We start from the raw sequence: 57,182 nt of genomic DNA, 5'->3' as shown, positions 1-57,182 counted from the left end.
CAGATCGGCGACCGCGGCAGTGTTCAGGGCGATCGCGCCCGCTCCAGTTCCAGCTCCACTGCCGCCCGTCGTCGCGCCAGGCACCCCTCCTGGGCTCGGGCCAGCAGCGCTCGTATCAGCCTCGCCCGCGGCGGCGCTGTTCCCGGCCGCGCCCGATGGGTTCGCCCTCCAAGCCGCGGCCAGCGCGGCGTCGGGCACGATCAGCTGCTCGCCGTCTGCAACCGTCCGAGCGAGATTCAGGACGTCGAGCACCGCAGCATCGGTCGCTCCGCCGGCCTCGTCGATCGCATCGGCAACCCGGGAGCCCGCCGGGAGCTCGACGACCCCGGCGGTGTGCACCTCTCCCACCACGTGCACCAGCACATCCGCCCGCGAAGCATCTGCGCCGCCGTCGCCGTGCTCGGGCACCGGCCCGGATTGGGCTCCGCTCGTCGCCCCGCCGCCCGGTTGCTCACCCGCAGTCTCAGACGAGCTCGCCGCAGCATCCGCGCCCGCGGTGGCCACCCCGTGGGCCCGAGCCATCGTGATGCCGATAGCCACCGCGATGGCCGCGACGAACACCAGCGCTCCGACGGTCACTGGCACTGCGATCCCGCGGCGTATCCGCTCCCCGATCCTCGTGCTCGGCTCCCACCGGAGCGCCGGCGCGGCCCGCGCGTTCGTCCGGTCGCTCGCCTGCCAATGCCCCCGCGACAGCACTGCCTCACTGGAGAGGAGTGGGCGCGTGTTCAGGTCGGCGTCGCCGCCCGCTTCACCGCCCGCTTCACCGGGCTCGCCCGACTCGCCGGGCTCGGCGAGCCCGCCAGTGCCATCGGGTGCTTCGTGCTTCCGCATGCGAACACGCTAGGTCGCGAGCGCGCCCGCGCTGCCGCTTCGTCGCCAGCAGTGGAAAGGTCAGCACCTACGGCCGCTGGCGCTCCCTTGTGAGCGGAGTACGCGCTCCATCATTCACCCCACGCACTCATCCATCCCATCTCATGTGAGCGGGGTCACTGTTGGTGCGTGTCATGGGTCCGACACGCACCAACAGTGACCCCGCTCGCAGCGCGAAGGAGGAAAGAGAGCGGGAGCCCGCGCTAGGCGGCCGGCTTCGTCGCGATGCTGACGATCTTCGGCACGCGCACGATCACATTGACGACCTGTCGGTCTCCGATCGCGCGCTGCACCGCGGCCGACGCACGGGCAGCCGCCTCGGCCTCGGCCTCAGACACCGACGCTGGGAGCGTCAGGCGATCCCGCACCTTGCCGTCCACCTGCACGACCATCGTGACCTCGTCCTCGACGAGCAGTGCCGCATCGGCGACCGGCCACTCCACGAGCGCGACGCTCGGCTCGAACCCGAGCTTCGCCCACATGTCCTCGGCGGCGTAGGGCGCGAAGAGCGAGAGGATGACGGTGATCGCCTCGGCCGACTCGCGCACCGCGGGATTCGCGGCGCCGACGCCCGAGTCGATCGCCTTGCGGGTCACGTTCACCTGCTCCATGAGGCGCGCGACGACCACGTTGAATTTGTAGGCCTCGATGAGCCCCGGCGCATCGGCGAGCAGGCGGTGCGTGGCTCTCCGGAGCCCGGCGTCGCCCTCGGAGAACGCTGCCCCGCGCGGCGCACCCGCCGTCTGCACGTCGTCGACGACGCGCCAAGCCCGGGCGAGGAATTTCGCCGAGCCCTGCACTGACACGTCCGCCCAGTCGATGTCGTCTTCTGGCGGCCCCGCGAACGCGAGCGTCACGCGCAACGCGTCGGCACCGTGCGCCTTGAGCTCGCTCGCGAACTCGACGAGATTGCCCTTCGACTTCGACATCTTCGCACCGTCCTGCAGCACCATGCCCTGGTTCAGCAGCGCGGTGAACGGCTCGTCGAAGTCGAGGTAACCGAGATCGTGCAGCACCTTCGTGATGAAGCGCGAGTACAGCAGGTGCAGAATCGCGTGCTCGACACCGCCCGCGTACTGGTCGATCGGCCCCCAGGCGTTGACGAGCTCCGGGTCGAACGCCTGCGTCGCATCGTTCGCCGACAGGAAGCGCAGGTAGTACCACGAGCTGTCGACGAAGGTGTCCATCGTGTCGGGGTCGCGCGTCCAGGTCTCGCCGGTCTCGGGATCGACGACCGTCGCCCACTCCGTGGCGGCACCGAGCGGTGACGCTCCCTTCGGCTTGAGGTCCAGCCCCTCGGAGGCCGGCAGCTGTACGGGCAGCGCCTCGGAATCGACCGGGCGCATCTCGCCGTTCTCGTGATGGAGAATCGGGATCGGCGTGCCCCAGTAGCGCTGCCGCGAGATCAGCCAGTCGCGCAACCGGTACGTGGTCGACGCGCGACCGGTGCCGCGTTCCTCGAGCACCTCGACCGCGCGGGCGATCGCTTCGGTCTTCGGCAGCCCGTCGAGCTCGCCCGAGTTGACGAGCACCCCTTCGCCGGCCGTCGCGACGCCGCTCTCCGCGGGATCGGGCAGGGCGGCGCCGTCGGCGTCGCGCACGTCGACGACCACGCGCACGGGCAGGTCGAACTTCAGCGCGAAATCGAGGTCTCGCTGATCGTGCGCCGGTACCGCCATGATCGCGCCGTGCCCGTAATCGGCGAGCACGTAGTCGGAGGCCCACACGGGAATGCGCTCCCCGTTGACCGGGTTCACCGCGAAGTGGTCCAGGAAGACGCCGGTCTTCTCACGATCCGCGCTCTGCCGCTCGATCTCCGTCTGCTTCTGCGTCTGGGCCAGGTACTCCTGGAAATTCCTGCGCACCTCTTCCGAGGCGCCCGCTGCGAGCTCCGCCGCGAGGTCGGCGTCGGGGGCGACCACCATGAAGGTCGCGCCGTGCAGCGTATCGGGGCGCGTCGTGAAGACCGGAACCTTCTCCTCACGGCCCTCGATCTCGAACTCGACCTCGGCCCCGCGCGAGCGCCCGATCCAGTTGCGCTGCATGTTGAGCACCTTGGTGGGCCAATGACCCTCGAGCGCGTCGAGATCGTCGAGCAGGCGATCCGCGTAGTCGGTGATGCGGAAGTACCACTGCGTCAGCTTCTTCTTCACGACCATGGCGCCCGAGCGCTCGGAGGTGCCGTCCGCGAGCACCTGCTCGTTCGCGAGCACGGTCTGATCGACCGGATCCCAGTTGACCCAGCTCGCTTTGCGGTAGGCGAGACCCTTCTCGTACATCTTCAAGAAGAGCCACTGGTTCCACTTGTAGTACTCGGGGTCGCTCGTGTGGAGCACGCGGCTCCAATCGAAGGAGGGCGCGTAGAGCCGGAACGAGGCCTTCTGCTGCGCGATGTTGGCGTACGTCCACTCCCGGGGATCCACCCCGCGCTTGATGGCCGCATTCTCGGCGGGCAGCCCGAAGGAGTCCCACCCGATCGGGTGCAGCACGTCGTAGCCGCGTCCGCGCCAATAGCGTGCGAGCACGTCGCCGAAGCAGAACGCTTCTGCGTGCCCCATGTGCAGATCGCCCGATGGGTACGGGAACATGTCGAGCACGTACTTCTTGGGGCGCGCTGCCCCGGGGGCGGAGGCTCCCTCGGTGTCGACCTCGAACGGCTTCAGCTCGTCCCACACGGGAAGCCAGCGGTCCTGGATCGCCTGGAAGTCATAGCCCTCGGCGTCGCGCTCCTGCTGCTCGGTCACACATACCTCGATCTCGGTTCGAATCGCCCGCGTTCGCGAGCGCACACTTCCGACCAGAATACCCGGTACCGAGCGGGTGGAGCGCCCAGCGCCCGCGCGCTGAGCGGTGCGGCGCCGGCGGCGGAGCGGCGAGGCGTCGCGCGCCGGCGGGGTGGCGGGGTCACCGCGCTGGGCGCATACTGGGCAGCACCCCGGCGATCCGCCGCCCACTCGGATACGCGAGCCGGGCGCGCAGCAGAGGAGCTCGCATGTCACTCTCGCCACAGCCCGATGAGACGATCGAGCCGTCGCCCGTCGAGACGCCGTTCGCCGCCGCATTCGATGCGGAGCGCGATCTCTCGATCACGCGCATCATCCGCGCTCCCCGTGCGATCGTGTGGCGCGCGTGGACGGATCCGGATCGCCTGGCCCGCTGGTGGATCCCCGCCCCCATGACGGCACGCGTCGAACGGCTCGAACTCGTGCCGGGCGGCGCGCTCATCACGAGCATGAGCGAGGGCGGAAGGGCCTTCGAGCCGCACATGAATGCCGTGTTCGTGACCGTCGAGGCCTCGAAGCGCATCGTCTTCACGAATGCGCTCGACGCCCAGTGGCGGCCCGCCTCTCCGGCACCCGTTGCCGTGACCGCCGAGTTCACCCTCACCGACCACCCGGAGGGCACGGCGTACCGGGCCACGGCGCGTCATGCGAGCGCGGACGACCGCGCGAGGCATGAGGAGCTCGGCTTCGTCGACGGCTGGACGATGGTGACCGCGGCACTCGCGGCACTGGTCGAGCGCGAGGTCTGAGCGGGCCGCGCCCGAGTCCGATCAGCGGGCGAGCGCAGAGAGCAGCGCGGCGGCCTTGAGGTGCTTCTCCGCGACCTCGTCGGCGGCGACTGAATCGATGGTGATGCCTCCCCCGGCGCCGACAGCGACCGCAGGCCGATCGCCCCGCCGCATCTCGACGCTGCGAATCGTCATCGCGAGCTCCGCGTCGCCCCGGCGATCGATCCACCCGAAGCACCCGGAGTAGAACCCGCGCGGCCCGCCCTCCAACCGCTGCAGCAGCTGCACGGCCCGGAGCTTCGGGGCACCCGTCATGGAACCGCCGGGAAACGCGGCGACGATGGCGTCCCAGATGCCCTGGCCGCCCGCCAAGGTGCCGGAGACCGTGCTCACGAGCTGATGCACATGAGCGTGGGTCTCGATATCGAGAAACCGGTCGACGCGCACCGAGCCCGGCTCGCACACGCGACTCAGGTCGTTGCGCATCAGGTCGACGATCATCAGGTTCTCCGCGCGCTCCTTCGGATCGGCCGCGAGTGCTGCCGCGAGCGCACGATCACTGCTCGGCGACCCTCCTCGACGACGGGTGCCCTTGATCGGGTGCGTCGAGACCGTCGCACCGCGGACCGAGAGAAACCGCTCCGGGCTCGCGCTGACGAGCACGTGCGAGCCCGCGTCGACGATTCCGCCCCGCACCGGCGCTCCTGACCCGCTCAAGCGTCGGTACACCTCGATGGCGTCGAACACTCCCGTGGCCTCGGCGGTGTCGGTCAGGCAGAGCACGTAGGCGTCGCCCGCCCGGATGGCGTCCCGGCAGCGTTCGACCGCCGCGGCGTAGTCGGCATCCCCGCTGCGCCACTGGGCCGGGGATGCTTCGGGATCAGACGCCGGCGCCGGCATCTCCGCTCCTCGCTCCCGGGCGCGCAGATGCTCTCCGTGCTCCGCGAGCCACGCATCGACCGCGGCGGTGCTCGGTCCGCGCAATTCGACGGCTCCGGAGTCGTGATCGACGGCCACGACCACATCGCACCGGAGCGCAACGGCGGCAGGGTCGGCGGGGGTCCCGGGCTCCACATCCGACGCCACGGGGGGCCCGAGGAGCGCGACGCCGAATTCGTAGGTGAGCGCGATGACCCATCCCCCTGCGAAACCGACGGCTGCCCGACGGGCGCCGCATACCGGCGCGTCTCCAGCGGTGTCCGAGGCGTGGTCACCGGCGGGCGACACGGCGTCCGACGCGTCCCGCAGATCCGAGAGGAAGGCGCGTTCGCCCCCCGGGGCGGCAAGGCGCACCTCGCCCGCGATCCCGAGCGTCGACACCCGCGGCTCCCCCGGTGCTGCCCCGGCTCCGTCGAACCAGAACCAGGGCGACCCGGTGTCGGCGAAGCGACGTGCGATCTCGACGGCGCTCACGCGCGCACGCACGGCGCGAGCGACCGGTTCACGCATCGGATCGGGCATCGTCTCAGCGTACCGCCGGTGCTACGCTCACGACATGCACGAGGGAGACGGGATCGTTGAGTCGCGCACGGAGTTCGCTGCCGCCACCGCGTGGGCTGTGAGCGTGGTCGACGGCGTGCCGGATACTCGCTGGCGTGCCCCTGGACTCGGCGATTGGGATCTGCGCGCGCTCGTCGGGCACACGAGTCGCGCGCTCCTCACGGTCGAGCGGGGGCTCGCCGCACCGCTCGAGGTCGATGCCGTCGGGGGCGCGGAGCAGTACTTCGCCCGTGCGTCCGACGCGACTGCGGCGAGCGGCGCTTCGGTGAGCGCCCGCGGCGTCGAGGCGGGCACGGCGCTCGGCGAGGACCCGGCTCTGCGCTTCGCCGAGATCGCTGCTCGCGTACTCGGCGCCGTGCGAGACGCCGGAGACCCGATCGTCAGCACGGTCGTCGGCGGGATGCGATTGAGCGCGTACCTGCGGACTCGCACCTTCGAGCTGATCGTGCACGGTCTCGACATCTGCGAGGCGGTGCGCGCCGCGTCTGACACCGCGAGCACCCGAACGGGCCCGCCCGACGAGTTCGCCGAGCCTCCGACCGCTCCGCTTCTGAGCACGATGCGGCTCGCCGGAGCCCTCGCGGTCGGCAACGGAGACGGCCGGGAGGTGCTGCGGGCCCTTACGGGACGCGGGGAGCTTCGATCGGGCTATTCCGTGCTCGCGCGCCCGCGTGAAGATCGCAGCACGAGTGCCCAGAGTCGGGACCGGGATCGGTGACCCCGGAGAGCGCCACCGACGGGGCCACGGGCAGGCTTCTCGCCGCCGACTCGTTCCGCGTGCGCGGAGCGGTCAGGGGCGGTGAAGCGGGTGCACACGTCGGCGCAGCGGTGCGCGGTTTCGCGCGCCACCTCGAGCGCTTCGCGCAGACGGCCCACGCCGCCTGGCTCGACGCGTCGGCAGAGGCGAACCCCGCGGAGGTCAGCGGTCGCGTCTCCGCGTTTCTCGATTCGGCGCGGAGCCGACTCGCGAGAAGCGGTGACGGGTTTCCTCGGTTCGAACTGTGGGAACCCGGCCCGAGCGACAGCATTCGCGAACCCCGACTCGCTCTCGCGATCCGGAAACTGCCGCAGTTGCAGCTCACGATCGCACTCCGATCGTGTCCGAGCGGGCCGCTGCCGCGCGCTCGCCGCAAGGGGCCCAACATCGCCAGCTACGCCGCACTCAGGCACGAGCTCGGGGCCGAGCCGCTCCTCCTCGATCGCGACGGTCGCGTGCTCGAGGGAGCGACGACCAGCCTGATCTGGTGGAACCGCGAAACGCACCGGGGCGCCGTTTCTGCACTCCCCGACCGCGTCCCGTCGGTCACGGAAGCACTCATTCGCGATGCTGCCGAGCTCGAGCCGCGGGTCGCGACGCTGAACGAGCTGCTGCACCACGAGGTCTGGGCGGTCAACGCCCTCCACGGCATCCGACCGGTGTCGCACCTCGACGGTGCCCGTTGCGCACCGCACGATCAGGAACGACTGGCGCACTTCCGCGAGATGCTCGATCGCCGCTGGGAGCCGATCACAGATCCACGCGCGAGGCGCTGATCTCCTGCGGCAGCTCGGTATGGGTGATGAGGATCACCGCCCGATCATCGGGCACTGCCCCCAGCAGGTCGAGCACCAGTCGGTCGGCGAGCTCGCGATCCACGCCCGCGGTCGGCTCGTCGAGCACGACGACCGGGAAATCGGCCAGGATGGCGCGGGCGAGCGCGATCCGCTGCGCCTGACCGCCGGAGATCCATGCTCCGTCCGCACCCAGCCGCGCATCGAGGCCGCCGCGCTCGAGCGCCCACTCGGCGAGACCGACGCGATCCAGCACCGCCCAGAGATCGTCGTCATTCGCGGTACCGCGCTCCTCGCTGTCGCGGGCGAACTTGAGATTCTGGCGCAGATCGGAGTCGAAGAGGTACGGCCGCTGCTCGCAGAGACCCACGATCTCGCGCACGGCGTCGGCAGGCAGCGCCCGTGCATCGAGGCCTCGCACGCGGTACTCCCCGCGCGATTCGAGGAATCTCACCAGGGCGAGCGCGAGGGTGCTCTTGCCCGCTCCGCTCGCGCCGCGAACGACGAGCGTCTCGCCCGCATCGAGAACGAAATCGACGCCGCTGATCGCATCGCTCGCGGCCCCCGGGTACCTGGCGGCGAGCCCGCGCACTTCGATCAGCGGCGCTCCGACGGGGGCGCGAACCGCTTCGCACCCCACCGGAGACAGTTCATCGGCATCTCCCGAGTCGGCGACGAGTTCGCTCGGCAGCGCGCCCTCCGTGAGATCGGCGACGCGATCGGCGCTCGCCTGCACCGTGCGCCTGGCAGACAGAGCTGCGGGAACCTGCGCGAAGACCTCGAAGACGGCGGCGGGAACGACGACGGCAGCAGCGAAAAGCGGCGCGGAGAGCCCCTCGCCCAACGTCGGCAGCATCGCGACGATCGCGAGGAGCGAGGCCGCTCCGGCAGCACACCCGAGGACGGCAGCCGTGAGGCCGGCCGAGCGCGCGCGGCGGAGCTGGAGGGTCGCGAGGCGCTGCTCGGCAGCGGCGATCCGCGCGCGCTGCATCTCGACGGCGTCGAAGGCCAGGAGCACCTCGCCCGCGGAGAAGCGCTCGAGCAGCGCGTCGACGACTGCGGCTCGTGCGGCGCTCAGCTCCCGATCCTGCGCGCCGGAGAGCCGGTTCGCCAGCGCGACTGCCACGCCGCCGCCGATCACGAGCGCGCCGAGCAGCACGAGCGCGGCCGGCACCGATATGAGTGCGACGAGCATCACGCTCAGACCTGTGACGATGCCGCTCACGATGAGCGGCTGGCGCACCCGCAGCGCTTCGTCCTGCAGCTGGTCGACGTCATCGACGAACGCTGCGAGCACTTCTCCCCGCCGGTGCGATTCCAGTGCGCCCGGCACCCGCGGCACGAGTGACGCGAAGGTGCGCGACCGCAGCACGGCGAGCTGAGCGAGCGCCGCATCGTGGCTCGTGAGCCGCTCGGCGTACCGGAAGGCGGCGCGACCGATCGCGAGCGCTCGCACGCCGACGATCGCGAACGTGAGATGGAGGATCGGGGGCTGCTCCCCCGCCCGCACGATCAGCCACATGCTCAGCCCGAGCAGGCCGACGACGCTCGCATCTGCCAGCACTCCGAGCAGAATGCCGGGAAGACGCCGCGACCGGCTCGGCATGGCCCGATCGAGTATTGCCCGCCGCTGCCGACGGGTGACCGCTTCGGTCTGCATCGCGCGCATCAGGCGTCCACCCCCGCAATGCTCGGCTCCGGATGACTCGCATCGATGCGCACCACGCGATCGGCTGCCCGGTGCACCGCTTCCCGATGGCTGACGACGAGCACGGCCCGCCCGGCATCCGCCTCCGCGCGAAGAGCGGCGCACACCAACGCCTCGCTCGACGAGTCCAAGGCAGAGCTGGGCTCATCGAGCACGAGCGCGCCGCAGTCGAGCCGCCATGCTCGATACAGCGCCCTGGCCACGGCGATGCGCTGGGCCTGACCACCGGACACGCCGGCGCCTGCGACGCCCAGTTCGAGGCCGAGGTCGAGGTGCTCGAGACCGACGGCGTCGAGCGCGCGCCGCGCGAGCGCGCGATCGGGTTCGTCCGACCCGAGCGCCACGTTCTCGGCGATGCTGCCGTGCAGCAGGCCGGGACGCTGGCCCGACCACGCGAGCGCACCGGGTGCGACGATACGCCCGCGGATTGGCTCGACGAAGCCGAGCAGCACCGCGACCAACGTCGATTTTCCGGCGCCGGATGGTCCGGACATCGCCACCATCTCTCCTGGAGCGACATCGAACGATACGGGGCCGACGACGCGCCGGCCTCCCCTGGCGACGCTGACCGCGTCGAAACTCAGTCCGGGCTGTCGCCCGTCAGCCGAGCGCCGCGCGTCGCGAGCGTCACCGCACTCAGAGGATGCTGCCCCGTTCGGGCGCGAATCAGCCGCCTCGATGATCGCGAAGACCCGCGACGCAGCCGCCAGGCCTTCGGTCGATGCGTGGAACGCAGCACCGACCTGCCGGATCGGCACGAAGGTCTCGGGGAGCAGCAGCAGCACGAAGAGTCCGAGCCCGAGGGGGAACTCGCCGCTCACCAGCCGGGTTCCGACCGTCACCGCGACGAGCGCGATCGAGAAGGTGCCGGCGAGATCGAGCACGAATCCCGAGAGGAAGGTGACGCGCAGCACGCTCATGGTGCGCGAGCGGTACTCATCGGTCTCGCGGGTGATGCGCGCGACCTGCCGGCCCTGCCTGCCGAAGATCCGCAGAGTGGCGAGGCCGGCAACGACGTCCAGGAATGACGATGAGAGGCGCTGCAACTGCTCCCACTGCCGATCCTGCACTGCCTGCGTCGCAAGACCGATGAGGATCATGAAGACCGGGATGATCGGGAACACCACGACCACGATCAGGCCGCTGAGCGGATCTGCGAGCAGGACGGCGAGGATGAGGATGGGAGTGGCGACACCCGTGAGCAGGAGCTGCGGGATGTACCCGGAGAAGTAGCCGTCGAGCGCGTCCAGCCCGCGGCCGAGCGACGTCGCCAGTTCGGCGTCGCCCGGCCCGTCATCCCGCTGGGGCGAGCGGGCGTCGAGCGCATCGAGCGCCGCCGCTCGGAGCTGAGCTTTCACGCGGACCGCACCGCGCGCCGCGACGGCGTCCATGCCCCAACCGGCGATGGAACGCGCGCACACAGCGACCAGCGCGCCGAGCATGAGCCAGGGAAGCTGGTCGGTATCGAACGCTCCCTCGTCGATTCTGCCCCGCACCCCGGGAATGCCGTCCATCACGGGAAGGGCTGCAGCGGTAACTGCCTGCGCCAGGCACCACGCCCAGGCCAGCACCGCGCAGGTGCGCAGCAGACCGAGCCCGGCGCCGATGATCAGCACGCCGCGCGCAGCGCGCGCATACCGGAGCAATCTCGGGTCGAAGGGTTTCACGAGGTTCCTGAGTGTCGATGGGCGGCGGAAGTCACAACCGCTCGAGGCAGTCTACGGGAGCCCGGGGAGTCACATCAGATGAAACCCCGGGCCCTGCGCACCGAGTCAGTGCGCACCTACGGGAATCGCCTCCCGGGTCAACCGCTTCCGGAAGATCCAGTAGGTCCAAGCCTGGTACGCGAGCACGAGCGGAAGGGTGAAGACCGCGACCCACGTCATGAGCTCGAGCGTCTTCTGCGAACTCGCGGCGCCGACGATCGACATGGAGTACGAGGGGTCGATGCTCGATGCCATGAGATTCGGGAACATCGCCATGAAGATCGCGAGCAGAGCGAACGCGATGGCGATCGCGTTGCCGGTGAAGGCCCACCCTTCTCGTCCGACGAGATTCGCGGCCCAACCCCCGATGAGCGCGAGTGCGGCGACCGCTGAGCAGAGCACGATCACCCACAGCGTCGGGCTATCGGTGTGCTGCATGATCGTCCATCCGAGGAACGTCGCTCCCGCGATGATCGCCGCGGCACCGACCTTCGTGGCGAGCGAGCGAGCTCGCACTCGCATGTCACCCGCGGTCTTCAGCGAGATGAACACTAGACCGTGCGCGAACGTGATGAGGAGCATCGTGAGTCCGCCGAGCAGCCCGTAGGGGTTCAGCAGAGTGAGCAGTGTGCCCTGGTAGATCCAGCCGCCGTTCTCCATCGGCGCGATCGGGAGCCCCTGGGCGAGGTTCGCGAACGCGACGCCCCAGAGGAGCGGCGGCACCACCGAACCCCAGAAGATGAACTGGTCGAACCACCGGGTCCATTCGCGACCCTTGCCCTGGTGCCGGTATTCGAACGAGACCCCGCGCAGAATCAGGGCGACGAGGATCACGAGGAGCGCCAGGTAGAAGCCGGAGAACATCGTCGCGTACCACTCGGGGAACGCGGCGAAGAGCGAGGCGCCCGCGACGATGAGCCACGTCTCGTTGAGATCCCAGACGGGACCGATCGTGTTGATGATGAGACGCCGGTCGCGGTCGTCCCTCCCGAGGAACGGCAGCGACATGCCAACGCCGAAATCGAATCCGTCGAGCACGAAGTAGCCGATGAGCATCGCCCCGACGATGAAGAACCAGAGTGTGGTGAGTTCCATGTCCGTCTCCTAGTAGACCGTGGCGAGCTGCTGGTGGTCAGCGTCGCCCGGCTTGCCGTCGGCGTCCGAGCTCAGCGCGATCTCGGGCGGTCCCTCTTTCGCCGCCTTCGTGATGAGCTTGAATTCGACGACGGCGAGGGCGCCGTACACGATCGTGAAGACGAGCAGGGAGATCAGCACCGCCCATCCGGGAACTCCGGGCGACACGCCCTGTTCGGTCGTCATCACGCCGAAGACGATCCACGGCTGGCGGCCCATCTCGGTGAAGACCCACCCCACGAGCGAGGCGAGCATCGGGAGGGGTGCGGTCCAGATCGCGACCTTCCACACCCAGTCGGGAAGGTCCATGCTCTTCCGGGTGATCCAGAGCCCGACGACCGAGACGAGCGCAGCGAGTGCGCCGAGGCCGATCATCCAGCGGAACGCCCAATAGGTGACCCAGATGATGGGCGCGAACTGACCGTCGGTCGGGCACGTGAGCAGCGAATCGGCGCCGCAGTACTGCGCGGTGTATTCGGCCTGCAGATCGCGGATGCCCTCGACGGACCCGTTGAACGTGCCGTTCGAGAGGAAGGACAGCAGATAGGGGATGCGGATCGAGAAGATCTCGTGGGCCCCGTCGGGGGTGCCGAGGCTGAACACGGAGAACGACGCGTCAGCGCCGGAGGCGTTCTCGTAGAGCGCTTCCGCAGCGGCCATCTTCATCGGCTGCGTCTCGGTCATGACCATGCCGAGCGAGTGGCCCGTGAGCCCGACGCCCATGAAGGCGGCGATGTTGGTCCACGCGCCGAAGCGGAGCGCTGTCCGCATCTCGTCGAGGTACTGCCCACGACGCAGGTGCCAGGCGGCGGTCGAGACGACGACGACTCCCGCGAACATCACGGCGGCGAAGATGGTGTGCGGGAACTGCGTCACGGCGACCGGGTTCGTGAGCACGGCGCTGATGCTGTCGAGTTCGGCTCGCCCGCGCTCCTCGTTGATGGTGAATCCATCAGGATTCTGCATGAATGCGTTCGCAGCGAGGATGAAATAGGCCGAGGCGACGGTGCCGAGCCAGACGAACCAGATCGTCATCAGATGGATCTTCTTCGGCAGCTTGTCCCACCCGAAGATCCACAGCCCGATGAAGGTCGCTTCGAAGAAGAAGGCGATGAGGCCTTCCATCGCCAAGGGGGCGCCGAAGATGTCGCCGACGAAGCGGGAGTAGTTCGACCAGTTCATGCCGAACTGGAACTCCTGCACGATGCCGGTCACGACGCCCATCGCGAAGTTGATGAGGAAGATCTTGCCGAACAGACGGGTGAGGCGCAGGTACTTGATCTTGCCCGTCTTCACCCACGCGGTCTGCAGGATGGCGACGAGCAGGCACATGCCGATCGTCAGCGGAACGAAGATGAAGTGGTACAGCGTCGTCAACCCGAACTGCCATCGCGATAGCGTCAGGGGATCAAAGAACTCGTTCATGTAACGCTCCAGAACGAAGGTCGCGCGCCCCACCAAGGGTGCACTCCCTTAGTGAGGTCCGCTACGAGATGTAATTCTCGCCGGAGCCATCGGCCGGATGCCGACTGACTCGATTTTACCGTTTCTGTGAGTTTCCTGCGAATCTGGTTCGGCTTCGAAGCATATTTCACTCGGCGCCGAACGGTATATCTCTCGACGTCGAAACGACCTCGCACCCGCCCGTGCCCGATGTTCGTTGCGACGTCGTCGTTACACTCGGTGGCGTGACCGACTTCCTGAGCACGTTGATCGAATGGATCCGCGACCTCGACCCGGTCCTGCGCACGCTGCTCGCAGGCGTCGGCATGATGCTCGAGACGTCGATCTTCGTCGGCCTCATCGTGCCTGGAGACACCATCGCACTGGTGTCCGCCATCGGAGTGACCACGCCCGCTCAGTTCATCTGGCTCGTCATCGCCCTGATCCTCGGCGCCGTGGCCGGAGAGAGCATCGGCTTCTTCCTCGGCAGATGGATCGGACCCCGAATCCCGGCCAGCCGTGCCGGAAGGAGACTCGGCGAGCGCAACTGGCGCATCGCCGAGCACTACCTCGGAGAACGCGGAGGGGTCGCGGTGTTCCTCTCGAGATTCCTGCCGGTGCTGCACTCGCTCGTGCCGTTGACCGCCGGCATGGCGGGAATGCGCTATCGCCGGTTCCTGGTCTGGACCGCAGCGGCCAGCATCGTCTGGTCGTTGATCGTCGTCTCGCTCGGCGTCGGCGCCGCCGCCGGATACGACCAACTCGCAGCACGCGTCAAAGGCGCCGGGTTCGTCTTCGCCGGTCTCGCCGCGGCTGTCGCACTCGCCATCTGGGGAATCAAGAAGTGGTTCCTGCGCCGCGAGCAACGCCACCTCGACGTCGCCGGCGCAGACGAATCGTCTGAGGATCCGCACACCCCGACGCCCTAGACTGTCCTGGTGACTTCGCCACCCCAGCCAGACCCTCGACCCCGCTTCGCGGCTCGCCTGGAGGATTGGCTGCACGGGCGCCGCGCCCGCCGAGCGATCTCGCGCGGGAAGAAGCCCTCCGTGATTCCGTACATCGGCTACGGCACGACCGAATGGGTGCGCGTGCTCGGACGCGTGCTGTACCTGAAGCCGGAGAGTCGCGAGCACACCCGCTTCCGGCCGGACGTCGCCGAGGTATCGCGCGTGCGCGGCTGGCGCACCTTCACGAGCCTCTCGGTGCCGCATCAGACGGTGCGCGTGCTCATCGACGGCGAGCCCGTCACCGAAGTGACGGCGGATCGCGGCGGGGTCATCGATGCCATCGTGCCGGTGCAGCTCGAACGGGGCTGGCATACGGTGACCCTTCAAGCCGGCGACAGCGAGGCGGCCGATGCCCCCGTGAACGTGGTGGCGCCGGAGGCCGAGTTCGGGGTGATCTCCGACATCGACGACACCATCCTGCTCACCGCTCTCCCCCGCCCGTTCGTAGCGGCGTGGAACAGCTTCGTGCTCGACGAGCATGCGCGTTCGGCGACACCCGGTATGGCGGTGATGCTCGATCACCTGATGGCCGAGCATCCCGGCGCCCCCGTCATCTACCTCTCGACCGGGGCCTGGAACGCAGCGCCCGCGCTCAGCCGCTTCCTGGCGCGCAATCTCTATCCGATGGGGCCGCTCCTGCTCACCGATTGGGGCCCGACGCATGATCGTTGGTTCCGGAGCGGCCGAGAGCACAAACGACGCGAACTGCGACGCATCGTGAGAGAGTTCCCCGGGATCCGTTGGATCTTGATCGGCGACGACGGGCAGCACGACGAGGCGCTGTACCACGAATTCGCGACCGCCCACCCCGAGAGCGTCGCGGCGGTGCTCATCCGTCAGCTCTCCGTCGGCGAAGCGGTGCTCGCCGGCGGGCGCTCGAAGGCGCGGCTGCACCGGAGCACGAGCGGCGTGCCCTGGGTGTACGGCCCAGACGGGGCAACACTGCGCGAGGAGCTGCGCAAGCTGGGACTTCTGTGACCGGACCCGCGACCCGCCCGTGGCGCCGGTTCGAGCGCGATCTCACCGGCCGGTTCACGGTGTCGGTGCGGCCCGCCTGGTGGCAGCTGGCCAAGGGCGCCGCCGCGGCGATCCTGACCTGGTTCATCTGCCTCGCGATCGTTCCGGAGCAGCTGCCGATCTTCGGAGCGATCGCCGCGCTGATCGTCATGCAGGACAACGTCGATCAGTCGCTCACCCGCGGCATCGAGCGCGTCGTCGGCGTGCTCGTCGGCGTGGGCGTGGCCATCGGGGCGGGCGCGCTCTTCGGTCCGCAGTCGTGGTTGTTCATCGCGGCCATCATCGTCGCGATGGGCGTCGGGTGGCTGCTGCGCATGACGCCTTCGGCCGCGAATCAGGTCGCGATCAGCGCTCTGCTCATGATCGCGCTCGGCGGCCTCGAACTGCACTACGGCGCCGAGCGCCTCATCGAGACAGCGATCGGAGCCGCGATCGGCGTGGCCTTGAATGCGCTCGTCGTCGCCCCGGTGCGCACGTCTTCGGTGCATCTCGCGATCGTCGACCTCACGCAGCACTCGGCCGAGGTGCTGCGTCGCATCGCCGACGCGCTCGACGAACCGCGCAACCGGCCCTGGCTCGCCGAGATGCTCGCCGACGCCAGGGGGCTGCAAGAAGAGCGCACCCGCGTCCACGCCCTCCTGCGCCAGGCCCGCGAGAGCCTCAGGTTCAATCCTCGCAGTCGGCGCTATCGCGAGGGTCTCGCGGAGGACGACGCACAGTTCGAGCGCCTGCAGCGCATCGTCACGCAGATCGTCGGCATGGCTCGCGCGCTCGCCGATCTCTACGCCCCCGAGCTCACCGACGACCCCTTCGTCATCGGCATGGCGGAGGAGATGCGACGTGCCGCGCACGATCTCGAGCTCCTCGTCGAGGGCGGCACGAGGGGCGAGGGCGCGGTCGAGCCACTCGCGCTGACCACTCCCCTCACCATCCCGAGGCCGAATGAGCAGCACTGGGTGCTCATCGGCTCTCTGCTGGAGGATCTGCGCCGCGTGCGCGGGCGCATCACCGGCGAACTCGATTGAAACGACGAATCGCCGCCCCGCTTCCGCGGTGACGGCGATTCCAGCAGTGTCGTCGGCTACTTGACGAGCGCCGCCTGCACATCGAGCGTGATCGTCACATCGGACCCGAGCAGCAGCCCGCCCTTTTCGAGGGGAGCGTTCCAGGTCAGCCCGAAGTCCTCGCGCTTGATCCGCGTGGTCGCGGTGAAACCGGCCTTGTAATTGCCGTAGGCGTCCTCGCCGAAGCCGCCGAACTCGAAGTCGAAGGTCACCGGCTTCGTCACCCCGCGGAGCGTCAGATCGCCGTCGACGAAGAAGTTGCCGTTCTCCTCGCGCACGCCCGTCGACACGAAGGTCAGCTTCGGGAACTCATCGGCGGCGAAGAAATCACCGGTGGCCAGGTGGCCGTCGCGGTTCTTCTCGTTCGTGTTCACGGAGGCGACGTCGGCGCTCGCGGTGACGCTCGACTCGAGGGGGTTCTCCGCCGTCGTGAAGGTGGCTTCGAAGGACTCGAACTTGCCCTTGACCTTGCTGATGGCGAGGTGGCGAACGGAGAAGCCGACCTCGGAGTGCGTGGGGTCGACGGCCCACGTTCCGACGCGGTACCCGGGGATCTGCTCTGCGGTGATGGTCATGTCATGCCTTTCGATTGAGTGTGCGAGGTCCGATGAGCACAACTATTACATGCAGACGAATATTCCCGGGTGCGAGCAGAAACTTTTCCGCGCGCGGCTCCGGGGCTATCGGGGGCGTCGCTTCGCGCTTTCGCGCGCACGGAGCACGGTGTCGGGCGTCGCCGCGACCGGCGTGAATGAGCCGTAGCGCCTGCGCGCGGCTTCCCCGATGAGGAAATCGCTGAGCGCGGGATTCTTGGGCAGCAGGGATCCGTGCAGGTAGCTGCCGATCACATTCGCCGTGCGCGCTCCCTCCACACCGGCGCCGGGGGCATTGCCGGCTCCCTGCACCACCCGGCCCAGGGGTGCAGAGCCGGGCCCGAGCTGCGTACTGCCGCTGTGGTTCTCATAGCCGATGATCTCGCCGAACGCCTCCGTGTCGAGCACGACGTTCCCGATCATCCGTTCCGTCCCGCCGAGGGTCTCGACGTCGAGCACGCCGATCCCAGTGAGCTCGTCACCCGCATGCGTGATGAAGCGGTGGCCGAACAATTGATAGAGACCGCAGATCATGAGCATCGGCACACCGTCGTCGGCGAGGGTGCGCATCTGATCCGCCCGCTGCGCGAGATCGAGCGCGACCCTGCCCTGACCCGAGTCCTGCCCGCCCCCGCCGACGATGATGTCGATGGTGTCCGGAAGCGGGTCGCCGGGGTTCACATCGACCACCCGCGGCGAGAAACCATGGGCGGCGGCTCGGCGCGAGAGCGAGAGCACATTGCCACGGTCACCGTAGATATTCATGTCTCGCGGGTAGAGCGAGACGATGGCGAGTTCGCGATCGATATCGTTCACCAGACGTCCTCCACATCGGTCAGATCGGCGAGGGCGCGACGCAGGTCGAGCATCGCGGTGTACGTGCAGTAGATGCGCCGCGGGCGACCGAGCGTGCGCTCACGGAAGGTCGCCAGCGCGCGACGGGGGTCTTCCTCGACGTGCCCGACCGGGACGTCGTCGTGCTCGAGACGCAGTGCCATGTCCCAGGCACGCGTACCGCACACCGTATCGACGCCGGACTCCGTGAGAGAGGTGAAATCGACATCCCACAGCCACGACATGTCCCGGCCGTCCGCGTACTGATCGTTGATCGCGATCATCGCGGCGACGCCCTCGGCCTGGAACGACGCGAGCCCCAGTCGGAATCCAGCCGGATTCTTCACGAGGACGAGTTCGAGCGGCTCCCCGTCGAGCACCAGCTGCTCGCCTCGCCCGAATGCCGGGCGGATCTCCGAGAGCGCCGTCACAAGTTCGCCGGTCGTGGCTGCCGCGCGTTGCTCCGGGGCCTCAGGAGCGATCGGCCCGGCATCCAGAATCTGACGCACGAGGGCGAGCGCAGCCGCCGCGTTGAAGGTGTTGTACAGCCCTTCCAGCTTGAGCGAGGTCCGGTACTGACCGCCGTCGACGCCGAACACCGCTTCATGGTCCCCGACCTCGAGCAGCATCACGTCAGCCGGCGTGCGCTGTTCCCGCGCCGCCTCTGCCGGCGTCGCCGAAAGATGGAAATCGTCGTCACTCGGGAACATGGCGAGGAGCGCATCGGAGAGACCGAACTCGCGAACGTCGACGTGCGCGCCGGTGCGGGCTCGAGTGAGCTCGCCGATGGCTGCGATCAGTCGATCTTCACGATTCACCACCAGGCCCTCGGTCGTGGCATCTGCGATCCGCTGCAGAAGTTTGGCGGTCGTATCGATCTCACCGAAACGGTCGAGCTGATCGCGCAGCACGTTCAACAGCAGTGTGAACCGAGGGGCCACTCGGTCGATGAAGTACATCGCGTGGGCTTCATCGAGTTCGAGCACGGCGACATCCGCATCGAGCCGACCGCGCAGATCGCTCTCCTGAATCGCTGCGGCGACGACCCCGCGGGAGAAATTCGAACCCGTCCGATTCGTGAAGACGCGCAGCCCACGGGCCTCGAGCAGTTCGACGACCATCTTCGTCGTCGTCGTCTTCCCGTTGGTTCCGCTGACCGCCACGACCCCGTACGGCAGCCGGCCAAGGACACGGCTCAGAAAGCCGGGGTCGAGCTTCTCGATCACGAGGCCGGGCAGAGCCGACCCGCCGCCGCGGAGCCGGGCGACCTGCCGCACCGCCTTGCCGATACCGGCTGAAACCACATCACGCATGCTCCCAGCCTAGAGGCAGCGACGAATGCAGCCGAACGCGCGCGCCGCACACGCGGCGCGGCGATCACTCGGCCGCGTGCCGCCCGGGAGGTCGGCCCAGCATCTCGCGCGACAGCAGTTCGGGTCTGACCCGCCCGGTGCGTTCGATGCGCTGTTCGCGACGCCACGCGTCGATGGCGGCATGATTGCCGCTCAACAGCACCTCTGGCACCGATCGATCGCGCCAGTTCGCGGGTTTCGTGAAACTCGGGTATTCGAGGAGTCCGTCCTCTTCATGCGATTCCTCGACCAGGCTCTCGGGATTGCCGACGACGCCGGGAACGAGCCGGCCGATCGCCTCGATCATCGCGATCGCTGCGACCTCTCCCCCGTTCAGTACGTAGTCCCCGATGCTGACGAGCCGGACTCGCCCACGACTCGCATACTCGTCGAAGACGCGCTGGTCGATGCCCTCGTACCGGCCGCACCCGAAGACGAGGTGCGTTTCGTCGGCGAGCTCGCGGGCCATCATCTGCGAGAAGACATCGCCGGCGGGCGATGGGAAGATCACGAGCGGGTCCGCGTCCGGCTCTGCCTCGCCGAGGATGCCGTCCAAGGCCTCGCCCCAGGGCTCCGGCTTCATCACCATTCCCGCACCGCCGCCAGCGGGGGTGTCATCGACGGTCCGGTGCTTGTCGTGCGCGGAATCCCGCAGATCGTGCACGTGCACCTCGATGAGTCCCCGCTGTCTCGCCTTGCCGAGCAGCGAGAGCTCGAGCGCGTCGAAATAGCCGGGGAAGATCGAGACGACGTCGATCCTCATTCCGAACTCTCCTCCGAGCCACCTGACCGCGAATCACCGGCGTTGCCGCTTTGCGGAGCATCAGTTCCGTCGGATTCCGCCTCGGACTCGTCGAAGAGCCCAGGCGGCGGCGTCACATGTACGACGCCTGCGGCGACGTCGACGCTCGGCACGATCGCGGTCACGAACGGCACGAGGACGGGACCGTCGGCGGTCGTGACCACCAACAGGTCCTGCGCGGGGAGATGCTGCACCTCCGCCACGACACCCAGCTTGACCGCCTCGCCGCCCGGCTCGGCTGCGTCGCGAACGACGTCGAGGCCGACGAGCTGGTGGTGGTACCAGGCATCGTCTTCCTCGCCCTCCGCAACGGCCTGCTCATCGATCCACAGAATCGCGCGGACGATGCTCTCGGCCGTCGTGCGGTCCGGAACCTCGGCGAAAAATCCGACCGGAGACTCGTTGAACCAGCGCAGGTCGCGCATCGTGATGGTGCGACCGAACCAGGGCGAATCCGTGGGAACCTGCAGGTGGAATTCTGCGCCCGGCACGAAGCGGAGCTCCGGATTATCGGTGAAGAGCTCGACCTTGAGCCCGCCCTTGAGACCATGCGGTTTCGTGAGGCGACCAACGCGCAGGCTCCCCGCCCCGCTCGCGGGACGGGGAGCCTGCGCTCGCCCTTGCGGATCCGCCATCAGGCTTCGGTCTCCGCACTGTCGGCAGCGTCGGTGTCCACGACATCGACGCGCACACGTTCACCGCCGGCGAGCGAGAGCACGAGCGTGCGCAGCGACGAGGCAGTGCGACCGCCTCGACCGATGACACGACCGAGATCACTCGGGTGCACGTGCACCTCGAGAACGTCGCCGCGCCCACCGTCGCGCACATCGACGCGCACCCGATCAGGGTGATCGACGATTCCGCGCACGAGGTGCGCGAGCGCCTCTCCGAGTGCCTGCTGAGCCAAAGGTGTCAGGCCTCGGTCGACTCGGCTGCAGCGTCTTCGGCCGGGGCTTCCTCGGCAGCGGCAGCGGGCTTCTCAGCCTTCGGGCGCAGTACGGGCTTCTTCGCAGCATCGGCCTCGAAGGGGACCTTCGCCTCGGGAGCGAGGATCTTGGACTCGGTCTCGCCGGTTCCGGTGTACTTGCCCCAGTCGCCCGAGAGCTTCAGGATCGCTGCGACCTGCTCGGTCGGCTGAGCGCCGACGCTCAGCCAGTACTGCGCACGATCCGAGTCGACCTCGATGAACGAGGGGTTCTCGGTCGGGTGGTACTTGCCGATCTCCTCGATGACGCGGCCATCGCGCTTGGTGCGCGAGTCAGCGACGACGATGCGGTAGTAGGGCGCGCGGATCTTGCCGAGGCGCTTGAGACGGATCTTGACAGCCATGATGACTCCTTGAATCGGTGAACGATGCCGCATCTCGTGCCAGACGGCCGGATCGCGGAAGCGTGGGCGCGCAAGATGCGCGAACCCGTCAATAGTGCCACACTCGGCGGCATATTGCAATTTATGCTGCGAACAGGCTTTCTTACCGCAGACCCTTGCCGAGCATCTGCTGCAGCTTGGCCAGATCCTCCTCATTCGGCTGCGCAGCGCCGCCTCCGCCCAGGCCGAATCCGGAGCCGCCCTCGGACGCGCCTGCTGGCTTCGCGGCGATTCCGGCGGCCTCCTGAGCACGCTTCGCCGGGTTGCCAGAACGTCGCTTGCCCTTGCCCTTCGCGGGCTGCTGCTTCTTGCGGCCGCCGCCCATCCCTGGCACCGGCCCCATTCCGGGAATCTGCGGCACGCCGCCGCGGGCGACGGTCTTCATCATCTTCGCCGCCTGCTCGAAGCGCTGCACGAGCTGGTTCACGTCGGTCACGGTCATGCCCGATCCCTTGGCGATGCGCAGCCGCCGGGAGCCGTTCAGCAGTTTCGGGTTCTCGCGCTCGGCCTTCGTCATCGACTGGATGATGGCCTCGGTGTGCACGATCTCCTGCTCGTCGAAGTTGTCGAGCTGAGACTGCATCTTGCCCATGCCGGGCAGCATGCCCATCATCTTCTTGAGCGAACCGGCTTTGCGCAGCTGCTGCATCTGACCGAGGAAGTCGTCGAGGGTGAAGGCGTCCTGCGAGATCTTCTCCGCAACCTTGCGGGCTTCGTCCTCGTTGAACGCGGACTGCGCCTGCTCGATGAGGGTCAGAATGTCGCCGAGGTCGAGAATGCGGCTCGCCATGCGGTCCGGGTGGAACGGCTCGAAGTCGTTCAGCCCCTCACCGGTGGAAGCGAAGAGGATCGGGCGGCCGGTCACACTGCGGATGGAGAGCGCCGCGCCGCCGCGCGCATCGCCGTCGAGCTTCGTGAGCACGACGCCGGTGAAGTCGACGCCCTCCTGGAAAGCCTGAGCCGTCGCGACGGCGTCCTGTCCGATCATCGCGTCGATGACGAAGAGCACCTCGTCGGGATCGGTCGCCTTGCGGATGTCCGACGCCTGCCGCATCAGCTCCGCATCGACGCCGAGTCGGCCTGCGGTATCGATGATGACGAAGTCGTAGTGCTTGGAACGGGCCTCGGCGACGCCGCGCTTCGCCACCTGCACGGGATCGCCGACTCCGTTGCCCGGCTCGGGTGCGAAGATCTCGGCTCCCGCCTGCTCGGCGACGACTCCCAGCTGGGTCACGGCGTTCGGTCGCTGCAAGTCGCAGGCCACGAGCAGCGGCGTGTGCCCCTGATCGCGCAGCCATTTCGCGAGCTTCCCGGCGAGCGTGGTCTTACCGGCGCCCTGGAGCCCGGCGAGCATGATGATGGTCGGAGGGTTCTTCGCGAACTGCAGGCGCCGCTGCTCTCCGCCGAGAATCGCCACGAGCTCCTCGTTGACGATCTGGACCACCTGCTGCGCCGGGTTGAGCGCCTGGTTCACCTCATCGCCGAGCGCGCGTTCGCGCACCTTCGACGTGAATTCCTTGACGACGTCGAGCGCGACGTCGGCTTCGAGCAGGGCGCGGCGGATCTCGCGGACCGTGCTGTCGACGTCGGACGCGGAGAGCTTGCCCTTCGAACGAAGATTCTTGAGGGTGTCGGTCAGTCGCGCCGAGAGGTTTCCGAAAGTAGCCATAGCGGGTTCATTCTAGCTCGCATCGGTCGGGAAGTCGGCCCCGGTGAGCCGTTCTCCCGCAATGGGGGCTCACCGAGGTCGAATGTGTCACCGATGCCGATGGCTGGACCCATCGCTGGGCCGGCGGCTGGGCCCATCGCTGGGCCTGCGGCCCACCTATTCGTAGGTGTAGAAGCCGCGGCCGCTCCCCTTTCCGAGGTACCCCTTGTCGATGTACTCGCGCTTGAGGTACTCCGCGAATTCGCGAGCCCCGGGCTTGTCGCTGTCCTTGTTGAGCATGTACGGAGTCATCATGCCGATGACGTCGAAGATCTGGAACGGCCCCAGTGGCGCGCCCGTGCCGATGCGCCACGTGCGGTCGATGTCCTCCGGCGTCGCGACGCCTCCCATCAAGAGCCCGCTCGCGGCGTCGAGCAACGGGACGAGGAGCGAGTTCAGCACGTAGCCCGGCTGCTCTTTCAGCACGCGGATCGGCACCATCCCGATCTCGTCGGCGAACTGCGCGACGGCCTCGAATGCGGCAGGATCGGTGCCGGCATGGCCCATCACCTCGCCGGTGTTGTTCTTCCACACCTCGTTCGCGAAGTGCAGCGCGAGAAACCGCTCGGGGTGGCCGGAGGCCGGCGCGATGTCGCTCGGCAAGAGCGTCGACGAATTCGTCGCGAAGATCGCGGTCTCGGGAGCCAGTTCGCCGACGCGGCGCCACGTGTCGCGCTTGATCTCGAGGTTCTCAGGCACGGCCTCGATCACGAGCTCCGCTTGTGCCAGCGCCTCCCCCAGATCGGTCGTGGCGCGAATGCGCGCGACAGCGGCGTCGAGCTTCTCGGGCGTCGCGTCGGGAAGATCGCGGATATAGAGCGGCTTGAGGTACTCCCAGCGAGCGGGCAGCTTCTCCAACGCCTCATCGTTGATGTCGTACGCAACCACTTCTTTGCCGAAGTACGCCGCTTGGAAGATGATCTGAGAACCGAGCACTCCGGTGCCGAGTACGGTGAGACGCTGCATGATGACCCTTTCTCGATGGCTCCGGCCTGGTCGGCCAGAGCCTGCCTACACCCCCGGTCTACTCCTCGTACGGCAGGTGCGCTGCACATTTCGCGCAGGGCGATCAGGGCCTCGGAGCGGCAGCGGAGGGACTCAGCCGATCAACTGCTGCGCGAACACGTGCGGCGTGAATCCGGTGAGGTCTCCGATGCCCTCGCCCTGCCCGATCAGCTTGACCGGGAGGCCCGTCTTCTCCTGCACCGAGAGCACGAACCCGCCCTTCGCCGAGCCGTCGAGCTTCGTGAGCACGAGCCCGGTGACGCCGGCGTGCTGGATGAAAGCTTCCGCCTGCGCCAGACCGTTCTGACCGGTCGTCGCGTCGAGCACGAGGAGCACCTCGGAGACCGGAGCCTGCTTCTCGATGACGCGTCGCACCTTGCCGAGCTCGTCCATGAGCCCGCCCTTGGTCTGCAGTCGGCCGGCGGTGTCGATGATGGCGATCTCGTAGTCGTCGTCGATGGCCCGCTGCACAGTCTGGAACGCGACGGAAGCCGGATCCTGCCCCGCCTGCTGCGGTTTCACGATGTCGACGCCGGCGCGATCCGCCCAGGTGGCGAGCTGCTCGACGGCGGCCGCGCGGAACGTGTCGGCCGCACCGACGAGCACGCGCTTGTCGAAGGCGGTCAGGTACTTGGCGAACTTGCCGATCGTCGTCGTCTTGCCGACGCCGTTGACGCCGACGACGAGAATCACGGCCGGGCGTTCGGAGAGGCGCAGCGTCGGATCGTAGGCCGCGAGGCGCTCCTCGATCGCGTCGCGCAGCATGCGCCGCATCTCTGCCACCTCCGTGACGCGATGACGCTCCACGTCGGCGCGGAGCGCATCGAGGATGGAGTCGGTGACATCGGGACCGAAGTCCGCGGTGATCAAGGCCGTCTCGAGGTCGTCCCAGGTCTCGTCCGTGATGAGCTCGGGCCCGCTGAAGATGTTGCGGAATGCTTTCGAGAAAGACCAGGATCGCTCTGCCATGTCCCCAGACTACCGCCGACCGCAGACGCGCATTCGAGCCCCCGATCCTGGATGATTTTTTGTCCGGGACCCACAATGCGTACGTGCGGGCGATGTGTCGGTATATATTTGGGCGACACTGTTGTCAGGGCGCACTCGTCGTCTCGACCGTTCAACGACCAATGGAGGTCCGGTGAACCCCACTCTGCACCGCAGACGAATGCCCATCAGGGGAATCCTGATGCTGGTGCTCAGTACCGTTCTCGTCCTGTTCGGCGCCGCACTCTCGGCAGTTCCGGCTCATGCGGCCGACACCTGCGAGCCCGACCCCGCCACCGGCTGCGTGCAGGGCGTCATAAAGCTGAGCAGCGGCGAGCCGGCGGCCGGTATCGAAGTCACGCTCAGCGGAGCGGGGGCCGAATCGACGGCGACGACGGATGACGCCGGGCGCTGGGTGTTCAGCGCGACGGAGGCCGGCACCTACACCGTGGCGATCGACGAGACCACGCTGCCGGAGGGCCAGTTCTTCAAGTCGGCGGGCGAACGCGAGGTCGAAGTCTCCCTGCACAGCACCGCGAGCGCGCTGTTCCCCCTGACGGACGACCCGGAAGCCGCGAACACCACACCTGAGACCGGGGGCGATGATGCAGACGCGAAGCCCGCCTCCGCGGCCTCCTCGGCCGACGCGTTCTCGTGGCCGCGCTTCTGGCAGCAGTTCGTCTCTGGCATCCGCATGGGCCTGCTCATCGCCCTCGCGTCGCTCGGGCTCTCGCTCGTATTCGGCACGACGGGTCTCAGCAACTTCGCCCAGGGCGAGATGGTCACGATGGGCGGCTTGCTGGCCGCAGCGTTCATGGGCCTGACGGGGAATCTCTGGCTCGCCGGGCTGTTCGCGGTGATCGCCTGCGCGGGCTTCGGCTGGGTGCAAGACAAAGTGCTCTGGAAACCGCTGCGCAAGCGCCGTCTCAGCCTCATGCAGCTGATGATCGTCTCGATCGGGCTCTCGATCACACTGCAGTACACCTTCCAGTTCTTCTTCGGCTCCGGCGTCGTGCGGATCGACAAGAGCACGGCGGAGACCATCACGATCGCCGGCGTCACGCTGACGACGCAGTCGTACGTCGCCATGGGCGTGTCTCTCCTCGCGATCATCGCGGTCGGGCTCGGTCTCATGTACACCCGGTTCGGTCGCGCGACGCGCGCGATCTCCGATAATCCGGCGCTCGCACGAGCCTCGGGCATCGACGTGGATCGCGTCATCAACATCGTGTGGGTGGTCGGGGGCGGACTCGCCGGGCTCGCAGGCGTGTTCTTCGGGCTCGTCTTCAACGGCCTCAACTGGTTCACGGGCGGCACGATGCTGCTCATGTTCTTCGCCGCCGTCACGCTCGGCGGGCTGGGCACCGCGTTCGGGGCGTTCGTCGGGTCGATGATCATCGGGATGATCGTCGAGCTCACGAACATCTGGCTTCCCGGCGATCTCAAGTACGCGAGCGCACTGCTCCTCCTCATCCTGATCCTGCTGGTCAGACCGCAGGGCATTTTCGGACGCAAAGAGCGGATCGGCTAGGACATCATGGAATTCTGGACTGGACTCCTGCAGAGCATCCTGCAGACCGCGCTCTCCCCCACCACCGCGGCGTTCGTACTCGCCGCCATCGGCCTCAATGTGCACTTCGGCTTCACCGGCCTCATGAACATGGGGCAGGCCGGCTTCATGCTCGTCGGCGCGTACGGCTTCGGCGTGTCCGTGGTGCTCGGAGCAGGCTTCTGGACGGCGATGCTCATCGCGATCCTCGCCGCTGTGCTGTTCGCACTCATCCTCGGCATCCCGACGCTCAAACTGCGCGGCGACTATCTCGCGATCGTCACCATCAGTGCGGCGGAGATCATCCGCATGGTCGTGAAACTGGCGGCGCTGCAGGACATCACCGGTGGGCCGACGGGAATCCCCGGCCAGAAGTACCGGCACGTCTTCACCGAGCTCTCGCCGCTTCCCGAGGGGAAGACGACGATCCTCGGGCTCACCTACGCGAACACCGGGGTCGACGACTGGTGGACGAGGCTGGTGGCGTGGGGCCTCGTCGCACTCTTCATCCTCATCACCTGGGCGCTCGTGCGGAGCCCTTGGGGCCGTGTGCTCAAGGGCATCCGCGAAGACGAGGACGCGGTGCGCAGTCTCGGCAAGAGCTCCTTCGCCTACAAGTTGCAGGCCCTCATCCTCGGCGGCGTGATGGGCGCCTTCGGCGGAATCGTCATGGCACTCCCCGCCGCGATGCAGCCCGATTCCATGGGGCGACCCACGACGTTCAACCTCTGGATGATCATGCTCCTCGGCGGCGCCGCGACCATCTTCGGCCCGCTGCTCGGCAGCATCCTGTTCTTCGTGATCAGGCTCGTGCTCACGAGCCTCGCCGGTGAGTTCGTGCCTGCGTCGGTGCTGAGCGCGCAGCAGACCGAACAGCTGGCCTGGATTCTGATCGGCATCTCGCTCATCCTGCTGGTGGTCTTCAGACCGCAAGGCATACTCGGCAATAAGAAGGAGCTGTCGTTCAATGTCTGACGCGCAGAACTATCCCAGCGACCGGGCCGCGCTGCGAGCGGAGCTCGCGACCCTCGATCAGGTGCCGGGCGTTGCGAAGCCCGATCCGATTCTCTCGGTCGACAGCATCGTGCGCCGATTCGGCGGACTGCAGGCGGTGAAGGTCGATCATCTCGAGGTGCAGCGCGGCGCGATCACGGCGCTGATCGGCCCGAACGGCGCAGGCAAGACCACGTTCTTCAACCTCATCACCGGTTTCGACCGGCCGTCGAACGGCAAACGCCTCATCGGCGGCGGCGACGCGACCTGGACGTTCAACGGCAAGGCACTCAATCGCACCGGCGCTTCGCAAGTGGCGCGATCCGGAATGGTCCGCACGTTCCAGCTCACCAAGGCGCTGTCGCGCATGACCGTGCTCGAGAACATGCTCATCGGCGCGAACGACCAGCCGGGCGAGAACCTGTTCGTCGGGCTCATCAAACCGCTCTGGGCGAAGCGCGAGCGCGAGAACATCGCGCGCGCCGACGAGCTCCTCGCCCGGTTCAAGCTGGACACGAAACGCGATGACATGGCCGGCGATCTCTCGGGAGGCCAGAAGAAGCTGCTCGAGATGGCGCGCGCGTTGATGTCGAACCCCGCGATGATCATGCTCGATGAACCGATGGCGGGAGTGAATCCCGCGCTCACTCAGAGCCTGCTCGATCACATCCAGGCGCTGCGCGACGAAGGCACCACCGTGCTCTTCGTCGAGCACGACATGCATATGGTGCGTCACATCTCCGACTGGGTCGTCGTCATGGCGCAGGGCACCATCATCGCCGAGGGCGAGCCGGAACAGGTGATGGCGAGCGAGGCCGTCGTCGACGCCTACCTCGGGGCGCACCACGACCGGGACCTCGGCGACGACGACGTGCTGACCACCGGAGTGATCCGAGCCATCGCCACCGAGGTCGAAGAGGAGACCCGATGAACACTGCTGCCCCTCTGGTGATCAAGGCCGACAATCTCACCGCCGGGTACCTCCCCGGCATCAACATTCTGAACGGGTGCACGCTCGAGGCGTACTCCGGCGAACTCATCGGCATCATCGGCCCCAACGGCGCCGGCAAGTCGACCCTGCTCAAGGCGCTCTTCGGGCTCGTGAACATTCGCGAGGGCGCAGTGACGCTCGACGGCGACGACATCACGCACACGTCCACGAATCATCTCGTGCGCAAAGGCATCGGGTTCGTCCCTCAGACCAACAACGTCTTCCCCTCGTTGAGCATCGAGGAGAACCTGCAGATGGGGCTCTTCCTCAAGCCGAAAGCGTTCGCGGCCCGCGCGGAAGAGATGTGGGAGCTCTTCCCGATGCTCGCGGATCGCCGCCGGCAGCGCGCCGGATCGTTGTCGGGCGGCGAGCGGCAATCGGTAGCCATGGCCCGAGCGCTCATGATGAACCCGAAGGTGCTGCTCCTCGACGAGCCGAGCGCGGGGCTCTCCCCCGTGCGGCAGGACGAGACGTTCATCCGCACCCGGCAGATCAACAAGACCGGCGTCACCATCATCATGGTGGAGCAGAACGCGCGCCGCTGTCTGCAGATCTGCGATCGCGCCTACGTGCTCGATCAGGGGCGCAACTCGTACGAGGGCCCCGGCCGCGAGCTCGCGAACGATCCGAAGGTGATCGAGCTGTACCTCGGCACGCTCGCCGCCGATGTCGAGAAGAAGTCGGCCCCCGGCGAGCGGTGAGGACATGAACGAGCCCCTGGCGCCCGTACGGCGCCAGGGGCTCTTCGCTTCCGCTGCGGTTACTCCGTCTGGCCCTCGACCGCCTTCTGGAACACCGGGTTGTTCGTTCCGTCGTACTTGTAGATGCCGATGAAGGCCGACGAAGGATCGTTGTTGTCGTTCAGCGGCCCCGTACCCGCCTTACCGACGTACTGGATGTCGGAACCGTCTGCGATCAGCTTCGCGCATTCCTCGAAGGTGGAGCACTCTTCGCCGCCCTCGCTGCCCGAAACGGCGTGCAGGTTCTCCTGGATCGACGCGGAATCAGTCGAGCCCGCCTTCTCCGCCGCCAGCGCGACCAGGGTGACCAGGTCGTACGCCTCCGGCGCGTAGGTGAAGCTCTCGAGCTCGCCGTCGTACTCGGCAGCGTAGATGTCCTTCAGCTGCGCCTGGAAGTCGTCGTTCGCCTGAGCGCCGGGAATCGACGCCTGGGCGTTCTCGAGCGTTCCTGCCTCGAAATCGCTCTCGTACCCGTTCGCGTTGCCGTCGACGAGGTAGAACGTCGAGAGGTCGAGCCCCTGGTTCACGGCCTCCGGGACGATCTGCTTGAACTGGTCGTACGTCACGACAACGATGGCCTCGGCGCCCGAATCCTTCGCGGCGGTGATCTCGGAGGCGAACGAGGTCTGCTCGACCGGGAACTCGTTGCCGTCGCCCTTGCCGCCGTAGACGACCTCAGCTCCTGCCGCCTCGACCGTCTCCTGTATGACATCGCGCAGACCGAGGCCGTACGGGTCGTTGAAGGTGAGGAAGGCGACGCTGGTGACGCCGTCGGAGACGATCTGATTCCCGAGCGCATCGCCCTGCACTGTGTCGGGCGGTGCGGTGCGGAAGTAATTGGGGCTGATCCCGCTGAGATCGGCCGAGGTGTTCGACGGCGAGCCCATCAGGATGCCGGCCTCCGCGACGCGATCGACGACGTGCTGGCTGCGCCCCGACCCCATCGCGCCGAGCACGAATGACGCACCGCTCGAGATGACGTCGTCAGCGCCCTTCTCGACGACCGTCAGGTCACTCGCGTCGCCCTCGTTCGCCTCGGCGACGATCTCGACGTCTTGGCCGAGCACGCCCCCGGCGCCGTTGATGTCGGAGAGCGCCTGGGCGATTCCGGCCTGGACCGGCGGCATGAGGAATCCGAGCGAACCGGTCTGGGGCAGCAGGGTGGCGATCTGCAGCGCCTCACTGCTGCCGCCACCGCCCTCACCGCTCGATTCGGTCGGCTCGGATTCGCCGCTCGACGAGCAGCCGGAGAGCACGAGCGCTGCGCTCGCGACCAGCGCGAGTACGCCAACGGATGTCTTGGAGTGAACCTTCATTGGTGCACCTTTCTGAAGCAGAAAATGACGCCCCGACGCTGGAGCGTTGATCCGAGCATAGTCTGCTGGGCGGCCCCCTTAGAACACGCGGTTCGAGGCGTCACCAAGTCGTAACAACGCGGGCCCACGCGTGCACGTTGACATGGGTCTCGGGTTCGGAGCGGGCCCAGCGCTCGGCGCCGTCACCGGGGCGTACGACGTCGCTCAACCAGTACGTCGCTCCCGGGCCCCAGCCGGCGATCACGCTCCCGCGTCCGTTCCCGCAGTCGATGGCGCGGCCGGCGCTGCTGAGGTAGCCGTCCACCCCCAGGTGCACCGCGTCCCATCGTTCGCCGACTCGCGCCCAGTCCGGCATCACCCACGCTCCGATGCGCCCGGTGGTCTCTCCCCAGACGTAGCGCATCTGCGCCGAGACATCGAGCGGGTAGGCTGCGCAGAGCGCTGCCCAGTCCTCAGTGCCCGTGATCCGGAAGACGCGAGACGCCGGGTGCGGCTCGATCGGGACGACGGCCGCCGCCTCCCAGCCATGCGAGTCCTCTTTCAGATACAGGCCCGCAGGGCCGAACCCGGGAATGGAAGCCGTCGTATCGAGCGCGCCCGCGGGCGGGAACGACCACCACTCCCCGCTCGAACCTTCCGGGTCATCCCGCAGCTCGGCAACGCTCCGCGCCTCCACCGCTCGCCGCTCGGCTCGCCATGCGGTCAGCATGAAGCCGGCGTAGTACGAGCTGAGATCCTCGAGTGGCAGCTCGGTCGGCTCTGCGGCAAGCGCTGCGGGTGCGGGCTCCAGCGGATCCCACACGACTGCGAACTGCGGGGTGTCGAGCACACCGCGCGACCACCACGCGCTGTGCGGGGAATCGGTCACGAGTGCGGCGAACCTGCGCAAGCCCGCCCTCGCATCCGGCATCGCCGCGAGCACGTCGTCTCCATTCGGAGCCTGCCAGTACATCGCCGCGTCCACGGCCTCCGTCACGGCCTCGAGCAGCATCGCCGCGGTGAGCTCGGGGAGCGGAACTCGCGCGATCGCGTCGAGCGCGTCGGAGACGACACCATCGCGCGACGGTTCGGGTGGCGGGGCTGACGCGTCTTCACCCGGTGACGTCGGCGCATACAGCACGACTCGAGGCGCGTCGGAGGGCGGGCTCAGCAGCACACCCGCCCAGAACGCTCCATCTCGCCAGCGCACCGCATCCGCGTGGCCCTCGGGCAATGCGGAGATCGTGGCGCGCGCGAGTTCGAGGCACAGACGCCGCCCCCGAGGACCTGCGAGCAACTCGTCCGGTGTCATCGCTCCATCATGCCGTGAGCCGCACGGCTCAGGCCACCTCTTGCCCCACGCGCTGACCGACAACTGCGGAGATTCCGTCTTGCCGCATCGACACACCGTACAGAGCGTCGGCGATCTCCATCGTGCGCTTCTGATGGGTGATGATGATCAGCTGCGAGTTCTCCCGCAGGCGCTCGAAGACCTGCAGGAGGCGGCCGAGATTCGCATCGTCGAGGGCGGCTTCGACCTCGTCGACGATGTAGAACGGGCTCGGACGCGCCTGGAAGATCGCCATCAACCACGCCACCGCTGCGAGTGAGCGCTCGCCGCCGGAGAGGAGCGACATGCGCTCCACTTTCTTCCCGGCCGGCCGCACGGCGATGTCGATGCCGGTCTGCAACAGGTCGTCGGGATCGCTCAGCGTGATCTCTCCGGAGCCTCCCGGGAAGAGAATGGGAAAGACCTCGGCGAACGCGGCTCGGGTGTCCTCGAAGGCCGCCGCGAAGATGCCCTGCATCTTGTGATCGAGTTCCTCGATGATCGCCATGAGATCGGCGCGCGTCCTGGAGAGGTCTTGGAGCTGCTCGCTGAGGAAGCTGTGCCGCTGCTCGAGCGCTGCGAACTCCTCGAGTGCGAGCGGATTGATGCGCCCGAGCTCGGCGAGCCGGCGCTCGGCCTGTGCGAGGCGGCGCTCCTGCTCGGCCCGCACGAACGGCCGCGTCGGTACGGGCGGGCTGGAAGCGGGTTCGCGTTCGGCCTGCGCATCGTTCGTCGCGGACCTCTCAGAGCTTGCGGAGCTTGCGAAGTCGGCCTCGGCGCGGGCGTCCAACCCCAGTTCGGCGGCGAGCTGCGCTTCGAGATCGTTGGCGTACTGCGGGTGCTCAACGGCTGCGTCGGTGCGAGAAGGCTCCGCGGCGTCGACCGGGTGCGGCTCCGGAATCGGCACCTCCGGTCCGTACTCCGCGATCAGCACGTCCTCGACGAGACCGAGTTCGTTGCCCGATCGCTCGAGGAGCGATGAGAGCTGCAGCTTGCGCTCGTAGCTCTTCAGCTCGGCGCCGTGCACTCGCTCGGCGAGCGTTTGCAGTTTCTGGCGCAGGCCGGACTCCTCCGCCCGCAGCAGTGTGAGTTCCTGGCTGTGCCGCGCTCGTTCCCGCTCCGCGTGCTGCTGAGCGAGGCGCGCCTCTGCGAGCGAGCGGTCGCACGCGTCGAGGATCGCGGGAAGCAGCCCGCCGACACGCTCTGCCTGGGCCACCTGCCGTGCGCGCAGCACCGACCGCCGTGCAGCTTCTTCAGCCGCTCGGCGCTCGGCTTCGAGTTGCTCGCCGAGCGTCTTGCGATGCACCGCGGCGGCTCTCGCGCGCTCGCGCGCGGTCTCGAGCGCCAGGCGCGCCTCGAGCTCGAGAGCGCGGGCCTGCTCGACCTCCTGCAACACACCCTCGCGCTGACTCGCATCGAGCATCGGCCGCGGCTGAGACGCTGCCTCCTCCAACACGTGCGCCGCGCGCTCGGCTTCCGCCGCGGCGCCTCCGGCGGCTTCGGCAACGGCAGCGAGTGCTTGCCGCGCGCGCTCGGCTTCGGCCGCCGCAGATTCCGAACGCGCTGACAGCCGATTGCGCTCCTTCGAGATCTCAGCAAGACGCGCATCCGCTGCACGGAGCTCGGCGAACGCCCGCTGGGCGTCCGACTTCGCCTGCACCGACGCCGCGCGCAACTCGTCGAGTTCTGCCTCGTGTTCCGCGACGGCCGCCGCGACCGACGACCGGTTCAGGGCGGCCTGCTCGAGTTCAGCAGTCAGCTCGATACGAGAGGGCGCGAGGGTCGATCCACCGCTGAGGGTATTCGCCGTGACGACGTCGCCCGCGGCCGTGACGACGGTGAAGCCGCCGTTCGGCCAGTGTCCGCCCAGCTCGGATGCTGCGGCGACTGCGGTCTCCAGGTTCGACGCGATGAAGCTTCGCTCGAGCAGCGCCCGCACGCCGGGCGGTGCATCGAGCAGCGCGTCGGATGCGCGCGTCGCGCCCGCGACCTCGGGCGCCGAGGCGTTCGCCTCAGGGGCGCGATCGCGCTTCTCGGCATCGGCGATCACGGCTCGCAGTCGTCCGAGATCCTGCTCGCGCGCCCGCTCCACGGCGCGGCCGGCGGCATCCAAGTGCTCCGCGAGCAGCGCATCGGCGAATGTGCCGAGCGCCGCGGCGATCGCCGATTCGAACCCTTCCGCCACGCGGACGTGATCGGCGACGCGACCGGTGATGCCGTCGGGGGCCTCTGCGAGGAGGGCCGCCGAGGCATCGCGCTGATCGAGCGAGCGGGTCAGCGCACTCACCCGGGCGTCGAGGCCAGCGAGTTCCTGCTCGAGACGGTGCAGCTGATCCCGCACTTCGTCCCGTCGCAGCTCGGCGGCGGCCTGTCGTTCCTGCGCCGCGCGGTACGCCTCATCCTGCTCTTCGCCCGAACCGTCGTTCTCCGCGTCGCTGCCGAGCTCCTCGCGCTCCTCGAACCCGGCGAGCTCGCGGCGGGCCTGCTCGGCGCGGGATTCGGCCTGGGCGACGGCGTGCTCGCGCCGTTCGACCTCCTGCGCCACCGTCGCGCGCTTCTGCTCCGCTGCCGCTGCACGGCCCCTCAGCTGAGACAGCTGCAGGTCGTGCCGTGAGACGAGCTCGCTCTGGGCTGCGATGTGCTCGTCGATTGCGTCGAGGGCCTGCTGCGCCGTGCGCGTCGCCGCCCCTGCGCGCTGCCAGGCGGCCTCGGCCTCCGGGATGAGTGCTTCGAGCCGCTCGACCTCCTCGCCGGCTTCGTCGACCGATGCGCGAGTCACCCGATGCGTCTGCTCAGGCGCCTCGGCCTGTGTCGCGAGGAACGTGAGTCGCTGCTGGGTCTGCGCGTAGAGACCGCGAAGCTTCGACTGCACCGATTCGAGACCGATGGTGACGCGCCGTGCGGCGTCGAGCTCGTCGCTCTGCTGACTCTGCTCCAATCGCTGGATGCGCAGCTGCTTCTGCTCCACCTGCTCTTGCAGCACGATGCGCTCCGAGTGCTGCTCTGCCTCATCGCGGGTGAGCGCGTGGAGCTCCGTACGCAGGCGGTGCACGTCGTCGGCGAGCAGACGCGCCTTCGCGTCCCGCACCTCGGCTGCGATCCCCTGGGCCGCGCGCGCCACCTCCGCCTGTCTGCCGAGTGGTTTCAGCTGTCGCCGGATCTCCCCGGCGAGATCGTTGAGGCGGGTGAGATTCGTCTCCATCGCCTCGAGCTTGCGCAGCGTGCGCTCCTTGCGGCGCCGATGCTTCAGGATCCCGGCGGCTTCTTCGATGAACCCCCGCCGATCCTCCGCGGTCGCACGCAGCACGGCGTCGAGCTGGCCCTGCCCGACGATCACGTGCATCTCGCGGCCCAGACCGGAGTCGCTCAGCAGTTCCTGCACGTCGAGCAATCGGCACGCGTCGCCGTTGATCGCGTACTCGCTCGAGCCGTTGCGGAAGAGCGTGCGGCTGATCGTCACCTCGGTGTACTCGATGGGCAGCGCCCCGTCGGAGTTGTCGATGGTGAGCTTCACCTCGGCGCGTCCCAGCGGCCCGCGCGTCGAAGTCCCCGCGAAGATGACGTCTTCCATCTTCCCGCCCCGGAGCGTCTTCGCGCCTTGCTCCCCCATGACCCAGGCGAGCGCATCCACGACGTTCGACTTGCCCGAGCCGTTCGGCCCGACGATCGCGGTGACGCCGGGCTCGAACTGGAATGTGGTCGGCTGTGCGAAAGACTTGAAGCCTTTGAGCGTGAGGCTCTTCAGATGCACGCCGTCTCCCTTCCGTTCACCCTCGCGGACGCTGGTGCCTACTGTATGGCACAGCTCGATCCTGACGAGCGTGGCACTCCCCCGACGAACGGATTCGCACCCGCGCGCTAGACGACGAAGCCGACCGGGATGATCGAGCCGTCGGAATCGCGAAAGCCGAACCCGAAGGCGCGGTCGGCTGCGATGTGCACGAACCAGGCAGCGCCGGCGAGCGCGATGTAGATGAAGCCGCCGTCGATGCCGCCGGTGATGAAGAAGGTCACCGACCCGATCACGAGCAGCACGATCGGCAGCGTCATCGTGTGCAGCGTGTTGTACAGACGCACGCGCGTTGGCTTCAGCCTGCCGCGCTCGGCGAACGCGCCGATGAGCGCGACATCGGGTCCGAGGCCGAACGCCAGGGCTACGATCACGGCGGCGGGCCCGAGCGCGACGCACACGAGCACGATGACGGCGAACCAGACCGCGGCGCCCATTCCCCAACTCAGACGCATCAGATTCATGGCTCCCAGTCTACGAGCTCGCTCCCGCCGCCCGCTGCCCAGTACGCTGACCGTATGACCGAGCCCGATCGCCTCGCCGAGGTCCGCAGCCAGATCGATGCCATCGACCGCCGTATCGTCGCGCTCCTCGCCGAGCGTCAGCAGTGGGTGCTGCGCGCAGGATCGCTGAAGACCGACGAGGCCGCCGTGCGGGCGCCTGCACGGGTCGAGCAGGTGATCGCGAAGGTGCGCTCGCTCGCCTCGGAAGCCGGAGCATCGCCCGAGGTGGTCGAGTCCGCGTATCGTGCGCTCATCTCCGCATACGTCTCGCTGGAGCTCGACGCGCATCGCGGGGCGGCCAGTCGGTCGGAGAACCCCGAACTGCTGCTGCAGCGCGCCCTATCATCGGCCGATCAGGGCGACGCGCTGGTGGCGACCAGTGAGCTCAGCCAGCTGCTCGAGATCACGTCCGACCTACCGCTCCGTCTGCGCGCCGCATCCGCTCTCGGCGAGCTGCTCATCGCGTCGGCCCGAGCCGCTGAGGCGGAGATCGTGCTCGCAGCCGCCGTCACCGCGGCCGATGGCGCGGAGGAACTGGACGACGTCGACCAGGCGGAGCTCGAACGCGTGATCGAACTCCTGAACCGCGTTCGCTGAGCGACGCGTCAGTGCGACCCCTGCGGGTTCGTGGACTCGTCTGGGTGCTCCAGCGGCTCGGACTGCACGGCGGACCCACCCTTCGGGCACTTCACGTAGGTCGGCTTTCCCGGCCCCCCGCGATCGAATTGGTGGTCGCTCATCGGGTGCCGACAGATCGGGCATTTCGGGTTCGCGGGCGGCACGTATGCCGGCTCATTGGGATCACCGAGCTGAGCGGTGCCCTCGAACTGATAGAAGAAGCGTCGCCAGGCGGCCCAGAAGCCCGGCTGACCATCCCAGGGAGTCGCATGCCACAGCCGCCGTTTTCGTTCACGCACGTGTGCAGCCTACCAGATTAGTTAGGGCACGAAGTAATCAGTCCGCACGTGCTGCAACGCAGGGCAGCCGGGCGCTCATCCCATCCCTGCCCTACGCTGAACGGGTGCGGCTGCCGCATTCCCGAGCCCACTGGAGAGCAGGACGCCATGACCACACCGGCCCAACACCCCTACGCCGTGTTCAGCGGCGCCCTGGGAGACAGTGCATCCGGTCAGTATGTGCCCGCGCGCGCGGAGGTGAGCGGTGGCGCCGTGACATTGTGGGTGGCGTCCCCCAGCGGTTGGACCCGGTATTTCAGCGTGCCGGCGCACGAGACCGTGGTGAAGTCGGCTGCGCAGCGCATCACCCTCGTGGTCGGCGGACAGAGCTACCCACTACTCGCGGACCCGAGTTCGGTGGACCGCGCCATCGAATTCGGAGCCGCCGGGGCGGTGGCGGGGATCATCGACGCCCCGAAGGTCGCGTTGAGCGCCGACGTCGGTCGGAGCATGAACGTGGCTGGCGCAGCTCGCGCATTCCACATCGGCGGCGGGCCTGCGTTCATCGCTGCGGCCCGTCAGTCGGGCGCGAAGTCGTCGCGTCTCGGCTACGGCCCCATCCTCGCGATCGGGTGCGGCGCGGGACTCGCCATCGTCATCGCAGTGACCGCCATCACGGTTCTCGTACTCGGCGGGTAACGCCCGCGAAGAACCAGCCCGGCGCCGGCCGCGCCAACTGGCAGACTGGGGCCGACCCCTCGACCGGATGAGACTCTCAGGAGGAACGAATGACCGACGCGTCGAGGGACACGGATCGGGCCGCGGCCAACGCATCAGGCGTGCCGCCGCGAGTGTTGGCGGACATCGCGGCCCGCCGCTGGGATCTCCATCCAGACATCGCTGCCAACCCCAATGCGTACCCTGAACTGATCCAGTGGATGCGCACGGTGAACCCTGCGAGCGCAGCACCGCCAGCACCCGCGCGTCGCAGCAGCGCTGGTTGGTGGTTCGCCGGTTGCGGCTGTCTCGCGGTCGCCGCGCTCGCCATCGGCGGCGTGGTGACGTTCCTCGGACTCGGCGCGGCACTGGCGCCCTCTGGTGCTCAGAGCGACCGTGCACCTGTTCCGTCCGCCGCCCCGAACAGCCAGCCCGCCCCTGCCACGCCGACGGACCCGGCGGTCGCAGAGCAGATCGCGCGCTTCACGTCAGACCGATCGAAGATCACCGAGCTCGCGGCTCAGCTCGAAGGCAACCCTGTCGCCCCGCTCGTCGCTGACCTCCGTACGTTCCGCCTGGATGCGACTCGCGCGGATGATCCGACGATCGGCATCTTCGAAGCACGACCGATCGCCGAGCGAGCCGCCGCCCTCCGAGCATCACTCGAGCAGAGCATCGCGAGTGCCGAGTCACGACGAGCGAACGCTTCGGGCTCGCTCACCGAGAGCATTGTCGATGCCGCAGGGAATGGCTTCATCGACGTCCAATGGGATGCGGCGACGGCATGCGACGTCTCATCCACGCCCGGCAAGGAGAACATCGGCTGCGTCCGATCAGCCGATCCCTTGACGGTCCACTTACTGCCGGAGACCGAGGTGGGCAGCGCCTGGATGAACGAGATGCTCGTGACACACGAACTCTCGCATGTCTACCAGCGAGCCGACGATGCCGGAGCCGACGACTACTCCGGAGCGTACAACGACCTTCTCGCGCAGGGCCTGTTCCAAGGCAGCGTTGAAGCCATGACCGATTGCTTCGCGCTCACCTATTACGACCGGTGGTCACTGTCCAACGGCTCGGAAAGCCAAGGAACAGGCTACGTCTGCGATGCATCAGAGCGCCAGGCCATCCGCGACTGGGCCGCTGGCTTGAACGTCGCGATGCCCTGAGGGGTCACCCGCCCGGCCGCGTGCGTCACGCACAACAGACGGACGGCGCCGCTGGCACTTGGGGCAGAAGTGACTCGACCGCCCGCCGAATGGCACGCGCGTGACCGGCGTGCCGCAGCGGTCGCACGGCCGCCCAGCCTGCCCGTAGGCGTGCAGCGAGTGCGCGAAGTAGCCGGCCTGCCCGTTCACGTTCACGTACTGCTCGTCGAAACTCGTACCGCCTTCGCTGAGCGCCTGCGCGAATACCGCTCGCAGTACCGCGAGCAGCTCGACGGCCTTCCGCGGGCCGATCGCGATTCCCGGGGTGTCCGGGTGCAGTCGAGCACGCCATAACGCTTCGTCGGCGTAGATGTTGCCCACACCGCTGATCAGCGTCTGGTCGAGCAGCAGCTTCTTCACTCCTGAGCTGCGGTTGCGCAGCACAGCGATGAAACGCCCGTCGTCGAACGCCGGATCGACGGGGTCGCGAGCGATGTGCGCTGCCTGCGCGGGCACGAGCCCTGGACCATCGCTCGCCTCGCGCAGCGCGTCGAGCGCAAGCGAGCCGAACAACCGCTGGTCGGCGAAGTCGACGCGGTGCTCGCCGTGCTCCGGGTGCTCGATCCACAGGCGGATCCGCACGTGCCGATCGTCGGCAGCGTCGTGCGCGCGCAGCAGCACCTGACCGCTCATGCCGAGGTGCGCCAGGAGCGCGAGCGGCGCACCATCGGCGCTCACACCGGATGTGGGGATCCACATGAACTTGCCCCGGCGTTCCGGTGCTTCGAGGCTGATCCCGGCGATGCGACGCTCGAAATCCGCGCTGCGGGCGGCGCTGGCAGCAGCACTGAGCGTGACGCCGTGGCCGCCGAGGCCGTCGTCTCCGGACACGGGCACATGCCGCTTGAGTGCGCGAGGATCCCGCACCTCGGCGGCGACGACGCGCGCGCCGGTCACCGCCGGGGCCAGCCCAGCGCGTACGACTTCGACCTCGGGGAGCTCAGGCACGGCGCTGAGCGGCCGGAAGACGCAGTCGGGTGACCGCATCTCGCGCGGCGGCGAGTTCTGCGGCCTTCTTGCTCGTTCCCTCCCCCGTACCGATCACACCGTCGAGGGTCACGCGCGACGCATATCGGCGTTCGTGATCCGGCCCCGTTCCGGTCGTCTCATAGGCGGGGTGCGGCACACCGCGGCGAGACGCCTCCTGCTGCAACGACGTCTTCGGGTCGAGCGCCTCGAGCGCGTCGAGGAAGCGCTCCGCGTCGTCGAGCAGCGGCGCGACGAGATCGAGCACGAACGCGGTCGCCGTCACCGGATCCGTCGACAGGTACACCGCGCCGATGATCGCCTCGACCGCGTCGGCCAGCAGCGAATCCTTGTCGCGACCGCCCGTGAGCTCCTCGCCTTTGCCGAGGCGCAGCATGTCTCCGAGTCCGTGCTGACGGGCGACCGCCGCAAGTGCCACCGTCGACACCAGCGCGGCACGGCGCTTCGCGAGCTCGCCCTCGCTCAGATCGGGAAAGGCCGTGAAGAGCTCGACTGTGACCGCTTGACCGAGCACGGAGTCGCCGAGAAACTCGAGTCGCTCGTTGTGCGGCGCACCGCCGTGCTCGTACGCCCACGAACGGTGCGTGAGCGCGAGCTGCACGAGTTCGGGATCAGCCCGAACTCCGAATGCATGGAGAAAGCCGCCGGGGTCCCCTTTCGGGGAGCCCGACGGCTCTGCAACGCTCTGAGTCAACTCAGGCGTCGGCGACCTTGCGACCCTTGTACTCGAGGAACAGGGCGTTGCCCTGCGAGTCCTCGACCACGCGGGCGCGGTGCGGCAGGCTGTACACGGTGCGACCGTTCTCTTCGGTCTTCACCAGGGTGGGTGCCGTAGCCTTCCACGCCGAACGACGGTGACGGGTGTTCGATCGCGACATCTTCCGCTTGGGAACAGCCATGATGCTCTCTTTCCTACTTGCTTGCGGACTCGGGAGTCTCACCCGAGCCGTGGTCTACTTCAGCCTCGACTGCATTGGTCGCTGCTCCTTCCGGAGCAAAGCCCGCCAGCGCTGCCCAGCGAGGATCGATCTCCACACTGTTATTCGCTGCAGCCTCGGTATCGCGCAACTCACCGGACTCGGGATCGAGACCCGGGCAGTCCGGACGACACACAGGCTGGAACGGAAGTGCAAGCACTACCGCGTCTCGGAGCGGAGGTTCAAGATCCACGTGATCACCGTGAACCTCATACTCGTCGGCCTCCGTAGGAGTATACGCGAAAAGTTCCTGGAACTCGACTTGAAACGGCGTGGTGAAATCTTTCAGGCATCGGCCGCACTGCGCATGCATCGTCGTGTCGACCCCGGCAGACACGAGAATCCCCTCGTGCACGGACTCGAGACGCACATCGAGGTCGAGTTCGACCCCCTCCGGAATCTCCGCCAGGCTTTCGCCCAGCTTCTCCGGTACCGTCACCGTGCGCGAGCGCTCTCGCATCTCCCCCGGACGGTTGATGATGTCGCGAACGTTCTCCTCGTAGACTCGGCTCTTACTCACCGATACATTCTACCGCGGTCTACGCCTTCGAACGTTCTCCTCCGCGGCGGGCGAAACGCTGCCGTGCGCGCGTCATACCGGACGGCGCTTGTCGAGGAAGCGCGCGACAGCGGGCGGAACATACGGGCTCACATCTCCGCCCATGCCAGAGACCTGGCGCACCAACGTGCTCGAGACGTGCGCGTGAGCGGGGTCGGGCAGCATGAACACCGTCTCGACTTCAGCGAGGCTCCGGTTCATGATCGCCATCGGCGTCTCATAGGAGACATCGATCTGAGAGCGGATGCCCTTCACCAGAACGGAAGCGCCGACTTCGGTGCAGTAGTCCACGAGCAGGCCGACCGACCACGACGCCACCGTAATGTTCTGGGGCGCCCCGGCTTCGTCGAGGGACTTCTGAATCAACGTCATCCGCTCGGAGATCGGCAGCATCGCGTGCTTGTTGGGATTGTGCACGACCAGTACGTGCAATTCGTCGAATATGCCGGCGGCCCTGAGAATGACGTCGAGGTGCCCCATCGTCACCGGGTCGAAGGAGCCGGGAACCACAGCGATTTTCGTCATGCCATCAGCCTAGGGTTTACCGCCGCAGGATTCCTTGGGAATGCACCGATACGGAGGGCCGTCCGTCGATCAGTTCTCGGCACGCCCGCGACGCCAGTACCCCATGAAAGCCACGGATTGGCGGTCTATGCCGCGCTCGGCGACGAGGTGGCGCCGGATCAGTTTGATGGCGCCGGCCTCTCCGGCGAGCCACGCGTAGCCATCGGAGCGCCGCTCATCGATCGGGATCCGCGCTCCGGTGGCGGCGTCCATGCCCGGCACCTCCCAGAGGATCTCGCGATCCACATCGATCTCCTGCAGTTCGCGCCCGCGTGTTTCGCCGCCGTCGACGCGCTTCCCCAGCGCATCTGCTGGCGAACCGGGAAATACCGCGTCGAGCGCGCGCACCGCTGCCACGAGAGCGGCTCCGCGATCCGCATCATCGCGCTCGAGCACCACGAGCTCCAGTCGCCCCGCTGCCCGCATCGCACCGGCTTGAAGCAGCGACGCGTCGGAAGCATGGGCGACCTCGAGAATCACTCGGGCGCAGGCATCGTCGTCGAGCGATTCGAGGATGCCTGCGATTGCTGGGAGCGCAGTATCGTCGCCCACGATCAGGAAACGGCGCGCGTCGCGCGGAGGAATCCACCCGACCGCCGTATTCGGCGCCCCGTGCTCGGCGTCGGGGCCGAGGATCACGAGCGCATCTCCGACGGCCGCCGCTTCCGCCCAGGCCGAGGCGGGCCCCGGGTTCTCCCCGTGGCGCGCGAAATCAATGGTCAGCCTCGCACCCGATTCGTCGTGCGAGAACGCTCTCGGGGTGTACGTGCGCATCGGCGGCCGCTCGTCGTCGTCGAGGGCGCACCAGGACTGGTACCACCCGTCGCCGTCTTCGAGCGGCGCAATTGCACCTCGCCGGTTCGGCAGCAGCAGCTTGACGCGCTGATCCGTGCCCACGTATCCGAAGCGTTCGAGACCCTCCCCGGTCAGCACCACGCGCACGAACCCGGGCGAAGGCCGCGTCGCCGAGGCGACGACGACATGGAAGAGGCGGTATGGGGACGTGCTCACGAGGGTCTCCCTGTGTGATCGGCGAGGGGCATCGGCGAGGCACGATGCTCCGAGTGGAATTCGGCGGCTGAGCGCGTTCAGAGCCCGTGCTGCTTGGCGAAGATCACTGCGTGCACGCGATCGCGCAACTGCAGTTTGGCGAGGACTCGGCCGACGTGGGTCTTCACCGTGGACTCCGAGAGGTACAGCTCGGCGCTGATCTCCGCGTTGTTCTTGCCCTCCGCGATGAGACGCAAGACGTCGAGCTCTCGATCCGTGAGCGCTTCGAGGGCCGAGTCGCGCGCCGGAAGGTCTGCGGTTTCTTCCGCACCGAGCCCGGCACCTCCGCCCGTGCGCAATTGATCGAGCAGCCGACGGGTGACGCTCGGCGCCATCGCCGCGTCCCCCGCAGCGACCCTGCGGATCGCGTCGATCAGTTCCGTCGGGCGCGCGTCCTTCAATAGGAAACCGCTCGCCCCCGCCTGGATCGCACCGGTCGCGTACTCATCGAGGTCGAACGTGGTGAGCACGACGACGCGGACATCGGGGAACCGGCGCACGATCTCAGCGGTCGCATCGATGCCGTTCATTCCCGGCATCCGCACATCCATGAGCACGAGGTCGCAGCCGTTCGTTCCGAGTGCCTCGAGCTGTTCGAGCGCAGCCGCGCCGTCTGCCGCCTCGGCGATCACGTCGATGCCCGGCTCCCCCAGCAGCACCAGCTTGAAGCCGGTGCGGATCAGTTCTTGATCGTCGACCAGCATGACTCGGATGTCCTCTGCGCTCATCGGCGCTCCTCTCGTGGCGGTGCGGGTGACGGGCCGGCCTGCATCGGCGGCGGGGGCCCTGCGGATCCGTCGGCTCCGCTAGCGGCGGCGCTCACCGGAAGGACGGCCCACAACCGCCATCCTCCGCCTTCGCTGCTCGCCACCGGGCCCGATTCGATCTTGCCACCGAATACTCTGGCTCGTTCGGCGAGCCCCGCGAGGCCGCGCCCCGACCCGAGGCCGGCCACCGGTTGCGGCTCACCGGGCGCCGGGCCGAAGTCGCGCACCAGCACGGTGGTGCGATCGGTGTCGCGCTGCACCTGCACGCGGACGCGCGCACCGGTTCCCGCGTACCGCAGCACATTGGTGAGCCCCTCCTGCACCACGCGGTAGACCGCGAGATCCTGGCCCCGATCCCCGGCCGCCTCGCCGGTGACCTGCAGCGTCACCGCGAGCCCGGCATCCACGAACCCGTCGACGAGCTGCGGAAGGTCTTCGACGCCGGGCTGCGGGAGCAGGTCGGCCTGCTCACCAGTGGAATGCAGCGCACCGAGCAGTCGTCGCATCTCGGCGAGCGCGGTGCGCCCGGTCTCGGCGCTGCGCCGCATCGCGTCGGCTGCGGCCTCGGGCGCGCGCTCCGATGCGCGCGCCGCGCCTTCCGAGAGGGCGATCATCACGGACACGGAGTGGGCGACGATGTCGTGCATCTCGCGAGCGATGCGCGAACGCTCTTCCGCGACGGCGAGTTGCGCGAGCTGGTCGCGTTCGCGCACCAGTTGGTGCGCCCGATCGATGACCGCGGCGATGTATCTGCGGCGGTTGCCGAGGTTGATTCCGAGCATGAGGATCGCCAGGAGCCACATCGCGCTCACGACCGACAGCGTGACCAGCTCGCCGATGCTCTGCACTGCGCCGGTGTCGGCCGCGATGAGATTCGCCGGGCTCGTGGTCTCGAACTCGGTCGTACCGCGCCAGAACGACAGTGCGGACTGCAGCAGTGCCCCGCCGACGGCGATGCCGTAGGCGACCCACCCGGCGGCGACGCTGCGGTAGACCGGCACCGCGTAGAGCAGGAACATGAGAGCCACGCCGTTTGCGAGGCTCTGCATCCCCTGTTCGCCGAACGTGACGACCACGATGACGATGAGGCCGAGCAGCGGGAACCGGCGTCGGTACAACAGCGTCGCGGCGATGAGGAGGATGCGGGCCGCGGCGATGAGCACCCACGGCCAGGTGAGGTGCTCGGGTACGCCAGCCCACGTGCTGGAGCCCGTCGTCTCGTCCCAGGTCGCTGACGCGGCGATGTCCAGGCTGATCCCCAGAGCGCTGCCGATGAAATACCAGACGACGATCGTGATGTCGACTGCGCGGGGGTGCGCGGCGAAGGCCCGCCGGATCACTCCGGGCGGGCGAGGGAGGCGCACCTCGGCGTCCGGCGTCATACCGTTCACTGTACTGGCCCGCCTCCCGCATCGCTCTCGGTCAGTGAGCGTCCCGACGCTTGAAGACGCCGACGGCAGGAAGCACGACGGCGGCGACCCAGACGATCATCGCGAGCGTGGCGACCCAGAATGTCGGGCCGCTGGCGACGTCGACGATGCCGCGCGACATCACGGTGCCCAGCTGCGCCGGGAGGTACTCGCTGACGGTGGTGACCCACGCCCAGCCGGTCATGGTCAGCACCTGGAACACGATCGGCAGAACGAACGTCACCCCTGCCACGACCGCGATGCCGCCGGCGGTCGAGCGCAGCAGCACCGAGACGCCGAAGGCGAACAGTGAGATCAGCACGAGGTAGGCGACCGTTCCGAGCACCCCGGAGACCACCATGGAACTGCCGAGCTGCGCCGCGCTCGCGGGGTAGCAGATCAGTGCGACGGCGAGGCCGCCTGCGACGAGCACCAGCGCCGTGAGCGCCGAGACCCCGGCGAGCACGCTCGCTTTCCCGAGAAACACCGGGGTGCGCTTCGGCACCGCGGTGAGCGTCGAGAGAATCATGCCGCTCGAGTACTCGCTCGAGATCGCGAACACCCCGAGCACTCCGAAGATCAGCGCGAGAAACGGTGCTGCGAAGGTCGAGACGACGAGGAGATAGAACTGCAGGTCGCTGGCGCCGGCACCGAATGCGGCGCCTTCCGAGCCACCGGCGGCCGACCGCATCTCGTTGCTGAAGAGGAGAGCGATCGCGGCGCTCAACCCGATGCCGACCACCACCGTGATGATCAGCGTGAGCTTGATGCTTCGGAGCGATGTCAGTTTGATGCGCTCAGAGCGAAGCACCCCGGCGAAGGTGACGCCTGCCGATCTCGCGCCGACTGGCGTGCGCGGTCGTGCTGGCGGTTGCGATGGCGCCGAACCGGCGTCGATCACGATGGTGGAAGTCATGGGTGTCTCGTTTCTGTGTCGAGGTGTCATCGAAGTGTGGAGTGAGCGCCGGGGGCGGGCTCGGACGGCATCCTCATGAGGCGGCGTACTCGACCTCGCCGCGCGTGAGTTCCAGGTAGGCCTCCTCGAGGCTCGCCGTCTGCGGGCTCAGTTCGTGGAGCTCGATCTGGTACGCCGCGGCGACCGATCCGATGTCGGCGGCGGTGAAGCCGCGAGCGCTGAAGCCCTCGTCGCCGAGCGGTTCGAGCACGGCCCCCTCCCGGTGCGAGTTCATGAGCAACGATGCAAGCTTCGTGGCCTGCGGGCTGCGCACGGTCACGCTCCCGCTCCGAACTCCCCCGATGAACTCGGCGATCGGCGCGTCAGCGACGACGCGCCCCCGACCGAGCACGATCACGTGGTCGGCGGTTTGCGCCATCTCGCTCATGAGGTGACTCGAGAGCAGCACCGTGCGCCCTTCTGATGCGAGATGACGCAGCAGTTGCCGCACCCAGAGCACCCCGTCCGGATCGAGACCGTTGACCGGCTCGTCGAGTATCAGGATCTGCGGATCGCCGAGCAGCGCCGCTGCGATGCCCAGGCGCTGGCCCATGCCGAGCGAGAAGCCGCCGACACGCCGGTTGGCGACCGCTGAGAGACCCGTCTGCTCGAGCACTTCCGAGACGCGGGTGTCGGGGATTCCGTGCGTTGCTGCAAGAGCGCGCAGATGGCTTCGCGCGCTCCGTCCCGGGTGCACGCCCTTCGCGTCGAGCAGGGCCCCGACCTCGGCGAGTGGGGCTGCCGTGTCGGCGTATTTCGCACCGTTCACCGTGACGGTGCCCGACGTCGGCCGGTCGAGTCCGACCATCAACCGCATGCTCGTCGACTTGCCGGCGCCGTTCGGCCCGAGAAAGCCGGTGACCTGCCCCGGTGCGATGCTGAAGCTGACGTCGTCGACCGCCGTTGTGCTGCCGTACTGCTTCGTGAGTCCGCGCGCTTCGATCATGATGTCTCCGTTTCTGCTGCTGCCGAACTTCCGGCGTTGCTTCAACGGTAGGTTCGACGCCTCGCGCGCACATCCATCGCAGGTGCCGCCCGTCGTGGTACCCGAGTACCGGGCGCCCGCAGCGTCGCGCAGGCGGTCGGCGCGGGGCGCGCCTTGCCCGCTACGATTTCGCGAGGTTGTCGAGCAGGCCCGCTTCCTGATCCTTGGCGATCAGTTCGGCCAGGCCGGGTGCCCCCGTGAGTTCGGGATCGCGGGCGAGCAGTTCGCCAGCCACCTCCCGCGCGTGCGCGATGAGCGGGCCGTGCTCTGCAACCCGGAGCAGTCGGAGCGTCGATCGCCCGCCGGACTGGGCCGTCCCGAGGATGTCGCCCTCGCGCCGCAGTTCGAGATCGATCTCTGCGAGCGCGAATCCGTCTGAGGTTGCAGCGACCGCATCGATGCGCTCCCGCGCTACCGTGCCGGCCTCAGCGGTGGTCATCAGGAGGCAGAGGCCGGCGTGCTCGCCTCGACCCACGCGGCCGCGCAACTGGTGCAATTGGGAGATGCCGAACCGGTCGGCGTCTCGGACGATCATGATCGACGCGTTCGGCACGTTCACGCCGACCTCGATCACCGTGGTGGCCACGAGCACCCCGATGGCGCCCGACGCGAAGCCCCGCATCACGCGGTCCTTCTCGTCGGGCGCCATACCGCCGTGCAGGCCGGCGATCACGACCCCCGCGAACGCGGGGTGCCGGCGCAATTCTTCGACGGTCTCCTCGACGTTCGCGAGACGGCGGGTGTCGGCCGTCTCCGGAGCGCGTCCGTCGCCTCCGGCCGCGTCACCCCGGTCCGGCTCCTCCGCACCTGCCTCGACCTCACCGGGGGCGATGGCGGGGCAGACGACATAGATCTGGCGTCCTGCAGCCAGGTCCTCGCCCGAACGCGCCCAGACGCGCGCGGCACGATTGGGCATCTCGATCTCTGGCACCGCGAACGTGGAGATCCCCTGGCGTCCGGGCGGCAGCTCCCGGATCGTCGTGACCTCCAGATCCCCGAATGCGGTGAGCGCGACCGTTCGCGGAATCGGCGTGGCCGTCATCGCCAGGACGTGCGGCTGAGCGCCCTTCTGGCGCAGCGCTTCGCGCTGCTCGACGCCGAACCGATGCTGTTCGTCGACGACGATCAGCCCGAGATCGAGGAACGTCACCCCTTCGCTGATCAGTGCATGGGTGCCGACGGCGATCCGCGAGGCCCCCGACACCAGCGCGAGGAGTACACGCTTCCGCTCCGCCGCCGGCATCCGTCCCGTGAGCAGCACGGGCCTCAGCTCTTCGGTGAGTGCGGGGCCGAGGGCCTCGACGATCGAGCGGAAGTGCTGCGCCGCGAGCACCTCGGTCGGCGCGAGCAGCGCGCTCTGCCCGTCCCCCTCCGCGACCTGGAGCATGGCTCGCAGCGCGACGAGCGTCTTCCCCGATCCCACCTCTCCCTGCAGCAGCCGATGCATCGGATGCGGCTCGGCGAGCTCGGCTGAGATCGTCGCCCCCGCACGCCGCTGATCGCCGGTCAGCTCGAACGGCAGCGCTGCGTCGAATCTCGCCAGAGGGCCGCCATCGGTGCCCGCCGGTCGCGGCGTGCTTGACTCCAGTCCGGCGCGTCGCCTCCGATCGAGCAGCGCGAGCTGCAGCTCGAACGCCTCGCGAAAGCGGAAGCAGTCTCGCGCGGCCCGCCAGTCGGCGTCGTGCTGGGGGCGGTGGATGTGCTCGAACGCCCGGCCGAGCCGCTCGATGCCTTCGGATTCCCTGATCTGGTCGGGAAGCGGATCCGGCACGTCTCCGAGGGCGTCGAGTGCGAGTTCGACTGCGCGCTGCAGGGTCCACGTCGGCAGCTGCGACGTGGCCGGATAGATCGGCACGGGCGTCTCCGACCATGCCTTCGCGGCCGCCTCGTCGAGCTGGTCGCCGCCGGGAGCATCCTCGCGATTCTCGAAGAGCTCGTACTCGGGATGCTGCAGCTGCAGCTGATTGCGATACTCACTCACCTTGCCCGCGAACAGTCCGCGTTTGCCCGGCAAGAGCTCACGCCCTCGCCACTGCTGGTTGAAGAAGGTGAGGGTCAGGGTGCCCGTGCCGTCGGTGATGCGCACCTCGAGCAATTTGCCGTTGCGGCGCTGCATCTGGCGCTCGCGCACGTCGAGCACCTGCGCCACCACTGCGATCGGCTCGCCCACCGGCAGGTCGTTCAACGGAGTCAGTTCACCCCGGCGAGAGTACCGCCGCGGAAAGTGATAGAGCAGGTCGCCGACGGTGCGCATGCCGAATGCCCGCTCGAGCGGCTTCGCAGTTCGGTCGCCCACGACTCCGACGAGAGGCGTGTCGAGGGTCGCGCGAGTCATGCACCCAGCGTATCGCCGACCGCCGACGCGCTACGCTCGAACCTGTGACGAGAATCATCTCCGGAGCAGCCGGTTCCCTGCGTCTCGAGGTTCCGAAGTCGGGCACGCGCCCGACGAGCGACCGCGTGCGCGAGGCGATCTTCTCCACACTGACGTCGTGGGACCTCATCGAGGGGGTGCGGGTGCTCGATCTCTACGCCGGATCCGGCGCGCTCGGGCTCGAAGCGGCAAGCCGCGGCGCCGCGACCGTCACACTCGTCGAGAAGCACCCGCAGGCCGCTGAGATCGCGAAGCGCAACACGCGCACGGTACTCGGCGCATTCTCGCGGGCGTCCACTGCAGCGCCTCGAATCGATGTCGTGCGCCAGTCGGTGCAGACGTTTCTGGCTTCCGAGGGCGAGCGATCCGTGACCCCGACGTGGGACGTGGTGATGATCGATCCGCCCTACGACCATTCGGAGACGGAGATCTCCGACGTACTCAACGCGCTCGCGCCGCTGCTCGCCCAGGGAGCCGCGGTGCTCGTCGAACGCAGCACGCGCACGCCGGAACCGACCTGGCCCTCAGGCATTCAGCCCATTCGCGAGAAGCGCTACGGCGAGACCGCACTGTGGTGGGCGGAGCCCGCGCTGTAGCGAACTCACCGGTCGGGGCATCGCCTCCCGCAGGCGATCCCGCTCCGCTCGGGCGCGGGCTCCGCATGGGCACCGTGCAACGAGGCATTCGCTGCGCGACGCCGGACGTCGCCACGAGCGTCTGAATCAGTGGGGAATCACGGGCCGGGAAACCGGAACGGGCCCGGGATCTCGCGATCCCGGGCCCGTTCACCGGACTTCGCCGACGCTCAGGAGCGCGGCAGGAGGGTGTACTTCGACGAGAGGAACTCGTGGATGCCCTCGAACCCGCCCTCACGGCCGATGCCCGACTGCTTCACGCCGCCGAAGGGCGCCGCAGCGTTCGAGACGAGGCCGGTGTTCAGGCCCATCATGCCGGTTTCGAGCTTCTCGATCATGCGGTGACCGCGACCGATGTTCTCGGTGAACACGTAGCTCACGAGACCGTACTCGGTGTTGTTGGCGATCTCGATCGCCTCCTCCTCCGTGGAGAAGCGGATGATGCCGAGTACCGGCCCGAAGATCTCCTCGCGCATGATCGCAGCCTGCGGGCTGATGTGGTCGATCACCGTGGGCTGGAAGAAGTGTCCCGGCCCATCGACGGCTTCGCCGCCGGTGACGATCTTCGCCCCGGTCTCCACGGCGTCCGCGACGAGACGCGCCGTGTTCGTCACGGCCTTCTCCTCGACGAGCGCGCCGATGTCGTTGCCCTCGTCCGCACCGCGCCCGATGGTCATCGCGGCGACTTTCTCGCCGACGCGACGCGCGAACTCGTCGGCGACGGACTCGTGCACGATGATGCGGTTCGCGGCGGTGCAGGCCTGGCCGATGTTGCGGAACTTCGCGAGCATCGCCCCTTCGACGGCCTTATCGAGATCCGCATCCTCGAAGACGATGAACGGGGCGTTGCCGCCGAGCTCCATCGAGGTGCGCAGCACGTTCTGCGCCGCTGCCTGGAGCAGCTTCACACCGACCGGCGTCGAACCGGTGAAGGAGAGCTTGCGCAGACGCGGATCGGAGAGCAGGGCGCTCGACTGAGCGCTCGACTTCGAGGTGGCGACCACGTTCACGACGCCCGCCGGAAGGCCGGCCTCTTCGAGGAGCTGTGCGAAGAAGATCGTCGTCAGCGGGGTGAGCGCCGCCGGCTTGATGACGACCGTGCAGCCCGCGGCAAGCGCGGGAGCGATCTTGCGGGTGGCCATCGCGAGCGGGAAGTTCCAGGGCGTGATGAAGTAGCAGGGGCCGACCGGCATCTGCGAGACGATCATCGTGCCGGTGCCCTCGGGGTTCTGGCGGTAGTCGCCCGGAACCCGCACGGCCTCTTCCGAGAACCAGCGGAGGAACTCGCCGCCGTAGACGACCTCGCCGCGAGCTTCGGCGATGGGCTTGCCCATCTCCATGCTCATGAGAAGCGCGAACTCCTCCTTGCGCTCCATCAGCAGGTCGAATGCGCGACGCAGAATGTTCGAGCGTTCGCGACTCGAGGTCGCCGCCCACTCGGCCTGAGCATCGACGGCGGCGTCGAGCGCGCGAACCGCGTCCTCGACCGTCGCGTCGGCGATCGACTTGATGACGGCGCCGGTGGCCGGGTCGTGCACATCGAGCGTCGCACCGGAGGTCGACGGCTCCCAGGTGCCGCCGATGCCGAGGCCGGAGGCGACACGGTCGAGCAGATCCTGCTCGTTGGGCTTCAAAGCCATATTCGGTGTCCTTTCAGAGAATTCTGGATCGGAGTGTGCGCGCGTCAGTTCGCTGCGAGAGCATCGGCGACGACCTGCAGGCCTTCGCGCAGCAGCTCGTCGGAGATCGAGAGCGGCGGAAGGAAGCGGATGACGTTTCCGAAGGTGCCGCAGGTGAGCACGACCACTGCCTGCTCTCCTGCCGCCTTGGCGATCGCGCCGGTGAGCGCGGCTGCGGGCTTCTGCGAACCCGACTCGACGAGCTCGATGGCCTTCATCGCACCGCGTCCGCGGATGTCGCCGATGCGGTCATCGGACTTCTGCAGTTCGCCGAAGAAGTCGTCGATGATCGCGCCGATCTCGCGGGCGCGCTCGGTGAGGTTCTCGCGCTCGTAGGTGTCGATCGTCGCGAGTGCCGCGGCGCAGGCGATCGGGCTGCCGGCGTAGGTGCCGCCGAGGCCGCCCGCGTGCGCCGAATCCATGATCTCGGCGCGGCCGGTCACAGCCGACAGCGGCAGGCCGCCGGCGATGCCCTTCGCCGTGGTGACGAGATCGGGCACGACGCCTTCGTGGTTCGCGGCGAAGAGGTCGCCGGTGCGGGCGAAGCCGGTCTGCACCTCGTCGAGGATGAAGACGACGTTGTTCGCGGTCGCCCACTCCTGCAGCGCGGGAAGGAATCCCTCGGCCGGAGCGATGAAACCGCCCTCGCCCTGGATGGGCTCGATGATGATCGCGGCGAGGTTGCCGGCACCGACCTGCTTCTCGATCTGGCTCAGCGCGACCGACGCGGCGTCGGCGCCCGAGAGGCCGTCACGGAACGGGTACGACGTCGGCACGCGGTACACCTCTGGAGCGAACGGACCGAAGCCGTCCTTGTACGGGATGTTCTTCGCGGTCATGCCCATGGTCAGGTTGGTGCGACCGTGGTACGCGTGATCGAAGACGACGACGGCGTTCTTCTTCGTGTAGTGGCGCGCGATCTTGATCGCGTTCTCGACGGCTTCTGCGCCCGAGTTGAAGAGTGCTGAGCGCTTCTCATGGTCGCCAGGGGTCACTTCGTTGAGCTTCTCGGCCACTGCGACGTACCCCTCGTAGGGGGTCACGGTGAAGCAGGTGTGCGTGAACTGCTGGACCTGGTTGGTCACGGCTTCGACGACGGCGGGCGCCGAGTTGCCGACGCCGGTCACGGCGATTCCGGAGCCGAGGTCGATCAGGGAGTTTCCGTCGACGTCAACCATGACGCCGCCGCCCGCTGCGACGATGGAAACGGGCAGTGCGACGCCGACGCCGGAGGCGACTGCCGCGTTCTTGCGTGCGAGCAGCTCCTGCGACTTGGGGCCGGGGATGCTGGTGACGAGCTTGCGCTCCTGCGGAAGCGAGGGACCGCCGGTGACTGCTGTCATGACTGATTCTCCTTATGAGTCTCGAGAGAACCCGCGTCCACGGGTTCAGGGTGATTCGGGAACAGCCTACGGCCTGCACCTCGTTTCCCGATCTGCCAGAATGGAGTTCAAGCCCCGTAAGTTTCGCCACTCCGGCAGGGGCGGATGCGGAGCAGCCATGGAAATCACGCCCCAATCGAATTCCGGTGCGCGCACCGCGCCCACCCTCCCGGTGTCTGTGCAAGCGGTGCAGGGGCCGACCATCGAGTTGGGCGAGCTGCTGCACCAGTACCAGCTGGAGCTCGCGCTCATCGCGGGAGCGAGCCGCGCAGCCTCGAGTCGTCCCGTGCAGTGGGTGCACGTCAGCGAGCTCGAGGACCCCGCGCCATTCCTGACGCCGCGAACCGTGCTGCTCACGACCGGCGCACGCTTCGGCTCGATGCGCACCGATGCCGACGCGGGCGACTACGTCCAGCGCCTCATCGACGCCGGCGTGACGGCACTCGGCGTCGCCGTCGGGCTGCACTGGGACCGGGTGCCGGCACTCGTGGTGTCGGCCTGCGACCGACTCGACCTGCCACTCTTCAGGGTGCCGTACGACACCGCGTTCATCGAGATCGTGCAGACGGCCGCCCGCCTCCTCGAGGCGAAGACCCGGGATCGCGACATCTGGTCACTCGAGTCGCAGCGAGCCGTCGCAAACGCGTCCCTGCATCGCGACGGCCTGGGCGCAGCCGTGCGAGAAGCCGCGTCACGACTCGGGCACTGGGTCTGCGTCACCGATCGCTTCGGGCGGGTCGTCGAATTCGCGCCCGAGCGCGCGCGGCCCGATCTCCCGGTCGAATGGGTGCGCCGGGAAGCCCGCCGGCTCATCGAGCGCGGGGTGAGCGCCGGGCGCATCGAAACGGAATCCGGCACGGGAATGCAGCTCCAAGCACTGGGCCGCCAGGGGCATGTGCTCGGCGTGCTCGCCATCGAAGAACGCGGAGTGCCAGACATCGCCGAACGTGCCTTGCACGGGCTCGTCGCCGCCCTCGCCACCGTCCAGCTGGAGCACCGCAGCGGGATCCGCTCGGCGCAGGCGGTGCTCCGCGATGCCATCGTCGAACTGCTGCTCGCCGAGCAGCTTCCCCTGGCCGAACGCCTCTCGAGCGATGCGCTGACGCGGTTTCCTCGTGGACCCGTCGTCGTGGTGCGATATGCGATGCCGGATCGCCTCGACCCGACCTTCGCGGAGGATCTGCAGTCGCTCGACGCCGGAAGCCCCGGCCTCTTCACGGCGACGACGCACGCGGCTCCGCTCATCGTGGCAGAGTCCCGCCATCTTCCCGCGATCCGGCGCCTCTTCACCGCACACGGGCTCGGAGCCGGCATCTCCGACCGCGTCGCCCTCGAGGATCTGCGCGAGGGGTTGGTGCAGGCGGAACTCGCGCTCGAACGCTCTGCGACGACCGCCGCACGTGCACCGGTCGAGTATTCGCCCGCCACTCACGAGGGCGTGATCCACCTGCTCGACGGGCTCCCAGAGGCGAAGCAGCGAGCGGAACTGCTGCTCGCTCCCGTGCGGCATCACGATGCGCGGCACGACGATCGCATCGAGGAGGCCTTGACCGGCTGGCTCGCCCACCATGGGCAGACGAGCGCCGCGTCCACCGAACTCGGGGTGCACCGCCATACGCTCCGCTCTCGCGTGCAGACGGCAGCCCAGCTTCTGCAGGTCGACCTGGACTCCCCCGATACGCGCGCGGAGTTGTGGGCGGCGCTCCGTCTGACCACGCCTCCCGAGAGAATGCTCGTCGAGCAGAAGGTTCGCTGCACTTGATCCTGGCGGGTGCTCATCGAGAAATGCAGCTCGCCGACCCGACACTCGCGCCCACCCGGGAGCTACTTCGACCACCCAGAATCAGTACCTCGCGCTTCCAGGGCGGTCCCGCGCCGGCCTCGATGACTGTTGCCGATGGTCCGCCGACGACGCACGCCCTGCGCTGAACGGTCTCATCTGGGCATCGAGCCGAGAACCCCTCTCAGGGCTCTAATGATTCATCCCGAAGGGGCTCACTCCGACGGCCAGATCCAGGTCCCGAACGAAAGGCTCGCCCGTCCGTGAGAACGTTGTCGCGTCCGAACACGTTCCCCTTCCGGAGGATTCAGGATTCTGCCGTGTACTCGGGCTTCGGGCTCGTGGCGCTCATCGTGTCCAGCGCCCTGTTCGGCGCATTGCGTCTCCGAAGTATCGCCGAGTGGCCGCTACTTCTGAACTACGGCTTTGTTGGACTGCTGCTCGGAGCGCTGTACCTGCTCTCGCAACAAAACATCTTGGCTCCTATTTCGGTGCACATCGCATGGAACACGACGGGGTTCGTATCGAGTGTGTTTCTCGGTTGACTCGCTGGATCGCTGAGCTTCGCCGAATGTCACGCAGTACCTGGATACTGCACGGTGTAGGGGTCCCAGCCGCGCGAGATGAGCGCTGTGCCATCGAGCGACAGCCTCCCGGCGCCCTGTCCGATGTCCATGTTTGCCGAGACTGGCTCTGCTTCGACCGAGGGTCCTGAGTTGGGCGCCTCTACCACAGCCCCGATGGGCCGGAACCCGGCGGGCAGCGCGACGTCGGCGGGGAAGGTCGCGAGCAGACCGTGATCCTCGCCGCCGTGCAGCATCGCTTCGACCGGCACCACGACTCCGCTCTGCTCGCCGAAGCCGCGTTCGAGCAGCGCCGAGGTGAAGCCGATCTGCACGTCGCTCGCCCGAGCCAGGCGCTCACTGTCGATCGAGAGAGCGTCGGAGACGTCCATCATGGCCGTTGCCCCGCCCTGTGCCGCTGCGATGCCGAGCGGTATGGGAGGCGCCGGCGCGAGTTGCGCGGCGAGGACCTCCGGATGCGCGGCCCAGAGCCCGGGGACGGCATCCGCACTCGCGGTGCCATCGGACGCGAGGCCCTCCGCGAAGAGCAGCGAGAGACCGAGCCCTGCGAGCCCCAACTCCCCCGCATACGCCACGACGTCGCCCGCGCGGGCGCCGGAACGCAGCACCGGCGCCCGCCCTTCGAGGTCGCCGAGCGCCGTGACCGCGGCAGTCACCACCGGCGCTCTCCCCAGGTCGCCGCCCACCACGCCGCACCCCGGCGCCAGCGCACGACACGCAGCGTCGAGACCCTCCGCGATTCGCTCGAGGAGATGCACGGGAGTATCGAGCGGCACTGCGAGGGCGACGGTCAGTGCGGTCGGACGCGCGCCCATGGCGGCAACGTCGGAGAGGTTCGTCGCCGCCAACTTCCAGCCGAGTTCGAAGCCGTCATGCCAGGCGAGGCGGAAATCGGGGCCCTCGATCATGGTGTCGGTCGTCACGACGATGTCGCCCTCGTGCCGCAGCACCGCGCAGTCGTCGCCCGGGCCCAGCTCAACGGCGCTCGCCTCTGAGAGCTGCGCGAGTACGCGCGCGAGCACGCCGGACTCCCCCAGTTCTCCGACCGTGGGCGCGAACGTCTCTCGTGGTTCCACGTTCCTACGCTACCGTCGCTCCCGCGTCCACGCCTCGCCACCGCGCCCGGCACTCGACCAGGCCCCGGCGAGTAGGCTGGAACGGTGAAGTTTCGGGCCCTCAAGATCGTCGCACTCTCAGCAGTACTCGCGAGTACCGCGACCCTCCTGTCGGCATGCGCTCCCATCGTGCCGATGGACGCTGCGGAGGACGCGAATAATCCGGCGTGCGCCAATGTGATCGTGCGGCTGCCCGACATCG

Annotated in this window: 53 protein-coding genes (2 of these 53 only partly in view); 17 read left to right on the top strand and 36 right to left on the bottom strand. The window is 68.1% G+C overall.

Annotation, left to right across the window (positions count from 1 at the left end):
• Positions 1-834 carry the 5' portion of a ComEA family DNA-binding protein gene (locus WFH23_RS04000; protein WP_336661641.1) on the bottom strand. It extends 153 nt beyond the left edge of the window, so only the first 834 of its 987 coding nucleotides appear in the window; the start codon lies at positions 832-834; its stop codon lies beyond the left edge, outside the window.
• A gap of 242 nt (positions 835-1,076) precedes the next feature.
• The gene (gene leuS / locus WFH23_RS03995) at positions 1,077-3,617 is read right to left on the bottom strand and encodes a leucine--tRNA ligase (RefSeq protein WP_336661640.1); all 2,541 of its coding nucleotides are present in this window, start codon (positions 3,615-3,617) and stop codon (positions 1,077-1,079) included.
• A 248-nt stretch (positions 3,618-3,865) separates the two neighbouring features.
• Between leuS and WFH23_RS03990 the strand changes: the two genes are divergently transcribed.
• The gene (locus tag WFH23_RS03990; protein ID WP_336661639.1) at positions 3,866-4,405 is read left to right on the top strand and encodes an SRPBCC domain-containing protein; all 540 of its coding nucleotides are present in this window, start codon (positions 3,866-3,868) and stop codon (positions 4,403-4,405) included.
• A gap of 21 nt (positions 4,406-4,426) precedes the next feature.
• On the opposite strand, the gene WFH23_RS03985 is transcribed toward WFH23_RS03990, so the two are convergent.
• Complete coding sequence (locus WFH23_RS03985) at positions 4,427-5,845, bottom strand: anthranilate synthase component I family protein (RefSeq protein ID WP_336661638.1); 1,419 nt, start codon at positions 5,843-5,845, stop codon at positions 4,427-4,429.
• Between the two features lie 34 nt (positions 5,846-5,879).
• Here WFH23_RS03985 and WFH23_RS03980 point away from each other — a divergent pair, with 34 nt between their 5' ends.
• Both WFH23_RS03980 and WFH23_RS03975 read left to right on the top strand, forming a co-directional pair.
• Positions 5,880-6,602: a maleylpyruvate isomerase N-terminal domain-containing protein gene (locus WFH23_RS03980; protein WP_090148498.1), complete on the top strand. Its 723-nt coding sequence runs from the start codon at positions 5,880-5,882 to the stop codon at positions 6,600-6,602.
• Entirely contained in the window at positions 6,599-7,417 is an 819-nt protein-coding gene (locus tag WFH23_RS03975) for an aminotransferase class IV (protein ID WP_336661637.1), read from the top strand. The genes WFH23_RS03980 and WFH23_RS03975 overlap by 4 nt, the downstream gene beginning before the upstream one ends.
• Here WFH23_RS03975 and cydC read toward each other — a convergent pair.
• From cydC to WFH23_RS03955, 4 genes are all read right to left on the bottom strand, one after another.
• A complete protein-coding gene (gene cydC, locus WFH23_RS03970) occupies positions 7,392-9,104 on the bottom strand; it encodes a thiol reductant ABC exporter subunit CydC (protein ID WP_336661636.1) in 1,713 nt (570 codons plus the stop codon). The genes WFH23_RS03975 and cydC overlap by 26 nt on opposite strands.
• Positions 9,104-10,810, bottom strand: coding sequence for a thiol reductant ABC exporter subunit CydD (cydD, locus tag WFH23_RS03965; RefSeq protein ID WP_336661635.1), 1,707 nt, complete (start codon positions 10,808-10,810; stop codon positions 9,104-9,106). The genes cydC and cydD overlap by 1 nt, the downstream gene beginning before the upstream one ends.
• A 105-nt stretch (positions 10,811-10,915) precedes the next feature.
• Positions 10,916-11,944, bottom strand: coding sequence for a cytochrome d ubiquinol oxidase subunit II (gene cydB / locus WFH23_RS03960; RefSeq protein ID WP_090148489.1), 1,029 nt, complete (start codon positions 11,942-11,944; stop codon positions 10,916-10,918).
• Between the two features lie 9 nt (positions 11,945-11,953).
• The gene (locus WFH23_RS03955) at positions 11,954-13,408 is read right to left on the bottom strand and encodes a cytochrome ubiquinol oxidase subunit I (RefSeq protein ID WP_336661634.1); all 1,455 of its coding nucleotides are present in this window, start codon (positions 13,406-13,408) and stop codon (positions 11,954-11,956) included.
• 263 nt (positions 13,409-13,671) lie between these two features.
• On the opposite strand from WFH23_RS03955, the gene WFH23_RS03950 reads away from it, so the two are divergent.
• The 3 genes from WFH23_RS03950 to WFH23_RS03940 are packed head-to-tail and all read left to right on the top strand — an operon-like array spanning position 13,672 to position 16,478.
• The gene (locus tag WFH23_RS03950) at positions 13,672-14,355 is read left to right on the top strand and encodes a DedA family protein (RefSeq protein ID WP_336661633.1); all 684 of its coding nucleotides are present in this window, start codon (positions 13,672-13,674) and stop codon (positions 14,353-14,355) included.
• A 9-nt stretch (positions 14,356-14,364) separates the two neighbouring features.
• Positions 14,365-15,414 carry a phosphatase domain-containing protein gene (locus WFH23_RS03945; protein ID WP_090148483.1) on the top strand — a complete coding sequence of 350 codons (1,050 nt, stop codon included), beginning with the start codon at positions 14,365-14,367 and terminating at the stop codon, positions 15,412-15,414.
• Complete coding sequence (locus WFH23_RS03940; RefSeq protein ID WP_336661632.1) at positions 15,411-16,478, top strand: FUSC family protein; 1,068 nt, start codon at positions 15,411-15,413, stop codon at positions 16,476-16,478. Before WFH23_RS03945 ends, WFH23_RS03940 begins: the two co-directional genes overlap by 4 nt.
• Before the next feature lie 56 nt (positions 16,479-16,534).
• Here the strand turns inward: WFH23_RS03940 and WFH23_RS03935 are convergent, their stop codons facing one another.
• The 10 genes from WFH23_RS03935 to ftsY all read right to left on the bottom strand — a co-directional run bounded on the left by WFH23_RS03935 (position 16,535) and on the right by ftsY (position 25,148).
• Entirely contained in the window at positions 16,535-17,092 is a 558-nt protein-coding gene (locus WFH23_RS03935; protein ID WP_090148477.1) for a YceI family protein, read from the bottom strand.
• A gap of 105 nt (positions 17,093-17,197) precedes the next feature.
• On the bottom strand, positions 17,198-17,926 hold the full coding sequence (locus WFH23_RS03930) for a type 1 glutamine amidotransferase (RefSeq protein WP_336661631.1): 729 nt from the start codon (positions 17,924-17,926) through the stop codon (positions 17,198-17,200).
• Positions 17,923-19,257, bottom strand: a complete 1,335-nt coding sequence (locus WFH23_RS03925; protein ID WP_336661630.1) for a MurT ligase domain-containing protein — start codon at positions 19,255-19,257, stop codon at positions 17,923-17,925. The genes WFH23_RS03930 and WFH23_RS03925 overlap by 4 nt, the downstream gene beginning before the upstream one ends.
• 64 nt (positions 19,258-19,321) lie before the next feature.
• The gene (trmD, locus tag WFH23_RS03920) at positions 19,322-20,059 is read right to left on the bottom strand and encodes a tRNA (guanosine(37)-N1)-methyltransferase TrmD (RefSeq protein ID WP_336661629.1); all 738 of its coding nucleotides are present in this window, start codon (positions 20,057-20,059) and stop codon (positions 19,322-19,324) included.
• Complete coding sequence (gene rimM / locus WFH23_RS03915) at positions 20,056-20,733, bottom strand: ribosome maturation factor RimM (protein WP_336661628.1); 678 nt, start codon at positions 20,731-20,733, stop codon at positions 20,056-20,058. The genes trmD and rimM overlap by 4 nt, the downstream gene beginning before the upstream one ends.
• On the bottom strand, positions 20,733-21,005 hold the full coding sequence (locus WFH23_RS03910) for an RNA-binding protein (protein ID WP_090148465.1): 273 nt from the start codon (positions 21,003-21,005) through the stop codon (positions 20,733-20,735). Before WFH23_RS03910 ends, rimM begins: the two co-directional genes overlap by 1 nt.
• Before the next feature lie 5 nt (positions 21,006-21,010).
• Entirely contained in the window at positions 21,011-21,427 is a 417-nt protein-coding gene (rpsP, locus tag WFH23_RS03905) for a 30S ribosomal protein S16 (protein ID WP_090148462.1), read from the bottom strand.
• A gap of 142 nt (positions 21,428-21,569) precedes the next feature.
• A complete protein-coding gene (gene ffh, locus WFH23_RS03900; RefSeq protein ID WP_090148460.1) occupies positions 21,570-23,135 on the bottom strand; it encodes a signal recognition particle protein in 1,566 nt (521 codons plus the stop codon).
• Positions 23,136-23,291: 156 nt separating this feature from the next.
• On the bottom strand, positions 23,292-24,140 hold the full coding sequence (locus WFH23_RS03895; RefSeq protein WP_090148457.1) for a 3-hydroxyacyl-CoA dehydrogenase: 849 nt from the start codon (positions 24,138-24,140) through the stop codon (positions 23,292-23,294).
• 132 nt (positions 24,141-24,272) lie between these two features.
• Positions 24,273-25,148, bottom strand: a complete 876-nt coding sequence (gene ftsY, locus WFH23_RS03890; protein WP_336661627.1) for a signal recognition particle-docking protein FtsY — start codon at positions 25,146-25,148, stop codon at positions 24,273-24,275.
• Positions 25,149-25,368: 220 nt separating this feature from the next.
• Here ftsY and WFH23_RS03885 point away from each other — a divergent pair, with 220 nt between their 5' ends.
• Genes WFH23_RS03885 through WFH23_RS03870 form a run of 4 tightly spaced genes read left to right on the top strand, consistent with a single transcriptional unit; the run spans position 25,369 to position 29,400 of the window.
• Complete coding sequence (locus WFH23_RS03885; RefSeq protein ID WP_336661665.1) at positions 25,369-26,697, top strand: branched-chain amino acid ABC transporter permease; 1,329 nt, start codon at positions 25,369-25,371, stop codon at positions 26,695-26,697.
• Positions 26,698-26,703: 6 nt separating this feature from the next.
• Complete coding sequence (locus WFH23_RS03880; RefSeq protein ID WP_090148449.1) at positions 26,704-27,690, top strand: branched-chain amino acid ABC transporter permease; 987 nt, start codon at positions 26,704-26,706, stop codon at positions 27,688-27,690.
• Positions 27,683-28,639, top strand: coding sequence for an ABC transporter ATP-binding protein (locus WFH23_RS03875; protein WP_090148447.1), 957 nt, complete (start codon positions 27,683-27,685; stop codon positions 28,637-28,639). Before WFH23_RS03880 ends, WFH23_RS03875 begins: the two co-directional genes overlap by 8 nt.
• Positions 28,636-29,400 (top strand): ABC transporter ATP-binding protein, encoded by a 765-nt coding sequence (locus tag WFH23_RS03870; protein WP_090148444.1) that lies wholly within the window; start codon positions 28,636-28,638, stop codon positions 29,398-29,400. Before WFH23_RS03875 ends, WFH23_RS03870 begins: the two co-directional genes overlap by 4 nt.
• A 59-nt stretch (positions 29,401-29,459) precedes the next feature.
• Here the strand turns inward: WFH23_RS03870 and WFH23_RS03865 are convergent, their stop codons facing one another.
• The 4 genes from WFH23_RS03865 to WFH23_RS03850 form a co-directional block, all read right to left on the bottom strand.
• Positions 29,460-30,755 (bottom strand): ABC transporter substrate-binding protein, encoded by a 1,296-nt coding sequence (locus tag WFH23_RS03865; RefSeq protein WP_200329172.1) that lies wholly within the window; start codon positions 30,753-30,755, stop codon positions 29,460-29,462.
• 100 nt (positions 30,756-30,855) lie between these two features.
• Positions 30,856-32,046, bottom strand: coding sequence for a hypothetical protein (locus tag WFH23_RS03860; protein WP_336661626.1), 1,191 nt, complete (start codon positions 32,044-32,046; stop codon positions 30,856-30,858).
• 28 nt (positions 32,047-32,074) lie between these two features.
• Positions 32,075-35,815 carry a chromosome segregation protein SMC gene (smc, locus tag WFH23_RS03855; protein WP_336661625.1) on the bottom strand — a complete coding sequence of 1,247 codons (3,741 nt, stop codon included), beginning with the start codon at positions 35,813-35,815 and terminating at the stop codon, positions 32,075-32,077.
• Between the two features lie 107 nt (positions 35,816-35,922).
• Positions 35,923-36,318, bottom strand: a complete 396-nt coding sequence (locus WFH23_RS03850) for a DUF4260 family protein (protein WP_249290697.1) — start codon at positions 36,316-36,318, stop codon at positions 35,923-35,925.
• Between the two features lie 54 nt (positions 36,319-36,372).
• On the opposite strand from WFH23_RS03850, the gene WFH23_RS03845 reads away from it, so the two are divergent.
• A complete protein-coding gene (locus WFH23_RS03845; protein WP_336661624.1) occupies positions 36,373-36,954 on the top strand; it encodes a chorismate mutase in 582 nt (193 codons plus the stop codon).
• 8 nt (positions 36,955-36,962) lie between these two features.
• Here the strand turns inward: WFH23_RS03845 and WFH23_RS03840 are convergent, their stop codons facing one another.
• The gene (locus WFH23_RS03840) at positions 36,963-37,274 is read right to left on the bottom strand and encodes a hypothetical protein (RefSeq protein WP_336661623.1); all 312 of its coding nucleotides are present in this window, start codon (positions 37,272-37,274) and stop codon (positions 36,963-36,965) included.
• A 147-nt stretch (positions 37,275-37,421) separates the two neighbouring features.
• On the opposite strand from WFH23_RS03840, the gene WFH23_RS03835 reads away from it, so the two are divergent.
• Both WFH23_RS03835 and WFH23_RS03830 read left to right on the top strand, forming a co-directional pair.
• Positions 37,422-37,952: a hypothetical protein gene (locus WFH23_RS03835; protein WP_141653221.1), complete on the top strand. Its 531-nt coding sequence runs from the start codon at positions 37,422-37,424 to the stop codon at positions 37,950-37,952.
• 89 nt (positions 37,953-38,041) lie between these two features.
• A complete protein-coding gene (locus tag WFH23_RS03830) occupies positions 38,042-39,139 on the top strand; it encodes a VirB8/TrbF family protein (protein ID WP_336661622.1) in 1,098 nt (365 codons plus the stop codon).
• Here WFH23_RS03830 and mutM read toward each other — a convergent pair.
• The 11 genes from mutM to WFH23_RS03775 all read right to left on the bottom strand — a co-directional run bounded on the left by mutM (position 39,083) and on the right by WFH23_RS03775 (position 49,766).
• Positions 39,083-40,126: a bifunctional DNA-formamidopyrimidine glycosylase/DNA-(apurinic or apyrimidinic site) lyase gene (gene mutM, locus WFH23_RS03825; protein WP_336661621.1), complete on the bottom strand. Its 1,044-nt coding sequence runs from the start codon at positions 40,124-40,126 to the stop codon at positions 39,083-39,085. The two genes, WFH23_RS03830 and mutM, sit on opposite strands and share 57 nt — an antisense overlap.
• Positions 40,119-40,859, bottom strand: a complete 741-nt coding sequence (gene rnc / locus WFH23_RS03820; RefSeq protein ID WP_090148417.1) for a ribonuclease III — start codon at positions 40,857-40,859, stop codon at positions 40,119-40,121. Before rnc ends, mutM begins: the two co-directional genes overlap by 8 nt.
• Position 40,860: 1 nt before the next feature.
• The gene (gene rpmF, locus WFH23_RS03815) at positions 40,861-41,064 is read right to left on the bottom strand and encodes a 50S ribosomal protein L32 (protein ID WP_090148415.1); all 204 of its coding nucleotides are present in this window, start codon (positions 41,062-41,064) and stop codon (positions 40,861-40,863) included.
• 13 nt (positions 41,065-41,077) lie between these two features.
• Positions 41,078-41,662 (bottom strand): YceD family protein, encoded by a 585-nt coding sequence (locus WFH23_RS03810; RefSeq protein ID WP_336661620.1) that lies wholly within the window; start codon positions 41,660-41,662, stop codon positions 41,078-41,080.
• Positions 41,663-41,734: 72 nt separating this feature from the next.
• On the bottom strand, positions 41,735-42,226 hold the full coding sequence (coaD, locus tag WFH23_RS03805) for a pantetheine-phosphate adenylyltransferase (protein ID WP_336661619.1): 492 nt from the start codon (positions 42,224-42,226) through the stop codon (positions 41,735-41,737).
• A gap of 69 nt (positions 42,227-42,295) precedes the next feature.
• Positions 42,296-43,276 carry a siderophore-interacting protein gene (locus WFH23_RS03800; RefSeq protein ID WP_090148410.1) on the bottom strand — a complete coding sequence of 327 codons (981 nt, stop codon included), beginning with the start codon at positions 43,274-43,276 and terminating at the stop codon, positions 42,296-42,298.
• A gap of 77 nt (positions 43,277-43,353) precedes the next feature.
• A complete protein-coding gene (locus WFH23_RS03795; protein ID WP_336661618.1) occupies positions 43,354-44,043 on the bottom strand; it encodes a response regulator transcription factor in 690 nt (229 codons plus the stop codon).
• A complete protein-coding gene (locus WFH23_RS03790) occupies positions 44,040-45,464 on the bottom strand; it encodes a sensor histidine kinase (RefSeq protein ID WP_336661617.1) in 1,425 nt (474 codons plus the stop codon). Before WFH23_RS03790 ends, WFH23_RS03795 begins: the two co-directional genes overlap by 4 nt.
• Positions 45,465-45,504: 40 nt before the next feature.
• Entirely contained in the window at positions 45,505-46,407 is a 903-nt protein-coding gene (locus WFH23_RS03785; RefSeq protein WP_336661616.1) for an ABC transporter permease, read from the bottom strand.
• Positions 46,408-46,480: 73 nt separating this feature from the next.
• Positions 46,481-47,392 carry an ABC transporter ATP-binding protein gene (locus WFH23_RS03780; RefSeq protein WP_336661615.1) on the bottom strand — a complete coding sequence of 304 codons (912 nt, stop codon included), beginning with the start codon at positions 47,390-47,392 and terminating at the stop codon, positions 46,481-46,483.
• Between the two features lie 160 nt (positions 47,393-47,552).
• On the bottom strand, positions 47,553-49,766 hold the full coding sequence (locus WFH23_RS03775; protein ID WP_336661614.1) for an ATP-dependent DNA helicase RecG: 2,214 nt from the start codon (positions 49,764-49,766) through the stop codon (positions 47,553-47,555).
• 44 nt (positions 49,767-49,810) lie between these two features.
• On the opposite strand from WFH23_RS03775, the gene rsmD reads away from it, so the two are divergent.
• Complete coding sequence (rsmD, locus tag WFH23_RS03770; protein WP_336661613.1) at positions 49,811-50,401, top strand: 16S rRNA (guanine(966)-N(2))-methyltransferase RsmD; 591 nt, start codon at positions 49,811-49,813, stop codon at positions 50,399-50,401.
• Between the two features lie 209 nt (positions 50,402-50,610).
• On the opposite strand, the gene WFH23_RS03765 is transcribed toward rsmD, so the two are convergent.
• Together WFH23_RS03765 and gabT are read right to left on the bottom strand one after the other, a co-directional pair.
• Complete coding sequence (locus WFH23_RS03765) at positions 50,611-52,080, bottom strand: NAD-dependent succinate-semialdehyde dehydrogenase (RefSeq protein WP_336661612.1); 1,470 nt, start codon at positions 52,078-52,080, stop codon at positions 50,611-50,613.
• A 44-nt stretch (positions 52,081-52,124) separates the two neighbouring features.
• On the bottom strand, positions 52,125-53,462 hold the full coding sequence (gabT, locus tag WFH23_RS03760) for a 4-aminobutyrate--2-oxoglutarate transaminase (protein WP_090148393.1): 1,338 nt from the start codon (positions 53,460-53,462) through the stop codon (positions 52,125-52,127).
• Between the two features lie 157 nt (positions 53,463-53,619).
• On the opposite strand from gabT, the gene WFH23_RS03755 reads away from it, so the two are divergent.
• Positions 53,620-55,263: a PucR family transcriptional regulator gene (locus tag WFH23_RS03755; protein ID WP_336661611.1), complete on the top strand. Its 1,644-nt coding sequence runs from the start codon at positions 53,620-53,622 to the stop codon at positions 55,261-55,263.
• A gap of 338 nt (positions 55,264-55,601) precedes the next feature.
• Complete coding sequence (locus WFH23_RS03750; RefSeq protein WP_336661610.1) at positions 55,602-55,826, top strand: CPBP family glutamic-type intramembrane protease; 225 nt, start codon at positions 55,602-55,604, stop codon at positions 55,824-55,826.
• 29 nt (positions 55,827-55,855) lie between these two features.
• Here WFH23_RS03750 and thiL read toward each other — a convergent pair whose 3' ends face one another.
• Positions 55,856-56,941 carry a thiamine-phosphate kinase gene (thiL, locus tag WFH23_RS03745; protein ID WP_336661609.1) on the bottom strand — a complete coding sequence of 362 codons (1,086 nt, stop codon included), beginning with the start codon at positions 56,939-56,941 and terminating at the stop codon, positions 55,856-55,858.
• Between the two features lie 84 nt (positions 56,942-57,025).
• Here thiL and WFH23_RS03740 point away from each other — a divergent pair, with 84 nt between their 5' ends.
• Positions 57,026-57,182 carry the 5' portion of a DUF3515 family protein gene (locus WFH23_RS03740; RefSeq protein ID WP_336661608.1) on the top strand. It continues 338 nt past the right edge of the window, so 157 of the gene's 495 nt are visible here — the first part of the coding sequence; the start codon lies at positions 57,026-57,028; its stop codon lies beyond the right edge, outside the window.

Source organism: Leucobacter sp. USHLN154 (genome assembly GCF_037145595.1).
GTDB classification, from domain to species: domain Bacteria; phylum Actinomycetota; class Actinomycetes; order Actinomycetales; family Microbacteriaceae; genus Leucobacter; species Leucobacter alluvii.
The sequence above is the reverse complement of the archived record's forward strand: the minus strand, read 5'-3'. Positions and strand labels throughout refer to the sequence as shown.

Coding starts and splice junctions, on each gene's coding strand:
- WFH23_RS03925 (WP_336661630.1), bottom strand. CDS start 19,257: ATGCGTGATGTGGTTTCAGCCGGTATCGGCAAGGCGGTGCGGCAGGTC.
- WFH23_RS03980 (WP_090148498.1), top strand. CDS start 5,880: ATGCACGAGGGAGACGGGATCGTTGAGTCGCGCACGGAGTTCGCTGCC.
- trmD (WP_336661629.1), bottom strand. CDS start 20,059: ATGAGGATCGACGTCGTCTCGATCTTCCCCGGCTATTTCGACGCGCTC.
- ffh (WP_090148460.1), bottom strand. CDS start 23,135: ATGGCTACTTTCGGAAACCTCTCGGCGCGACTGACCGACACCCTCAAG.
- WFH23_RS03880 (WP_090148449.1), top strand. CDS start 26,704: ATGGAATTCTGGACTGGACTCCTGCAGAGCATCCTGCAGACCGCGCTC.
- WFH23_RS03795 (WP_336661618.1), bottom strand. CDS start 44,043: ATGAGCGCAGAGGACATCCGAGTCATGCTGGTCGACGATCAAGAACTG.
- WFH23_RS03755 (WP_336661611.1), top strand. CDS start 53,620: ATGGAAATCACGCCCCAATCGAATTCCGGTGCGCGCACCGCGCCCACC.
- coaD (WP_336661619.1), bottom strand. CDS start 42,226: ATGACGAAAATCGCTGTGGTTCCCGGCTCCTTCGACCCGGTGACGATG.
- WFH23_RS03875 (WP_090148447.1), top strand. CDS start 27,683: ATGTCTGACGCGCAGAACTATCCCAGCGACCGGGCCGCGCTGCGAGCG.
- WFH23_RS03775 (WP_336661614.1), bottom strand. CDS start 49,766: ATGACTCGCGCGACCCTCGACACGCCTCTCGTCGGAGTCGTGGGCGAC.
- WFH23_RS03990 (WP_336661639.1), top strand. CDS start 3,866: ATGTCACTCTCGCCACAGCCCGATGAGACGATCGAGCCGTCGCCCGTC.
- cydB (WP_090148489.1), bottom strand. CDS start 11,944: ATGGAACTCACCACACTCTGGTTCTTCATCGTCGGGGCGATGCTCATC.
- ftsY (WP_336661627.1), bottom strand. CDS start 25,148: ATGGCAGAGCGATCCTGGTCTTTCTCGAAAGCATTCCGCAACATCTTC.
- gabT (WP_090148393.1), bottom strand. CDS start 53,462: ATGACAGCAGTCACCGGCGGTCCCTCGCTTCCGCAGGAGCGCAAGCTC.
- WFH23_RS03765 (WP_336661612.1), bottom strand. CDS start 52,080: ATGGCTTTGAAGCCCAACGAGCAGGATCTGCTCGACCGTGTCGCCTCC.
- WFH23_RS03790 (WP_336661617.1), bottom strand. CDS start 45,464: ATGACGCCGGACGCCGAGGTGCGCCTCCCTCGCCCGCCCGGAGTGATC.
- WFH23_RS03850 (WP_249290697.1), bottom strand. CDS start 36,318: ATGAATCTGATGCGTCTGAGTTGGGGAATGGGCGCCGCGGTCTGGTTC.
- cydC (WP_336661636.1), bottom strand. CDS start 9,104: ATGCGCGCGATGCAGACCGAAGCGGTCACCCGTCGGCAGCGGCGGGCA.
- WFH23_RS03865 (WP_200329172.1), bottom strand. CDS start 30,755: ATGAAGGTTCACTCCAAGACATCCGTTGGCGTACTCGCGCTGGTCGCG.
- WFH23_RS03985 (WP_336661638.1), bottom strand. CDS start 5,845: ATGCCCGATCCGATGCGTGAACCGGTCGCTCGCGCCGTGCGTGCGCGC.
- WFH23_RS03895 (WP_090148457.1), bottom strand. CDS start 24,140: ATGCAGCGTCTCACCGTACTCGGCACCGGAGTGCTCGGTTCTCAGATC.
- WFH23_RS03955 (WP_336661634.1), bottom strand. CDS start 13,408: ATGAACGAGTTCTTTGATCCCCTGACGCTATCGCGATGGCAGTTCGGG.
- rpsP (WP_090148462.1), bottom strand. CDS start 21,427: ATGGCTGTCAAGATCCGTCTCAAGCGCCTCGGCAAGATCCGCGCGCCC.
- WFH23_RS03830 (WP_336661622.1), top strand. CDS start 38,042: ATGACCGACGCGTCGAGGGACACGGATCGGGCCGCGGCCAACGCATCA.
- WFH23_RS03870 (WP_090148444.1), top strand. CDS start 28,636: ATGAACACTGCTGCCCCTCTGGTGATCAAGGCCGACAATCTCACCGCC.
- WFH23_RS03860 (WP_336661626.1), bottom strand. CDS start 32,046: ATGACACCGGACGAGTTGCTCGCAGGTCCTCGGGGGCGGCGTCTGTGC.
- WFH23_RS03780 (WP_336661615.1), bottom strand. CDS start 47,392: ATGATCGAAGCGCGCGGACTCACGAAGCAGTACGGCAGCACAACGGCG.
- WFH23_RS03835 (WP_141653221.1), top strand. CDS start 37,422: ATGACCACACCGGCCCAACACCCCTACGCCGTGTTCAGCGGCGCCCTG.
- rimM (WP_336661628.1), bottom strand. CDS start 20,733: ATGGCGGATCCGCAAGGGCGAGCGCAGGCTCCCCGTCCCGCGAGCGGG.
- rpmF (WP_090148415.1), bottom strand. CDS start 41,064: ATGGCTGTTCCCAAGCGGAAGATGTCGCGATCGAACACCCGTCACCGT.
- WFH23_RS03785 (WP_336661616.1), bottom strand. CDS start 46,407: ATGACTTCCACCATCGTGATCGACGCCGGTTCGGCGCCATCGCAACCG.
- WFH23_RS03845 (WP_336661624.1), top strand. CDS start 36,373: ATGACCGAGCCCGATCGCCTCGCCGAGGTCCGCAGCCAGATCGATGCC.
- WFH23_RS03885 (WP_336661665.1), top strand. CDS start 25,369: ATGCTGGTGCTCAGTACCGTTCTCGTCCTGTTCGGCGCCGCACTCTCG.
- WFH23_RS03935 (WP_090148477.1), bottom strand. CDS start 17,092: ATGACCATCACCGCAGAGCAGATCCCCGGGTACCGCGTCGGAACGTGG.